The 42104-nt window shown below is 53.4% G+C and carries 40 protein-coding genes and 2 pseudogenes (1 of these 42 cut by a window edge); 20 read left to right on the top strand and 22 right to left on the bottom strand.

Going from position 1 to position 42104, the window contains the following annotated elements:
- Positions 1–10: 10 nt before the first annotated feature.
- Entirely contained in the window at positions 11–718 is a 708-nt protein-coding gene (locus GS630_RS15270; RefSeq protein ID WP_171180486.1) for an IS6 family transposase, read from the bottom strand.
- 326 nt (positions 719–1044) lie between these two features.
- Positions 1045–2718 (bottom strand): alkaline phosphatase family protein, encoded by a 1674-nt coding sequence (locus tag GS630_RS15265; RefSeq protein WP_171621490.1) that lies wholly within the window; start codon positions 2716–2718, stop codon positions 1045–1047.
- Positions 2719–3206: 488 nt separating this feature from the next.
- On the opposite strand from GS630_RS15265, the pseudogene GS630_RS22645 reads away from it, so the two are divergent.
- A pseudogene (locus GS630_RS22645) lies at positions 3207–4154 on the top strand (formylglycine-generating enzyme family protein).
- A gap of 45 nt (positions 4155–4199) precedes the next feature.
- On the opposite strand, the gene GS630_RS15255 reads toward GS630_RS22645, so the two are convergent.
- Positions 4200–5558 carry a tetratricopeptide repeat protein gene (locus GS630_RS15255; protein ID WP_171238757.1) on the bottom strand — a complete coding sequence of 453 codons (1359 nt, stop codon included), beginning with the start codon at positions 5556–5558 and terminating at the stop codon, positions 4200–4202.
- 138 nt (positions 5559–5696) lie between these two features.
- On the opposite strand from GS630_RS15255, the gene GS630_RS15250 reads away from it, so the two are divergent.
- From GS630_RS15250 to GS630_RS15225, 6 genes are all read left to right on the top strand, one after another.
- Positions 5697–5948, top strand: a complete 252-nt coding sequence (locus GS630_RS15250) for a hypothetical protein (protein WP_171621489.1) — start codon at positions 5697–5699, stop codon at positions 5946–5948.
- Between the two features lie 20 nt (positions 5949–5968).
- Complete coding sequence (locus GS630_RS15245; RefSeq protein WP_171621488.1) at positions 5969–7735, top strand: sulfatase-like hydrolase/transferase; 1767 nt, start codon at positions 5969–5971, stop codon at positions 7733–7735.
- A 55-nt stretch (positions 7736–7790) separates the two neighbouring features.
- Positions 7791–8870 (top strand): ABC transporter substrate-binding protein, encoded by a 1080-nt coding sequence (locus GS630_RS15240; RefSeq protein ID WP_171712107.1) that lies wholly within the window; start codon positions 7791–7793, stop codon positions 8868–8870.
- Positions 8871–9005: 135 nt separating this feature from the next.
- Positions 9006–9761, top strand: coding sequence for a transporter (locus GS630_RS15235; RefSeq protein WP_253282849.1), 756 nt, complete (start codon positions 9006–9008; stop codon positions 9759–9761).
- 35 nt (positions 9762–9796) lie between these two features.
- A complete protein-coding gene (locus GS630_RS15230; protein WP_171621418.1) occupies positions 9797–10621 on the top strand; it encodes an HlyD family secretion protein in 825 nt (274 codons plus the stop codon).
- A gap of 134 nt (positions 10622–10755) precedes the next feature.
- Positions 10756–10905, top strand: a complete 150-nt coding sequence (locus GS630_RS15225; protein WP_171238753.1) for a hypothetical protein — start codon at positions 10756–10758, stop codon at positions 10903–10905.
- 202 nt (positions 10906–11107) lie between these two features.
- Here GS630_RS15225 and GS630_RS22265 read toward each other — a convergent pair whose 3' ends face one another.
- From GS630_RS22265 to GS630_RS15210, 4 genes are all read right to left on the bottom strand, one after another.
- A complete protein-coding gene (locus tag GS630_RS22265) occupies positions 11108–11350 on the bottom strand; it encodes a DUF1214 domain-containing protein (RefSeq protein ID WP_371809147.1) in 243 nt (80 codons plus the stop codon).
- Positions 11281–12144, bottom strand: a complete 864-nt coding sequence (locus tag GS630_RS15220; RefSeq protein WP_216599090.1) for a DUF1254 domain-containing protein — start codon at positions 12142–12144, stop codon at positions 11281–11283. The genes GS630_RS22265 and GS630_RS15220 overlap by 70 nt, the downstream gene beginning before the upstream one ends.
- 329 nt (positions 12145–12473) lie before the next feature.
- Positions 12474–12656: an SH3 domain-containing protein gene (locus GS630_RS22640; protein ID WP_371809170.1), complete on the bottom strand. Its 183-nt coding sequence runs from the start codon at positions 12654–12656 to the stop codon at positions 12474–12476.
- A gap of 521 nt (positions 12657–13177) precedes the next feature.
- A complete protein-coding gene (locus GS630_RS15210) occupies positions 13178–14080 on the bottom strand; it encodes a LysR substrate-binding domain-containing protein (RefSeq protein ID WP_171180517.1) in 903 nt (300 codons plus the stop codon).
- Between the two features lie 180 nt (positions 14081–14260).
- On the opposite strand from GS630_RS15210, the gene ugpB reads away from it, so the two are divergent.
- From ugpB to GS630_RS15180, 6 genes are all read left to right on the top strand, one after another.
- Entirely contained in the window at positions 14261–15571 is a 1311-nt protein-coding gene (ugpB, locus tag GS630_RS15205; protein WP_171180519.1) for a sn-glycerol-3-phosphate ABC transporter substrate-binding protein UgpB, read from the top strand.
- 61 nt (positions 15572–15632) lie between these two features.
- Positions 15633–16514: a sn-glycerol-3-phosphate ABC transporter permease UgpA gene (gene ugpA / locus GS630_RS15200; protein WP_155150415.1), complete on the top strand. Its 882-nt coding sequence runs from the start codon at positions 15633–15635 to the stop codon at positions 16512–16514.
- A 20-nt stretch (positions 16515–16534) separates the two neighbouring features.
- Entirely contained in the window at positions 16535–17371 is an 837-nt protein-coding gene (gene ugpE / locus GS630_RS15195) for a sn-glycerol-3-phosphate ABC transporter permease UgpE (RefSeq protein WP_170353922.1), read from the top strand.
- Between the two features lie 3 nt (positions 17372–17374).
- Positions 17375–18430, top strand: coding sequence for a sn-glycerol-3-phosphate ABC transporter ATP-binding protein UgpC (gene ugpC / locus GS630_RS15190; protein WP_171238751.1), 1056 nt, complete (start codon positions 17375–17377; stop codon positions 18428–18430).
- Positions 18430–19377 (top strand): glycerophosphodiester phosphodiesterase family protein, encoded by a 948-nt coding sequence (locus GS630_RS15185; protein WP_171180523.1) that lies wholly within the window; start codon positions 18430–18432, stop codon positions 19375–19377. Before ugpC ends, GS630_RS15185 begins: the two co-directional genes overlap by 1 nt.
- Before the next feature lie 106 nt (positions 19378–19483).
- Positions 19484–19933 carry an NUDIX domain-containing protein gene (locus GS630_RS15180; RefSeq protein WP_171621417.1) on the top strand — a complete coding sequence of 150 codons (450 nt, stop codon included), beginning with the start codon at positions 19484–19486 and terminating at the stop codon, positions 19931–19933.
- A 147-nt stretch (positions 19934–20080) separates the two neighbouring features.
- Here the strand turns inward: GS630_RS15180 and GS630_RS15175 are convergent, their stop codons facing one another.
- On the bottom strand, positions 20081–20743 hold the full coding sequence (locus GS630_RS15175) for a histidine phosphatase family protein (RefSeq protein WP_171621416.1): 663 nt from the start codon (positions 20741–20743) through the stop codon (positions 20081–20083).
- 763 nt (positions 20744–21506) lie between these two features.
- Here GS630_RS15175 and GS630_RS15170 point away from each other — a divergent pair.
- Positions 21507–22253, top strand: a complete 747-nt coding sequence (locus GS630_RS15170) for a sulfite exporter TauE/SafE family protein (RefSeq protein WP_371809148.1) — start codon at positions 21507–21509, stop codon at positions 22251–22253.
- 391 nt (positions 22254–22644) lie between these two features.
- Here GS630_RS15170 and GS630_RS15165 read toward each other — a convergent pair whose 3' ends face one another.
- From GS630_RS15165 to GS630_RS15130, 8 genes are all read right to left on the bottom strand, one after another.
- On the bottom strand, positions 22645–23313 hold the full coding sequence (locus GS630_RS15165; RefSeq protein ID WP_171180529.1) for a fumarate hydratase C-terminal domain-containing protein: 669 nt from the start codon (positions 23311–23313) through the stop codon (positions 22645–22647).
- Positions 23310–24266, bottom strand: coding sequence for a fumarate hydratase (locus GS630_RS15160; RefSeq protein ID WP_171180531.1), 957 nt, complete (start codon positions 24264–24266; stop codon positions 23310–23312). Before GS630_RS15160 ends, GS630_RS15165 begins: the two co-directional genes overlap by 4 nt.
- The gene (locus GS630_RS15155) at positions 24263–26020 is read right to left on the bottom strand and encodes an L-aspartate oxidase (protein ID WP_171180533.1); all 1758 of its coding nucleotides are present in this window, start codon (positions 26018–26020) and stop codon (positions 24263–24265) included. The genes GS630_RS15160 and GS630_RS15155 overlap by 4 nt, the downstream gene beginning before the upstream one ends.
- 1 nt (position 26021) lies before the next feature.
- Complete coding sequence (locus tag GS630_RS15150; RefSeq protein WP_171209831.1) at positions 26022–26375, bottom strand: succinate dehydrogenase; 354 nt, start codon at positions 26373–26375, stop codon at positions 26022–26024.
- Complete coding sequence (locus GS630_RS15145; protein ID WP_171621415.1) at positions 26372–26719, bottom strand: succinate dehydrogenase; 348 nt, start codon at positions 26717–26719, stop codon at positions 26372–26374. The genes GS630_RS15150 and GS630_RS15145 overlap by 4 nt, the downstream gene beginning before the upstream one ends.
- Entirely contained in the window at positions 26719–27432 is a 714-nt protein-coding gene (locus tag GS630_RS15140; RefSeq protein ID WP_171180539.1) for a succinate dehydrogenase/fumarate reductase iron-sulfur subunit, read from the bottom strand. The genes GS630_RS15145 and GS630_RS15140 overlap by 1 nt, the downstream gene beginning before the upstream one ends.
- Positions 27429–28463, bottom strand: coding sequence for a zinc-binding dehydrogenase (locus GS630_RS15135; RefSeq protein WP_171621414.1), 1035 nt, complete (start codon positions 28461–28463; stop codon positions 27429–27431). Before GS630_RS15135 ends, GS630_RS15140 begins: the two co-directional genes overlap by 4 nt.
- A gap of 69 nt (positions 28464–28532) precedes the next feature.
- Positions 28533–29969, bottom strand: a complete 1437-nt coding sequence (locus tag GS630_RS15130; RefSeq protein ID WP_171621421.1) for an NAD-dependent succinate-semialdehyde dehydrogenase — start codon at positions 29967–29969, stop codon at positions 28533–28535.
- 260 nt (positions 29970–30229) lie between these two features.
- Here GS630_RS15130 and GS630_RS15125 point away from each other — a divergent pair, with 260 nt between their 5' ends.
- Complete coding sequence (locus tag GS630_RS15125; protein ID WP_171180705.1) at positions 30230–31111, top strand: LysR family transcriptional regulator; 882 nt, start codon at positions 30230–30232, stop codon at positions 31109–31111.
- Positions 31112–31207: 96 nt separating this feature from the next.
- On the opposite strand, the gene GS630_RS15120 is transcribed toward GS630_RS15125, so the two are convergent.
- Positions 31208–31651: a hypothetical protein gene (locus GS630_RS15120; protein ID WP_171621413.1), complete on the bottom strand. Its 444-nt coding sequence runs from the start codon at positions 31649–31651 to the stop codon at positions 31208–31210.
- 43 nt (positions 31652–31694) lie between these two features.
- The gene (locus GS630_RS15115) at positions 31695–32627 is read right to left on the bottom strand and encodes a nitroreductase family protein (protein WP_348540121.1); all 933 of its coding nucleotides are present in this window, start codon (positions 32625–32627) and stop codon (positions 31695–31697) included.
- A 173-nt stretch (positions 32628–32800) separates the two neighbouring features.
- Here GS630_RS15115 and GS630_RS15110 point away from each other — a divergent pair, with 173 nt between their 5' ends.
- Both GS630_RS15110 and GS630_RS15105 read left to right on the top strand, forming a co-directional pair.
- Complete coding sequence (locus GS630_RS15110; protein WP_171180545.1) at positions 32801–33547, top strand: sulfite exporter TauE/SafE family protein; 747 nt, start codon at positions 32801–32803, stop codon at positions 33545–33547.
- A gap of 122 nt (positions 33548–33669) precedes the next feature.
- Positions 33670–34350 (top strand): annotated as a pseudogene (locus tag GS630_RS15105) (IS6 family transposase).
- 801 nt (positions 34351–35151) lie between these two features.
- Here the strand turns inward: GS630_RS15105 and GS630_RS15100 are convergent.
- The gene (locus GS630_RS15100; RefSeq protein WP_171180547.1) at positions 35152–36261 is read right to left on the bottom strand and encodes a ParB N-terminal domain-containing protein; all 1110 of its coding nucleotides are present in this window, start codon (positions 36259–36261) and stop codon (positions 35152–35154) included.
- Complete coding sequence (locus GS630_RS15095; RefSeq protein WP_171180549.1) at positions 36258–37565, bottom strand: AAA family ATPase; 1308 nt, start codon at positions 37563–37565, stop codon at positions 36258–36260. Before GS630_RS15095 ends, GS630_RS15100 begins: the two co-directional genes overlap by 4 nt.
- Positions 37566–38032: 467 nt before the next feature.
- Here GS630_RS15095 and GS630_RS15090 point away from each other — a divergent pair, with 467 nt between their 5' ends.
- Together GS630_RS15090 and GS630_RS15085 are read left to right on the top strand one after the other, a co-directional pair.
- Entirely contained in the window at positions 38033–38716 is a 684-nt protein-coding gene (locus tag GS630_RS15090; RefSeq protein WP_171621412.1) for a DnaA N-terminal domain-containing protein, read from the top strand.
- A 53-nt stretch (positions 38717–38769) separates the two neighbouring features.
- A complete protein-coding gene (locus GS630_RS15085) occupies positions 38770–39816 on the top strand; it encodes an aromatic ring-hydroxylating dioxygenase subunit alpha (RefSeq protein WP_171621411.1) in 1047 nt (348 codons plus the stop codon).
- Positions 39817–39842: 26 nt separating this feature from the next.
- Here GS630_RS15085 and GS630_RS15080 read toward each other — a convergent pair whose 3' ends face one another.
- A complete protein-coding gene (locus GS630_RS15080) occupies positions 39843–40085 on the bottom strand; it encodes an N-acetyltransferase (RefSeq protein ID WP_256368714.1) in 243 nt (80 codons plus the stop codon).
- A gap of 308 nt (positions 40086–40393) precedes the next feature.
- Positions 40394–41272, bottom strand: a complete 879-nt coding sequence (locus tag GS630_RS15075; RefSeq protein ID WP_171621410.1) for a LysR family transcriptional regulator — start codon at positions 41270–41272, stop codon at positions 40394–40396.
- 96 nt (positions 41273–41368) lie between these two features.
- Between GS630_RS15075 and glyA the strand changes: the two genes are divergently transcribed.
- On the top strand, positions 41369–42104 hold the 5' portion of the coding sequence (glyA, locus tag GS630_RS15070) for a serine hydroxymethyltransferase (RefSeq protein WP_171180556.1). It continues 572 nt past the right edge of the window; only the first 736 of its 1308 coding nucleotides appear in the window; the start codon lies at positions 41369–41371; its stop codon lies off the right edge, out of view.

Below are 42104 nucleotides of genomic sequence, written 5' to 3'. Positions count from 1 at the left end.
AACCGCGAACCTATCCGGAACAAAGTTGACGCCACTCGCTAAGAGCGGCGGCGCGAGTCAGCTTGAAGGTGTCTCGGCTGGCTAGCGATCTTTCCTGGTTGAAGTGGTTGTAGATGGAGGAATGGACGGCGGCGAACTTCTGCAAACTTCGCATGCGCCTGAAACGCTGCATCGCGCGTTCGCGTCGTCGAAACGGCAGGTGCGAGTTCTCGACGCGGTTGTTGAGCCACCTGCCCGTTTGCTGTTTTTCGAATGCACCCAGTTCTCTGAGCGCGGCTCTGTATGAGGCGAAGCGATCCGCGACGACATTTTCCGCTTTTCCGTGTCGCTTCATCAATTTCTTGAGGAATTTCAATGCTGCCTGCTTGTTTCGGCGTTTGGTAACAACGGCTTCCAGCACCTCGCCTTCGTGATCAACAGCCCGCCAAAGATAATTCCGCTTGCCATTTACCCTCACGAAAACCTCGTCCACGTGCCACTTCCATTTCGAGAATGCGTGCTGCTGCTGAACACGCTTTCGTCTGATCTCAGCAGTAAACATCGGGCCAAACCTGTTCCACCAATATCGGACAGTTTCGTGGCTCACGTCGATGCCTCGTGCGTGCAGCAGGTCTTCAACATTCCGAAGCGAGAGAGGGAAACGGATGTACAGCATCACCGCACGGCGGATGATCTCTGGTCTGGTTTTGAAGTACTTGAAAGAGGCCGGATTGGTCATGGGCAAAAACTACGCAACACCCCTGCCCCGCTCAACCAAAGTTCGTCTGACAAGACCCATTTTTTGAATACTAACTGCTAAGAATTTACCTTTGGTTCAAAGGCCGAATGGGCTTCAGGAGAAAAAGATTACGGCGATTTTGAGCGGTAGCTTTGGGCTCGATGCAAACGTTCGCACAGTTTCTGCGAAAGACCGCTTTGCGGACAAACCTGACGTTCGCTGAGGTCGTTCTCCAAATCTCGCCAAACTCGGGAGCCTAGGCCAAAGATCACAGTCAACCATAGCGACACGCTTAACAGACCGGTATCCGAAAAAAACAAGACCACTTATGGATCTGTGACACCAGTCTCGCTCAATGTTTCACCCGAAGCACTGCTAGGTTGGCTGATACCTAAAATAGTGCTTAGAGTGACGGCCACGTCCACCGTGGAGACAGGGCGGCTTACGCGAGTCGGCTTGATGCCTGGACCAGCAAAGATGATTGGAACATGCGTGTCATAGCGCCAAGGCGATCCGTGCATCACGGCAATTGGACCATCCTCAAAGAGAAAAGAATAAGGCGTTTGCACAACATAAATGTCGCCGGAGCGCGTTGGGTGATAATTTCGCCGGATCTGCTCCTCAAGGGTATGCCCTCGCTGTTCAGCAAGCGGTTCGGTTGGCATTGCAAGTTCAATGCCAGATGCAGCCATCAGTTTTTCGGCGATACGTTTTTCGATTACGCGCCGGTCGGTGCCCGATGCTTCAATCGCGACGTTGTCCAGATAAACGTAAGGACGAAAAAAGAATTGTATTGCGGATTCCACTCCGAACTCATCGGCGATCACCGAGTTCACATCCATCATCAATGCTTCGGTGGAGTTTCGGAGTGTCGAAAGCCCGGCTTCGGCCATCTCTTCTGGCGCTTCCGGCATCCCATGATCGGCAGAAAGCACGTAAAGCACATTCGCACGCCCAACCTCTCGATCCATAAACTCAAAGAAATCTGCCAATGTCTCATCCAAACAACGCACCATTTCTTCATTTTCTAGGCTAGATGCTCCGAAGAAATGGTTGGTTGCGTCTACACCTGAAAAACTGACGCTTAGGTAGTCGGGCCATTCGTCATCACCGAGCCCTTCCTCTTTGACCACGGTTTTCGCGAAGTCGGCCGTGATCCGGTCCCCATGCGGCGACAATAAAACCTGCGTGTAATAGAGCCCGTCGTCCGGAGTCCCATAGAAATGGGGGAAGGTGCGACCGAACGTGCCAAGGTTGGTTACAAAGGAGCGTTCCTTTCTTTCCATGAGGTAAGGCGCGTCTGAACACTCGGGCCACCACTCACTTTCGATCTTCGCGTCAGCGGGGCGTTTTGAATTCCAATCGAGAACCCAATCAGGATACGCATCGTAGTAAAATTCACTTGTTTCAAAGGCTCCTGTGGCCGCCGACAGCCAAAAAGCCTTTCCAGAATGTCCCGCCATTGCAACCGCCGAACGGTCTTTACCAGATACGGAAAAAACCTTAGATCGGCCCGCATTTGCTTTCACCAACTCGTCTCCAAACGTCGTCGCCAACAAGTTAACGGGAGAACGGCCCGAAGTCGCAGCAGCGGCTTGTGTCGGATCGACTTGATCAACGTTTCCGCCGAAGCCAGGAACTGGCAACATCGGGTAGTCCGGATCTTCAATATTATAACCCAATCGCTCTTCAGCCCTGTTGAACCAGGCATTGCCTATCATTCCATGTTCAGAGGGATGGGCTCCTGTCGCGAGGGTCGCGTGACCAACAATGGTTTCGGTGTTGGCGTGACGATGATGAGCGTCGGTATACCAGACTCCGCTTTCCATAAGTCTTTTAAAGCCGGCTTCGCCGAAGGAGGCCTCATAACGAGAAATCAAGTCTCCGCGCAGCCCATCAACTGTGATTTGCACAACAAGTCTGATGTCTTCCGTCGCACTGGCTGCCGTCGTGGAAATTGATAGGATGATGGTTGAGACTAACGCCAGTGATCGCTGCATTTATTACCTCATAGGACGACCTGATGCTCTGAATACCAGCATCAACGTCCACCGGCTACCTAAGGTCAGAAAAGATGATCTTTTAAACTTCTACTTTCGGACAAAGCAGCCTGAGGCTGATACTGCGAACTTCGCTACAACGCGCCAGCCAGATCGCAGATACGAACGCAGCTATGCAGTGTGATTTACCAAAAAGCAGCCATTAACGAGCTGCTATTCTCTCATCGTCCAAGCCGCGCTTTCGCTGTGCAACCGACTGGCTCCAAAGTCGCCGATACGGGAAAGTGCATAAGTTTTTGGAGACGCCCAGTTGGATAATTGGAATCGTGCACCTTTTGTCCTTGCGCGAGAATACTAGAGGCAGTTGCGAGTTAGTTTGCGCGCAAGCAATTCGATTAATGTCGAAATTGCACAGACCTGAGTATTGTTTCAGACATTGTGCGAAATAGCTTGCGCACACACGGCGCATAGAAAGTAGATTAACACCAATGGAAAATCAGGTGTGTTGCGTTCCGAACTCTAAGGGCACGTACAGTAAGGTTGCGACGCCTAATGTGGCGAAGGCGGAGGTGCCAAGATTTGAAGGGACATCGCTGATACCAAGTGGCATTCCAATAACTGGAACTGTGCGGCCGCTGATGCCTGACGACGGCGAGGAACTGCGCAAGGGGAAAGCAAAGCCCCTGAGAGAATTTCGGATCGGTGAAACAGCCGTCACGAACGCGCAGTTTCAAGAATTCGTCGAGGACACTGGATATGTGACCGAAGCCGAACGCATTGGTTGGTCCTTTGTTTTTTGGCTCAATGTGCCAAAGGGTATCGACAGCCCGCTTGGTGTGGAAGGCACCTAGTGGTGGCGACATATTGAAGGGGCAAACTGGCGCAATGTGAATGGACCGGGTACCTTTGAAACGGCTTGGTTCCCGGATCACCCTGTGGTTCAAGTTTCATGGAATGATGCGAGAGCGTACGCGCGCTGGGCCGGTGGCAGACTGCCGACAGAAGTCGAATGGGAACATGCGGCCCGTGGCGGCTTACAGGACGTAAAATACCCATGGGGAGACGAAGATCCAAACGATGATAACTTCTTCCCGTGCAATATATGGCAGGGAAAATTTCCGCGCCGAAATACAGTCGCCGATGGCTATGAAACAACAGCCCCAGCAGCCTCCTTTGAACCGAACGGATACGGTCTCTACAACGTCATTGGTAATGTCTGGGAATGGACTGCAGATCCTTTCCGAATTCCTTCCTTGAAGAAAAGCGTGCGCGAGAAAATGAGCCGAAAGAAAGGCTTCCGGCTTTTGAAAGGCGGATCCTTTCTTTGTCACGCGACCTATTGTTGGCGATATAGAATCGCAGCGCGTTCAGGAAACTCGCCAGATAGCGCCACGACCCACCAAGGGTTTCGTGTAGTGTTCGATGCCGGGAATTGAGAGGCAGCCGATCGCCGTTTTTATTCCCAATTGTGCCGGCAACACTTAGCCGTCGTTCGCTTCTCGCCGTTGAGCCTGTTGTTCCGTCCATCCGGCCTCGAGCAAGTGCCTGATGACCCCATTCGAAACGTTCTTATCCGGATAAAGGCGTTGCAATACAGCTCTCACAGGAAAAGCGGGAAAACCATCCCCTAATTCTGTCACATAGTTGTTTGCTTCCGCTTCTTCACCGTTGGCTTGATGCGACACAGCGAGATAAACGAGTGTCAGTGCGCTCACCGGTTCGCCTAGTCGGATGGCATTCTCAAACGCGGCAACTGCTTCTGAGTAGTTGCCATTGTGATAGCTCGCGACACCAAAAACATTAAGGTTTGCATGTTGCAGGCCTTGAGTATCTCTCTCTCGCTCGGGATCGGCGGCGCGGCGCGCTTCTTGATAATCACCTGCAAAGATTGAAATGACCCCGTGAAAATCCAGAACATTTCCGTCGTTTGGGCTCAACTCGGCCGACAGCCGCGATAGCTCGAACGCTTTTTTTATATCGCCGTCTGCAACTGCAACCCAAGCTAATCCTGACACGACCCAACCGTCTGTCGGGCTGATGGCCTGCGCTTTATCCGCCATCTGTTGAGCTTCCAAGAGCAAGTTTCTCTTTGCCGCACTATCGCCAACCAACATGGACTGCGTGGCAAGGCTGTGCGCAGCTCCTGCGTAACCGCACGCATAACCCGCATCCAAATCGACCGCCCGGTAGAACAGGCCGGTGGCCAAGTTTTGTTGCTCCGCATCCGCGATGGGAAACAGCAAGTTGCGACCCTGACGGCATAGGTTTTCAGCCTGAAGGCTAGCGCCGGAAAGATTGAGTAGCGCAACGCGTTCAGCTTCTGCTGACGAAGGCGGCGGTGATGTGACTTTGATGGCGTTCTGGATCGCATAAATGCCGATGCCCAATGTAACAGCCAAGGCAGCACCAGCCGAACCAAACTTTACGACATCTTTTCGTTGCACGATGCTGCCACCGAGGGTCTCATTGGCCGCAACCGTTGAAGTCTTATAATACTCGAATTTCGGTGCGTAACTGCCGGTGGGCATCTTAATGCGGATTTCGGCACCTGAACCTTCACCGGAATAATACTCCTCCAACAATCGTCGCAGTCGTCGGGCATCCACACGAACGACGTTTTCGCTGTAATCCTTGCTGGAGGGATCGCGCCCGTAGACATCCTGGGCGATCGTTTTTGCGCGTATGTCTTGGCCCCTACCGGAAAGTGTTTCCAAGGTGACATAGGACAGAAACGCGCTCAGCCGCTCAGATCGGCTCATTCGATCCGTTTTTAAGAATGTGGCAACCGCTCTGTTGATATCGCGGTCATCTACTGTTCTTGGGTCAGCCTTTGCCGCCATACCTTCCACCAAGCACTGGTTGACTTCCGTTTGACAGTCTCACGTTTCACCCCGTTTCACCGTGTAATGCGTAGAGTTCAATATTACTCTGTGTGAATGTGTGGCTGTCACTGCTATTGTCGTTTGAAAGGTAACTTAGTGAGCCACGACGTTATTGCAAAAACATTCTCGTTGGCCTCCGATGAATTGGCTCGGTTACGTCATGTTCATCCAGGTTTGGATGCGGCCTGCCACGACTTTGAAGAACTGACTGAACTTCAGACCTGCGCCATGAAAGACAGCGACACATGGGCAGCCAAACAAGCTCAACAAAGCCTTGAAGAGGTGAGGTTGGAAATTGAGCAAAAGCTGCGTGGGGTGAATACCTTCCACTCTACGACCAATAACTGATCCAAAATGGGAGAAAATCTTTGATATTCAAGCGAAATGTAAATCAATGGAGCCGCACTGCGCTGCGATCGAGTGCAGCACTGACCGTCGGTGCCGCAATGGCCTTTCCCACCGTTGCGCAAGAAGCTGCAGGCGAGATCGTGCATGATGCGGAGTTTTATGTTCTTGAGGCACAAAATGGTGCGCGTTGGGCTGCCGAAGACGAGCAACTGAAAGCGCGCCTTGCAGAACTTGAACAGCGCTTTGGCACGAAGCCCAACCTTATCCATATCATGTGGGACGATACAGCTTACGGCGATCTTGGCATCCCGGCAATTCAAGCCGTGAGGGGCTTAGACACGCCGAACATCAACGCACTTGCCGAAGAAGGCATGATGTTCACGCGCATGTACACCGAAGTGGGCTGCACACCCAGTCGGGCTGCTGCCGCCACAGGCCGGATGGCAATCCGGTCAGGTATGTACAACATCGGGATGCTGCAGGAGAGCCACGGTTTGCATGCTGATGAAGTGACGATGGCCGAAGTGCTTGGCGACGCCGGCTACAAAACTGCTTTCTACGGCAAGTGGCACCTTGGAGACATTGAACAAAGCTACCCGCACAATCAAGGCTTCGACGAGGCGCTCTTCACTGGCTACAACCAAATCCTGTCGCTCAACACTCGTGAGGCAGAGCAGGGCAACGCCTCCATCGGCTTGTTTGAGGACATGCTGGTAGAAAACCCCTACAAACTTGACGATACCTTCGTCACCAAGGACTGGGTGATGGTCGCCGAGGGCACCAAAGGTGGGGAAACTCTTCAATGGCGGGATAATACCACCGAAACCTACGAAATGATCGATGCCGAAGGGCTCGATCGTATGTTTGCCTTTATGGAAAGCAGTGTAGAAGATGGGGAACCGTTCTATGTGGCGAATTGGCCGATTATGGCGAACTTCATGCCGATCCGCCGCAAGTGCACACGCGCGCGCGCACTTTTGCAAAACGGGTTGCAATGCACAGTCGATCCGATGATCGCTGATATTCGTTCTAAGCTCGAAGAGCTGGGGATCGCCGAAAACACGCTGATTGTCGCGATGGCCGACAACGGGCCAATGTCGCACAACCCGCCTCCGGGCACCGGCTTCGCCGAAACAATCTTCCGTGGCGGCAAGGGTGATTTCCTTGAGGGTGGTGTTCGGGTTCCGGCTTTTGCAGTCTGGCCCGGCATGATCGAACCGGGTTCCTTGCCCGGCGACATGATCCATATCACTGATCTCTTCACAACCTTCGCAAGCCTTGGCGGCGCGATGGACAACATCCCAACGGATCGCGTGATCGATGGGTTGGATCAGACATCCCTGTTGCTGAATGGGGATGGCCACAGTCGGCGCGACTACACCTTCACCTATGCCGGGCCAATGCTGGGTGCGATTGTGAAAGGCGACTACAAGCGGCACTTCATTTCGCCCGACCCGGTTGGGGACGCCAGCGGCATTCCAGCGGCCTTCTACTTCCTGCCGTCCGATCCGCGCGAAGTACAGCCGATGCTGACCAATCTGATCCACCTCAAGCGACCGTTCAACCGGATGCGTCTACGCCACGATCTGTGGAAAGAACGTTATCCTGATCGTCCGGAAACGCACGGTATTCCGTGGACCGGTATCTCAAATGCGTCCGAGCAGTTGAAGCGCGAGCAGGACCCGCAATTGGTTCTCGGAGATTTGCCATTCGATCCGCTCGAGTACATTGAGCACTTGGACGAACTGCCCTTCGACCCGGCAGGTGATCCCAACTTGGGTGAATAAAAGGTACCCGCCCCGGCGCATTGGTGCGTCGGGGCTCCAGACGAAGTTACCTGAAATGTATCGACGCAAGTTTTTGCAATACGGCGCGACTGCGCTCGCGACACCTTGGATTGCGAAGGCACAAGCTGCCGATCTGCCAATCACAGTGTCCAGCTATCTGCTGGATCGCACGGCGGCACTCTTCGACGGACGAGTGCAAATCGAAGGCGTGAAAGCGACGTTTGTTCAGGATGCGATTGGTGACATGAACACGCGAGCGTTTTCCGGACAAGGTGATCGCGCAGTTACCGAGTTGGGACTGCACCCCTTTATGCTGGCACATGCGAATGATGACTTCAGGGGCTACGCGCTTTTGCCTATTCCTCTACTGCGCCAGTTCAGACACAAGAGTATTTTCGTCCGTGCAAGTGCAGGTATTGAAAAGCCGGAAGATCTCAAAGGTCGGCGCGTTGGAACGCCCGGATACTCTTCGACATCACTTACCTGGATCCGTGGAATCCTAGAAGACGAATACGGCATAGCACCATCAGACATGACTTGGGTGATCGCCAACAAGGACAGTTCTGCCGCTGAAGCCGGTGCAATTTCGGCGCAGGAGCAAGTCAATCCTGAAGGTGTTTCAATCGAGTCAGGCACCGCTGGGTTAGATGAATCCGAGTTACTGCTTACCGGGGAGGTGGATGCTTTGATCCATGCGGCAGCACCTGCGGCATTTATTGAAGGCGACCCGCGGGTCGTTCGACTCTTTGACGACACACGTGCCGTGGAACAGGACTACTTCCAACGCACAGGCATTTTCCCGATCATGCATGTGCTTGCGATCAGGCGGGATGTGGCAATTGAGCATCCGTGGCTCCCAAAGGCAGTATTCGACGCCTATGTCGAAGCGAAGCAAGTTGCATATCGTAAGCAAGATCGTCTCACATGGGTCACGGATATGCTTCCCTGGTACGCAGCCGAGGTCGAAGACACGCGGGCACTGATGGGACGCAACTATTATCCTTATGGGTTTGAGGCGAACCGCAAAACGTTCGAGACGATGTTTGCCTATTCGCATCGACAAGGGTTGGCGTCACGGGTACTCACGTCAGAGGAGGTGTTTCTCGGTTCTTCGCTGGGGTTTAACGATGTCTGAGCCGACGCCGCACAAGCAGACGCAGTGCTGGCAGACGAAAGGGTACCGTACTGCAGCCATTTCATCAGGCTCCCGAAACATCAAATAATAAAGGGCAAAATGAGATTTCATGGTATCCGTACGGGATCGATTTTGTTGATCTTTTCCGCAACGGCATCTGTATCAGAAACGGACGAGGAACTGGCGAAGCAACTAGCTAACCCTGTTGCCGCTTTGATTTCCGTACCATTCGAATACAAGTATGATGAAAACTTGGGATCAGATGGTCAAGGTACGCGAGACACATTCACCATAAAGCCCGTCATTCCATTCAGTCTGAACAATGAATGGAACCTTATCACGCGCACAATTATTCCGTACGTTGGTCTAGACGATGTCGCTCCTGGAGGCTCTGACAGAGGGGTTAGCGATATCCAAGCGAGTTTCTTTTTTTCTCCAAAGGAACCGACCCCTGCCGGGATCATCTGGGGGCTGGGCCCAATTTTACAAATACCGACTTCTTCCTCTAACGGCATCGGGCGAAACGAATGGGGGGCTGGCATTACAGGCCTCGCGCTCAAACAACCTGGTCCGTGGACAATTGGGTTACTCGCCAGTCACACATGGGACATCGCAAATGCGGAGACGGAGCAAAGCGATACGTTCCTCCAACCCTTTCTAAACTATACAACCCCAAATGCGTGGACTTTCGTAATTAACACTGAAAGTACGTACGATTGGGAAGAAGACGAATGGTCGGTCCCGATCAATCTACAAGTCAAAAAGGTGGTCGCATTCGGCGTGCGACGGATCAGTTTTTCGGCTGGCGTGAGAAAATGGGTTACTGCGCCTGACAACGGTCCTGAGGACTGGGGCGCCACAATTGGTGCAACGTTTCTCTTCCCAAAATGATCGGTGTAATACCTGCTAGTGTGAGGAACTCGTAAATGCTAATCGTACTTGGACTGTACTTCGGCCTGGCCTGGCTTGTGTTTTCCAAGCTCAAGCTCCTGCCGTGGAACGGATTTTTCAAAACCATCATTTATGGCGGCGCACTTATTATCGCCCTTGTAGTGATTGGAGCATTGAACCATACAACCCCCTCGGGTCCTGTCTCGGTTCAGAGCCCGGTCATCAACATTGCTCCGAATGTGGCGGGTCCGGTTGTCGAAGTCGCGGTCGAAGCCAACCAAAGCGTATCAGAAGGTGATGTGCTTTTCCGTATCGATGACACCACGCAGGCCGCAGAGGTTGCGCGCCTAAAGGCGTCTTTGGCCTCTGCTGAAGCGTCTGCTGATCAGCTCATTACCGATCTGCAAGCTTCGACGGCCGAGATCGCCTCGCTCAACGCTCAACTGGCTTTCGGAATACAACGACGCGATGACATAATTGAACTCACAACACGCGGCGCTTCGGCTGAATTTCAATTGCAAGAAGCGGTCTCTACGATCGAGCAATTAGAAGCGAATCTCCGCGCGGCCGAAGCCCGGAAAGCCAGTCTAGAGCGACGGATTGCAGCTCAGATTGATGGAGTGGATGTTGGCATTGTCGAAGTTCGAGAAGCCCTTGCGCAGGCGGAATGGGCGCTTAAACAAACCGTCGTCCGTGCGCCAGCCGATGGTATTGTAACGGGTTTGTCGCTGCGCGTGGGTAATCGCGTCACCACACTTCAGGGCGCGATTAACTTTGTCATCCCTGACGATCGGATATTAGTTGCTCGACTACCACAAGCAGCATTGGCAATGTTGTTGCAGGCGATACTGTTCGCGTAGCTTTAGGAACGCTGCCTGGGCACGAGTTTGATGCAGTTATTCTTTCCATTCCACCAGGAACGCGCGAGGGCTCTGTCGACGCAAGAGGCGGACTACCCAATCTGCGAGACTTGAGTGGCATATCGGATTACGTCGTGACCATGCGTGTACCGGAAAGTGTTCCGACGCAGAATGCCCGGCTCGGAGCTTCGGGCACAGCGCTTATCATCACCGAACAAGCGGGCGCCATTTCAGCCTTGGCTGAGATTCTGTTCTGGATCACAAAGCAGCTGAACTACATCTGAAAAGACTCTTATGTTTGAGACGCGCGGATGTCGAAGCACACCAGTTGAATAGCGGCATTGCTGGCTGGTTTAGCCTTGGCTTGTCTCGAAATCACTACAGCAGATGCGTCTGCGCGAGAGCTAGCTAGCACTTATAGATGTGAAGAAAAAGACAAGACGACTAGAGGCGTTCTACCTTCACTCAGTGCATTGCTGCCCTTCGCTACTGAACCAACTCAGGGGCCGGGAATACCCAGTCGCCATCGATCACGGCGCGTTTTGGCGAGTAAACACGTGCCGTGTAGTTCCAGCCGTCATATAGCGGCAAGTAATTGATCGCCTCTGGGTCACCACCGAAATGGATTGTGTAGCTACCGTCTTCATTGGGATCGGCTGTCACATTGCTGAACGTGTAGGCGTCGTATTCATTCTTCTCGAAGAAGCCGTCTTTGTTGTAGACCGACACCGACCAGAAGCCCTGCTCGTTGATTGGGGAACATCTTTAACGTTGAGAACATAGACTGTCTCACCGTCGTTCTTTTCCGGTGTCACACTCCAGTACATCGCGCCCCGTTCCGGATTGCCTCCCCAACCATAAGCCGCCCCAAGCAAGTGTTTGATCGGGTCGAGCTGCTCGACGCGACCAAAGTAACCCCGGAAGTCAGTGATTGATATGTTGCCCAACTCGTTGATCAGGCCGCGCACGGTCTCCCGACTTTGCTGATCCCAGTTCGGCAATTCGAGCGTTCCGGGATCATCCTGCCGTAAAGTAATTTGGTCTTGTAGCGCATGGGCTTTCTTCATGTCTTCCGGATCGCTCATGTTCGCGAAGGTGCGCACACAAACCCAAACATAGCGGGTCCCAGCCTTCTCCATGGTGATCAGGTAGTCACCGGGTTCTGTGACCGGATCGGCGATGGAGTGGTCCTGATTGACAACAAGGATCGATTGAAACCGATCAGGGCTTTCTGGATTAGTGATTATCACCGGCGCGGTCAGGTCGAACACAGCGAAGGAGTAGAGAGTATCGCGGTTCCCTCGGATTGTGACCTGTTCGCTCAGTTCGACCGGATACGGATCACGGTTGTGAGTAAACGTCCCGAACGCGCCTTTGTCGGCATAGCCGAGCATCTGATTGTCGCTTTCGGCTCGGACGAAGTTGAATACATCCACTTTGGTGACGTCTTCCGCAATCGCTGGCGCCACACCGGTAATGAAAATACCAGTGATTGCTGCAAGTTGTTGAAAGCGAGCATGCATGTTCTGAACCTCACGAGTGCTTTGGAATAAGCAAAGAATGAGCGATCAACAGTTGGCTTTGATTCATCGCAAACCTTAAAATAATTTTGAAACCGACACCTGACATCTGAGCAAATCCTTGGGATGTCGGCAATTTCGGCATTCCGCCAGTTTGTCGAGCGGACAGCATTGGTCAATATGAGCTCCATGCAGTTACTCGCTGCGCTTTGGTTGAATGGCTACTATGTGTGCAAAATTCGCCGAAGTTAGGACAATACCTTAACCAACTCAATTTTTGGTTCTTCTGACAAAACCTGGGCATCTAAGATGGCACTGGAACAAAGCTTTACTTATAGCTTTCGTAAATATGCCCAAGAGACAAATCCTTTTAGACCACGCGCACGTTGCACGGACACGCGGCACCAACGGGTGCCGCCGTTCTGCTCGCAACTGTGAACTCTTAAAGCGGTTCCATTTGGAAGGCCCACTATCACGTTGAACCCTATTCCCGGTCCTGCACGCAATTTCAGCATGTCTCCGTCTTCAACGCCAAAAACCTCGTATTGCCCAAGAGAAGCTGCCGTTGCGGATTGAATTAATAAAATGGTGCCTAGGAAAAATGCCACTAAGGGTAAGAGTATTGCACTTCGCATAACGTTAACCTGCCTGTTTCCACAACTGCAATCTTAGCGCCTCTGATCATCAAGCGTAACTCCCTGACCAAAGAATGCGCACGTTTGAACAAACCATTGAACTAAGATTCTTAAGTATGCCGAAGGTCAGGTTTGGGCTCAAAGCAGTCTTTCGCCGCGTAATGCATCAATGACCGCTGTGCGGACAAAGCTGTCACTAGGTGTCCTAGGATAAGGAGCTAGATCATCCAAGCTCAACTGTAAAACTAATCTGTGTTTCCCCGCTTTTGCCTATTAGGGCAAGGTCGATCTCCTGGGTTATTCCAAATGCTCAAGCATTGGCTTCAAGTTATGAAGATAGAAAAAGTACGGCTTGCTGACAGCGAACATTGGCGTTTTCCGCCATAAAATCAGTGATTTAATTAGCTTGCCTTGAACGGAGCTAGGCTCTCTTGAAACTGTTCGATGAACTCTAGCGTCACCAGTGACGGTTGCTTCAAAATCGGACGCACAAGGGAAAGCGTATGTGACAAGAGCGGTTTGAACGGTCGGTAGCTCAATCCGTTGTCTGCATATTGGACGGCATCCAACTCGCTGACCACGGAAATCCCAACACCTTTTACAGCCAATTCACAAGCTGCCGTAAACTGCCTGACTTCGATGTGGGAGTTGAGTTTGACGTTGGCGCTTTGAAACGCTTTTGAAAGTTTTCCAAAAAAGTCGCTGTCGCGCCTTGTGTGAATAATCTTGGCATTCGCAAGATCCGTAGGTGACACCTCGGAGAGTTCTTCCAATTCATGTCCGGTAGGAAACACGCAAACTGTACGGACATCGATGTCTCTGCTTTCGACGGCCGGATGCCCGTTAAAGCTGTCTGTGATTCCGAAATCATATTGCTCACCGATCATCCACTCGAGAATGCGTTCTGGTCTGTCAGGCTCGATCGTCATGGTCACACCTGGCCGATTTTGTAAAAAGGTGGCGATGACGTTGGGAAGGTGACTGGTGGCGAACCCGGGCAAACATGCGATTCGGATGTGTCCCGCTTTGCGTTGGGTTATGTCCTGACTAACGTCCGAGATCTGCTTCATCAATTCCAAAACGCGCTCTACGCTGGGTTGCAGATAACGCACCTCCTGCGAAGGAACTAAGCGACCTTCGCGGCGATCAAAAAGTTGAAAGCCAAGCGATTTTTCCAGATCAGAAAGCAGTCGGCTGACCGCAGGCTGGCTTATCCCAAGATCCTTAGCTGCAGCAGTGACCGACCCGTTTGAGGAAACTGCCATGAGCGCTTCCAATTGGCGGATTCTAAAAGTTTGACTCATGCTTTGAACCTGGTTCGTTGTTTGCTTAGTAATTTCATAACGTAGTGTTATGTTTTTTTCAAAAATTTAATGCTTGAATTATAAATTTGTAACGTTAACGTCGTGAAATCGTCATGTGTGCTGATTACGCGTTGCGGTCGGTATTCAACGAAGCATCAACACTGATGCATGGGAGGAATCATGAATAAGCAATTTCTCGGCGCTCTCGCCGTAACTACTGCGTTGTCCCCCGTGGCGGCGATGGCGCAAACTGAAGTTCAGTTCTGGCACGCTTTCACCGGTCGATTGGGTGAGCTTGTTAAAGCGCAAGTTGATGAGTTCAACGCCAGCCAGGATGAGTTCGTCGTGGTCGAAAGCCACAAAGGCAATTACTCGGAAACTCTGAACGCAGGTATTGCGGCTTTCCGCGCCGGCGAGCAACCCCACATTCTGATGGTTTTCGAAGTGGGTACGGCAACGATGATGTCGGCCGAAGGTGCGATCAAACCCGTCTATGAAGTGATGGCTGAAAGCGGTGCGTCGTTTGATCCTGACGCGTACATTGGCGCTGTCAAAGGTTACTACACTACAACGGACGGTGAAATGCTCTCTCTGCCTTTCAACTCGTCCACACCGGTTCTGTGGGTCAATCGCGATGCCTTCGAAGCGGCGGGTGTTGATCCGGACACAGATCTATCGACTTGGGAAAAGGTTGGCGACGTACTTGAGCAGCTTAAGGCTGGCGGCGAGGACTGCCCGCTGGTGACCGCATGGCAAAGCTGGATTCACCTCGAGAACCTGTCGGCCTATCACGACGTTCCGTTCGCATCGCAGGACAACGGTTTTGCCGGTCTGGATACCGAACTGATGCTGAACGGTCCAGCGCAGGTTGCACACCTGACAGCAATGGGTGACTGGGCCAAGGATGGCAAGTTCATCTACACCGGGCGCAGAAACGAAGGTGGTGCAAATTTCCGGGCCGGTGAATGCGCGTTGTTCACGGAAAGCTCGGCCGGTTACGCCGGTATCAGCTCTGAAGCTGAGTTTGAGTTCGACGTAAGGCCGCTGCCCTATTGGGAAGCAGTCACCAGTGAGCCGCAGAATACCATTATCGGCGGTGCATCCCTTTGGGTTATGGAAGGCCATGATCCCGAGGAATACAAGGGCGTTGGAGAGTTCCTAAGCTTCCTTTCCTCGTCGGACGTTCAGGCTGCTTGGCACCAAAATACCGGTTATCTTCCAATCACGGCCGAAGCGGGTGAAGCTACTCGTGCTGCAGGTTTTTATGATGAAAACCCGGGCACCGACATCGCGGTAATCCAGATGACTGCGAAGGAACCAACCGCAAACTCGAAAGGTCTGCGTCTGGGCTCGTTCGACCAAATTCGCGGCATCATCGACGAAGAGCTTGAGGCCGTCTGGTCCGGTGAAAAGACCGCTCAGGAAGCGATGGATAGCGCAAAAGAGCGCGGTGACGCACTGCTGCGCCGGTTCGAATCCGCCAATCAATAAGTCGTAAACTGATGCGGGCCTATTAAGGGCCCGCATTTTCTTTCTTCGGTGGATTATCAAGATGGAAAAACGCGTCACCTTCCGCGGCTGGCTTTTGCCATTGGCGCTGATCGCCCCTCAGGTCATCATTTCCGCCGTTTTCTTCTTTTACCCCGCAGGCCAGGCCGTTTGGCAGTCTCTGTTCATACCTGATCCCTTTGGGTTGTCGTCCCAATTCGTCGGGCTCGGCAACTTTGAGTTCCTTCTGAGCGACAAGTTCTACCGCGCCTCTTTTGTGACAACAGCGGTGTTTTCAACGCTCGTAACGCTGTGTTCAATGATCCCGGCCTTGTTTCTGGCGGTCATCGCAGATCGTCTAATCAAGGGATCGGGCGTCTACCGGACATTGCTGATTTGGCCCTACGCCGTCGCCCCCGCCGTGGCTGGTGTACTGTGGCTGTTCATGTTCAACACGCGCGTTGGTGTCGTGTCTTGGTACCTCGGCCAGCTTGGCTATGACTGGAACCACGTTCTGAACGGCACCGAGGCCATGGGGTTGGTGGTTGTAGCATCGGCTTGGGGGCGCATCAGTTATAACTTCCTGTTTTTTTTCGCAGCTCTGCAATCGGTTCCGCGGTCGGTGATCGAGGCTGCCGCGATCGACGGAGCGCGCTTCTGGCGCCGGTTCTTCACAATTGTACTGCCGCTGCTATCTCCGACGGCGTTTTTCCTGCTGGTGGTGAATGTCGTTTACGCTTTCTTTGAAACCTTTGGCGTTATCCACACCATCACAGGCGGAGGCCCACAACAGGCGACGACCATTCTGGTCTACAAGGTCTTCTCAGACGGCTTCGTCGGGCAGGATCTAGGTTCATCCTCGGCGCAGTCAGTCATTCTACTAATCGTGGTCGGCCTATTGACCGTCATCCAGTTCAAATATGTGGAAAAAAGGGTGCACTACTGATGGCCGCCCAACAACACGGTATGGTCGAAAAACGCGGGATGGGGATCTGGTTGACCCATGCGCTAATGATACTTGGCGTTCTGATCATCTTCTTTCCGATCTGGCTGGCATTTGTGGCCTCGACCGTTACCCAGCCGGAAATCGTGTCACCGCCGATGCCGTTGGTTCCGGGTGATCAGTTCTGGGAAAACTACAAGGCTGCATTGTTTTCTGGCGTGAATGTGCCTGTCGCCACGATGTTGTTCAACAGCCTCGTGATGGCCATTGGTATTGCGGTGGGTAAGATCATCATTTCATTGCTGTCAGCCTTTGCGATTGTCTATTTTCGATTTCCCGGTCGAACGACGTTCTTTTGGCTAATTTTCCTGACGCTGATGCTACCGGTCGAGGTTCGCATTGTTCCAACTTTTGAAGTTGTCGCCGGGTTCGGCATGCTCAACAGCTACTATGGGTTGATCTTCCCACTTATCGCCTCGGCCACGGCAACGTTCCTGTTCCGGCAATTCTTTCTGACAATTCCAGATGAACTGGCCGAAGCAGCTCGAGTCGACGGTGCCCGCCCGATGCGGTTTTTCATTGATATCGTTGTGCCCATGAGCAGGACCAATATCGCGGCGCTGTTCGTGATCCTGTTCATCTATGGCTGGAACCAATACCTTTGGCCGCTGCTCATCACCACCGACCCTGAAATGAACACCATTGTGATGGGCATCAAACAGATGTTCCCGTCCGGCGATGATGTGGCCGAGTGGCCGGTCATCATGGCTACATCAATTCTAGCAATGATCCCACCGGTCATAGTGGTGGTATCGATGCAAAAGCTCTTTGTCCGCGGCCTTGTCGATAGCGAGAAGTAAGAAATGGCAACAGTAACCCTAGAGAACGTCAAAAAGAGCTTTGGCCCAACGGACGTCATCCACGGCATCGATATCGATATTGCTGATGGTGAGTTCATCGTGATCGTCGGACCCTCGGGCTGCGGCAAGTCCACGCTGTTGCGGATGGTTGCGGGTCTAGAAACCGTGACCGATGGCGAAATCCGAATTGGAGAAGAACGAGCCAACGACAAAGAGCCGATGGATCGCGACATCGCGATGGTGTTCCAGAACTATGCACTCTATCCACACATGTCTGTGCGCCAGAATATGGGGTACGGCCTAAAGATCGCCGGTCTGCCCAAGAGCCAGATCGACGAGAAGGTGACTGAGGCTGCCAAGCTGTTGCAACTGGAACCCTTACTGGATCGCAAACCAAGACAACTTTCCGGCGGCCAGCGTCAGAGGGTGGCAATGGGTCGGGCTATTGTCCGCGAACCAGCAGTATTCCTGTTTGATGAACCGCTGTCGAACCTAGACGCTAAACTGCGTGTTCAGATGCGTCTGGAAATTCGTGAGCTTCAGGAGAAGCTGGGCATCACCTCGCTTTACGTAACCCACGATCAGGTCGAGGCGATGACGATGGCAGACAGGATGATCGTCATGAACGGCGGTATCGCCGAACAGATTGGAACTCCGCTGGAGGTGTACGAAACACCGAGAACATTGTTCGCGGCACAGTTCATTGGCAGCCCGGCGATGAATGTGTTTGATGCCCGGCGTGAGAACGGGACAGTCAAGATCGGTGAAATAGAAGTTGGCCCATCTGCGGGTCCCGATAACGCGTTGAAGCTGGGGATCCGCCCAGAGCACCTGTTGTTGGATGATAGTGGTCCGCTAGAAGCGGCGATCCAGATGGCGGAACCGTTAGGGGCCAACACTCTGTTACACGGTCAACTCGCGAGAGGCGGCGGAGCGATCACCATAAGCCTTCCGGGAGTTCATCCGATCGAGGACCGACATCCGAATATGCGGTTTTCGGTCGCCTCCGAGCACATGCATCTGTTTGACCAATCAACCGGGGAAAGGCTGGAAAGCTAATGGGGTTTCCGCAGGTCGAAGCATTTCGTGGTGGAAACAACCTGATCCGTGTTGTGGGACATCGAGGAGCAAGAGGCGTTTTGCCTGAAAACAGCATGATTGGTTTTGATTTCTCGCTGTCCATCGGCGTACCGCTTCTTGAATTTGATGTCGTTCTAACAGCTGATGACGTTCCGGTCATAACCCACAATCATCGTCTGCACGCATCTGGCTTTCGCGACACCAATGGCCTGTTTCTGACCGGTGAAGAGCCGAAAGTCTCATCTCTGACTTTCGAGCAAATCCAACAATTCGATATTGGACGGTTAGACGGGCATTCTGACTATGGCCAACGTTTCCCGGATCAGGCGCAACTGGACGGCGTTCGTGTTCCAAGGCTGATAGACTTGCTCGATTTGGTAGCCGAAGCAAAATACGGCGATGCCTATCTGATGCTCGAACTGAAATCGGATCCTGACCTGGCTCACGATGCGATTTTTCGAGAGAACTTTGTTGGGCGAGTTCTTCAGGAGGTTCGCGCCAAAGGTCTATCTACGCGCGCGGTTTTACACAGTTTTGACTGGAACCTTTTGGAAGAATGCCAGCGGCAGGCTCCGGACATGCCGTCTTCTTACCTTACGCAGCTTCCGGAAAACGAGGACGAAGTGGGCGAAGATTCCTCGAAAGCGGTTTGCCCAGACTTTCGCGGTCGCTGCGACGAAATCCCATTTTTGGTCAAGCAAGCCGGTGGTTCGCTTTGGTGCCCATATTATGCGGATGTGACAGCAGAAAATGTGGCCCTTGCAAAAGAGCTGGGCTTATGTGTCGCCGTTTGGACTGTCAATGAGCACGAAGAAATAAGCAGGATGATCGACCTGCGCGTGGATGCAATTGTATCTGACTACCCTGGGCGGGTTCAAAGGCATCTGTCGGATTTGGGCATGGGGTGGCATATCGATAACCAGTGAATTCTGCGTCGCTAATTGGTGACGTTTTTTTGTGTTTCTACCAGTCACAATCGGAAAGGATCGGTCACATCATCACTTCAACCTGCTGTGGAGGGCGAGAAGCATAGTGGCTCAGCGTACTAAACAAGTTGCAGCATTGCCTCTGCAGTTGTTCGGCGACCGCCTCAAGGTGCTCCTTATCACGTCGCGTGACACAGGGCGCTGGATCATGCCCAAGGGCTGGCCGATGGTCGGCGAGCAAGACTGGCGTGCGGCAGAAATTGAAGCGTTGGAGGAGGCTGGGGTGGAAGGTACAATTTCCCGCAAGCCGATCGGTGAGTTTGAGTACGCTAAGATTTTTAACGACGGTACCAGTGTCCTAGTGAAGGCCACCGTCTACCCGCTTTACGTCGATAAGGTGAAGCGCCGTTGGAAGGAAAGGCACGAAAGAAAAAGGCACTGGTTTTCACCGAAAGGAGCTGCGAAAGCACTCAAACAGCCAGAGCTGGAAGACTTGCTCTTAGACCTAAAAAACGACCCTAAAAAGAACAAATCAATTCGTGAATTGCTACCTTGAACCGATGCGTTGCAGTTTTTCCAGACTTAGGTCGATAGATACTTTGCTCTGAAAAAACGGCTTAACCCTTTCATTCAGAAGTTGTTTTCTAGGCTTGTAGCCAGCGGAAATCCTATATCATGGGATTAAGTGCCAAACTTCGACACCTCAGTGCTGCACGAAGGTTGATTGTCCGCATCGCAACTCGATGAAACCATCTTGAGGTTCATTCAATTCAAAAACTTCTTCTGGGGACAAGTTCAAGTAGATCCCTCGAAACACGCGCAGGGTTAAGCCGTGGCCAACAACTATGACAGCCCCCTCAAACGACTTGCCGGAATACCAAGCAAAAACCCGGTTATGTACGTCAGCATAGGATTCTCCGCCCGGCACAGGATAGTTCCAACGGTCAGAACTGCGCGCGTCCCATTCCAGGGGAAACCGCCTTATGATCTCGTTTTCCGTCAAGCCCTCCCATTGTCCAAAACTGCATTCCACCAAACGATTCTCATATTCGATGGTTTCTGGTGGTAGGCCAAGCTCTTCAAGGACGATGGAAGCCGTTTGTGCCGCTCGACCAAGTGGGCTTGAAATTACCGTCAGAGGGTGACGGCTGGATAGGCGGTGCCCCAGTCTTTTTGCACTCGCCATTGCCTGAGCGACCCCTCGCTTAGTCAAGAGCGAGTTCTGCCGACCTTGACGTCGTTTCTGCAAATTCCATTCGGTTTCACCATGGCGAAGCAAGAAAATAGTGGGGCTGAGTTTTTGGTTCAAAACGTATCTAAGCCATCCTGCACTGAAGCAAACCGAATTACCTGATTTCTCTTCCACGTAGTGCGCAGTTTAAACGGATGCCCCAGAATTCGATAGAGGCTTCGGATTTGTGCGGTTAAGTCTAAGGCGATAGAAAAAGTGGTATTGCAACCTTCGCGCCAAGTGCTTTGTCGCTTCACTTGGACTGCTTTGGGCTCAGAGCAGCCGTTTTCTGGGCTCTGTTCGAGTTACCCCTACGCGGACTTTCTCTACATTCGTTTTTCGTGCCTTGCTGACGCAGCATTTGTTCGCGGCTGCGGCACACGTGCTGATGCAACGCAGCGCTTGTCGTCAATCCGGTCATTCACGAGTGTTGTTCTAGTTGGAACTGAGACTGAGCTTTCTCCGAACCGTGTTTAGAATCGAAAGACGACGACAATACGGACTTTTTTTCGCCAATGGGATTTGCGTGGCCATGGGAAGCGTTCAGATCAAAATCATGTTCGTTATTGACCGCTACAGCAACACTAAGATCGCGATTTGGCACCGAGGCAAATTGGCTGAGTGCGCTGTACGGAATCAGCCCGAACAAAATGAACTACAAGGGGAAGCGTTTGAAAATCACCCAAAGTTTGGGGCTACCGGCCAGCTTCGGTGGGAGGATGAAGATTCTGAGAGAAATACGAGGTGTCAAGAATTTTTGTCGGTTGCAACGAAAACCGCAATCGCCGTCGATTGGGCTTGGAATTGGTTGCGAAAGCGCGCAAAATTGTTGGGCTTCTTCGTAGTCAAGTAAGACTACGTATTATCTCGCTGGGCGTTGAATTTAAGGACATTGCAATTGCCAACCGAGCTCTATGTTTACCTGCTTATGGGGGCGGCAGCTGGTGGGCTCATCAACGGATTGGCGGGATTCGGCACAGCTCTTTTTGCACTTGGCTTCTGGCTAAATGTCATGCCGCCGGTTCAGGCGGTTTCAGTGGTTGTTGTGATGTCCGTCGCCAGCGGTTTGCAAGGCGTTTGGTTGGTACGAAGGTCCATTGCAAATCAGCCAAGGCGCCTCGCGCGCTTCCTGCTGCCCGCTCTTCCAGGGATACCGATGGGCGTAGCCGCTCTTTCGTACATTCCGGTGGAGACACTTAAGATGATCATCGCAGGTTTCATGCTGCTCTATGGCGGATTTTTCACTTTCCGCACCACGTTGCCAAAACTCGAACGCCCCGCACCAATAATCGAATGCATCGTCGGATTCTTTGGTGGCTTACTTGGAGGTGCCGCATCGTTGTCGGGCGCATTGCCGACGATGTGGTGCGCCATGTGTCCTTGGCCTAAGGCTGAAACCCGTGCTGTGCTTCAGCCTTTTAACGTGGCTGTCTTGGCGCTCGCGTGTATCATGTTTGCGGTCAACGGAGCCTATTCGTGGGATACGCTGATACTCATCGGCTTAGCGCTTCCTGTTACTATTGTCTTTGCCCAGATCGGGATCTCGCTGTTCAAGCGGCTGGACGATGATCAATTTCGTCGCTTGATCATCGCAATGATGTTTCTGTCGGGCATTATACTGATGCTGCGCGCGCTGATTACTTAATTCGAGGTGCCTTAAGGAAAAGTGTTCGCGCGAATGTGAGAAATTGCGGGTACTCTGGACATCGCGGAATACTCTGACTGTACTTCACTTGCCAGTTGCCTGAAGGCCAGCGCCCTAAGTGAGATCACCGGTTCCTAACGCCGCACAAAGCATCACCAATCTACGACCAAAAATAGAGAAGCTCGGCAATCCAGAACTCTGGATGAACTCTTGCTCTTCCAATGCCTCGAAATGCGGTTGCAGCACCGCTGTCTCTATTTCCAAGGATTAACCCGTGTCAGCCACGGACATCGGTCGATCTGACTTCACCAATGTCTCCAGGATAAACAATGGTATGAGGCACTCCGATTCCCGTGCGACTTCATCTTTATGCGCATCGATAGGCATACCTTCAAATGACCTCATCCGTGCGGTCGTCACTTTCGCCATAGCGTTTAAGGGTTGCAGGCCTGGTGCCCTCGTAGACCCGTGCTACGTTCTTAGCGATTTTGGCGTTTTCCCGTTCAAAAAGACAGTCACCGTACATGTCGGAGGCGACGATGAAGGGGCCCATGCGGTTGCATTTGAGAACCCACATCGCCTGCGCGAGGCCGAGTTCCTCGTTCCAGTGCACAGCCTCGACATTCTCAACGCCGCGCCCAAGAAGCGCACCCGTGCCGTATCCGACGGTCGACAGGTAGACTGCGCCATTAGGCACGAAGTATTCCTTGTAGTCCTTCGATGTCATGCCGCCCTTGCCGACGATTAACTTTGCCCCGGTCTTGGCCATCCATTCAGGCAACCATTTGGCAAAGCGGAAAGATGCCGTCGCCGTCACAGCGCCCATGTCAAAAGACCCATCCGGGTTGATTCGAGCGGCGGGTGAGCAGTGGAAGTTGGCGGCGGATTGGGAGGGCAACTCCATCGGGATATTCGCCTTTTCCTCTAGAGCGCGCATATAGACGCCTTCTCGAGCTGTGTACATCAGGCCATCAAGGTAGACGACATCGCCCAGGCGCAGATCTGCGATCTCTTCGTCGGCGGGGGTGGTGGACAGGATGATTTCACGCGGTGCGCTCATTCTGCTGCCTCCCGCATAGGTTCCCAGTCAATGGTTTCACGACGCTGATAGTCGGTGAACCAGTCTGGGTCCGTGCGATGTTCGACTTGCCCGTCCGCGTGGATGCGGGCGACGGCGCGGCGCGAGCTTAGACAGAACGCATGCACCGACATGGGCATTCCGCCCGTGTGGCAATACCCAACTTCGATATTACAATCGATTACCATGTTCTTGCCGACAAACCCCATGGCACCCATGCCGATAGAGTTGCCAAGTTCTTTGAATTCATCCTCCATCTTGGCGATTTCTGGATCGCTGTTACGCGATCCGACGATCCGCAACGTCGAGGCGCGTTTGCCCAGTGTCATGCAGATATCCTTGGATCCCCCCAACCCGATGCCGATGATGGCAGGCTGGCAGGCAAGGCCGCGTTTGCCGAAAGCCATAAGGCTGTCGAGGTAGAAACGCTTGATCCCCTGAATACCATCAGACGGGAACAGCATCCGGTAATCCGAACCAAAAAGCCCGCCCTTGTGGACGGTGATCAGATCTACCCATGCGCCCTCGGGCTCATAGCCATATTCGATCTCCGGCGCGCCGATGCCCACGTTGTTGTTGTGATCCGTCCGCCACAATGGATGCACTCGGTTCGGTCGTAGCGGAACACCGTTGGTGGCATTCGCCGTTGCGCGGCGCAGAGCGGCTTCAAGTGCGACCATACCGCCTTCAACCTGCGCTTCGTTGCCCATCTTGACGAACCAGCGCGGCACGCCAGTATCACCGCACATCGCGCGTCGGTCTTCCTTGGCGGCCTCGTAATTTTCCAGCATCGCCTTGAGAACAAACGACGACAGATCGCCGTCTTCTGTCCTAGCGGCCTCTTGCAAGCCATCGAGGTAGTCTTGCGGGATTTCAATAGCGGCCTTGTCCATCAGGGTTTCGGCGGTGGATTGGATCAGGTTTATGGGTATCATTGTGCTGCAACCAATGTTTCAGGCGCACCTTCGGGCAAGACAGTCTCGCCCGGACGCACGATGGTGAATTGAACGGGTTCATTGTTCACGGCCACCCTGCCGTTTTGCAGTGTTGCGACAGTAAATGCGCTGTCTTCCATCGCACCAGGCTCTGGATAGTCTTCACGGAAATGCGCCCCGCGGGAGTTTTCACGAGCAATCCCGGCTTTGGCAATGACCTCGGATACATCGCACAGTGAACGTAGATTTAGCCAGTCATGCCAAGTCAGGTTAAACGCTAGATTACTGTCCTCAACACCTACATCCATCAAGGCCTCAGAGACGCTTGCTATCCCTTTCAACCCGCGCTTCATGCCAGCCTCGGTGCGCATGACACCCACGTCGTCCCACATGATATTCTGCAACTGCTTTCGCAGCGGTAGGACAAGATCCGGCTTGCGGCTCAGCGGATAGATGGCGCGCTCGAACTCTGCCGCCAGCACATCTTCGTCTGGGTCACGCAGGCTCATGCCTGCCACATCGCGCCCCATCGTGTCGCCTGCGATACCGCCATAGACGGTGGAATTGGCCACACCATTCCCGCCTAAGCGGTTGGACCCATGGGCGCCGCCGGCGTCCTCGCCGGCGACATAAAGACCCTCCATCTCCGTGCGCGTGTCGACATCGACGACGACGCCGCCCATGAAGTAATGCGCCGTTGGCACAACTTCGACCTTACCGGCGGCCAGATCGAAGCCGCTGTCAGCGCAGCGGTTGACCATGCCTTTAAACTTCTTACGCACGTTATCCGGCCCAAGATGTGCCATTGAGATGAAGACGCCCTCTTGTTCGGGATTGTTGTTCTTGCGCATCTCGGCATAGATACCCCTACTGACCACATCACGGGTGGCACGTTCGCCTCTGTCGTCATAATCGAACATGAACCGCTGACCAGTGTGGCTGATGAGCTGTCCACCAGCGCCGCGCAGGCCTTCTTCCAGAACGGTGCCGGTCATGCGGGTATGATCCCCGGCAAGCAGCCCTGTTGGGTGAAACTGCACCATTTCCATGTCCCGCAAAGTTAGCCCCGCACGCAAAGCCATGGCCAGACCATCCATGGTCTTGTCACCGGATGGAGTGTGGTATTTGTACATGGTCGGCCCGCCGCCCGTGCCCATCATCACCGTTTTGGCACGCACCAGACGGAACTTGCCAGTCCGCATGTCGATCATCAGAACGCCCGCCAGCGCACGGCTGTCTTTGGTCGGGATTAGACCCACCGCGCGGTGTTCTTGCAGTTTCTCAACACCGGAGGCGAGGACCTTTTCCATCAACCGATTGATGATCTCGATCCCCGTCAGATCACCCTTGTGAACCGTCCGGTCCGCCGTTTGCCCGGCAAATGCCTTTTGGTGTAGCGACCCGTCCGCGTTGCGGTCAAAGAAACACCCGACCTCGTTTTCCAGCTCGCGAATGCGGATCACGGCCTGCTCACACAAGCGCCACGCCATGTCCTGATTGGGCAGCCATTTGCCGCCATTGATCGTGTCCATGAAGTGCCGTTCAACCGTATCGCCGCCCCCAAGGGCCACGTTGTACCCGCCCTGAACCATTCGAGTGCAGCCGCATTTTCCGATCAAGCCTTTCACCGCGATGGTGATTTTCGCCCCCTCTGGTGCTGTCTGCTGGGCGTGAAGTGCAGCGAACAAGCCAGCGCCTCCGGTGCCGAGGATAAGAATGTCGGTGTCGTGGCGTTCAATGTCAGAAACTTTCATGTCAAATCGCTTTCATGAAAAAGAGAATCGCAATGCAAAAAGATCCCGCCGTTGCACCTGCCGCTAGTGTCTTTTGGGGTGCGCTCCACGGCAGCCATTCCATCGCTATCAGACGCAAACCGCCAAACATGTGAATAGCCAGAAGGAAAACGAGACCAAACTCTGCGATCTTCACCGCGGCCGCTTCGGTGAGATGAAGGAAGCCGTCCAGCCTAACGGGGTCTGTCATCGCCATGGCCAGCACCCAGAAGTGTAGGGGCAGGAACAAGGCCAGCGCGAGCCCGGACAGGCGGTGCAGGATATAGGCAAGCCACAGGGGATGCGCGCGGGATGTGATGCCTTTTGCCGCCTTCATACGCCCACTCCTTGCGAAAAGGTCACCGCCCAAACGGCGCGCGCGCCAAGCGCTAACAAACCCAGTCCAACAAGCCACATGAACCCTTCCAACGCAGCGCCTTTCAATCCGCCCCATTCCAACGCGATAGCACGCAAGCCAATGGCGCCATGGATGGAAACCGCGACTACGAAGATGCCATAGAACAGAAACCAGAGCACAGACCCTTGGGTACGCTCCAAGATCTCAGCAGCACTCAACCCACCCTGAATGGCATAGATCATCACCGCCAGATGCCCGACCACAAAGGGGGCCGTCAGCAGCGCGCTTAGCCGTTGAAACATGTAAAGCCGCAAACTCAGCATCAGCGCCCCCTCTTGAAGAAGTTTTTTGCGGTTTCTCGTTTCAGCCCCGCGATAGCTGACATCGGGTTCAGCTCATTCGGACAATACATCGTGCATGACCCCATCGAGTGACAGTTGTGACATCCACCACTGCCGGAAACAGCATCCAAAATCGCGACGCGCCCTTCGTCCTTCGCATCGTTCAGGAGGGTCCAGGCCCGCTGTAAAGCAGCCGGACCGAGGTAGTCGGGGTTGCTCGCCACTGTGTCACAAGCGGCGTAACACACAGAACAATTGATGCATTCAATTCCGGCATTCGCTTCGACCCTCGTGGCGCTTGTCTCATGCACCGGGGCAATCTCGTCATCTCGTGTGAGAGCGCCGTGATGCACACCTTCGGCGGCAACCCATTTGTCAAAAAACGGATCCATATCAACGGCCAGATCCTTGATGACGGGCAAGTTGCGCAACGGTCCGATCATCACCGCATTGCCATCAACAACCTTGGAGATGTGTGTGCGACAAGTCCAGCGCGGGACACCGTTGACCATCATCGCACAGCTGCCGCACATGCCGACACGACAGGCAAACCGATAACTCAAGGTCGGGTCCGCGTTTTGCTGCACCCAGGACACTACATCCAATACAGTCTGGTTCTCATAGGCGGGCACATCGAAAGTTTCGACGCGGTCTGCATCGCGCTGAATGGTGACTTTCAGAACCTCTGCCGTCATTTGGAGAAATCCGTAATCACTGCTGTTCCGGGACGCGTCGGGCCCTTCATCGAGCGCAATTCAGCACTTGCCCCAGATAGGGTGACTTCGCGATCCAACATGGGGGTAAGATCCACGTCGCCCCGTTCGATCATCTCCAACAAAGACGGGTATTTCCATGCAGGCATGCCGCGGGTCCCGAAAAAGGCCAATTGTTTGGAATAGATGGCACGCATGTTAACCTCCATTATGCCATCACCGGCGGGCATGCCCACATGCACGTGCCGACCAAGGGTGGCGAGACATTCAACAGATGCGTTCGTCGTCTGCGCAATGCCAAGCGCCTCAAGTGAGACCTGCGCACCGCCCTTGGTGATCTCGCGGATGGCGTCGGGAACATCCTCGGTCGCTGCGTTCACGGTTGCATCTGCGCCCAGCGTCAGCGCATGATCCAGCTTTTCCTGAACGACATCGACGACAACAACCCGCGCCCCCAGCATTTTGGCCAGAAGCAAAGCCGACAGGCCAATGCCGCCCGTGCCATGTACGGCGACCCATTCACCTGCCCGCACATTAGCGCGATCAGTCAATGCGTGCCACGCGGTTGTGACCCGACAGCCAAGACCAGCGGCCAGCGCGTCTGGCATTGTTTCAGGCAAGTGAACTAGGTTGTGGTCAAACGGAACGGCAACAAATTCTGCGTAGGCGCCCGGCGCGCCAAAACCGGGGACAATAGCACTTTCACAGGTGTTCGAGTGACCCGTCTGACACGCCAGGCAATCACCACAGCCCAAAATGAACGGGGCGATCAGTTTGTCGCCGATCTTGTGTTTGGCCTGCGCGCCTGCCTCGACCACTGTTCCGCAGTATTCATGCCCTAGGATTGAACCACTGGTGACTTTGGGATGACTGCCCACCCATCCATGAAAATCAGAACGACACACCCCGCAGGCAGCCACTTCGAGAACAACGCCGTTCTCGGGGCAGCTTGGGTCCTCTACCGTTTCAATGGAAAGATCTTCATTGAAGTCTCTGACAACAGCGGCGCGCATCGTTCATTCCCTTATTTGTTGAGCCAAGCTCTGTGCAGCTCTGTCCCCTCGGGACGCGGTGATTTCTTGTCAGGCGTCCAAACCGGCAACGCACATGTATTTGACAGACAGGTAATCCTCCGAACCCTGACTACCGCCTTCCTTGCCCATACCGCTTTCCTTGAGTCCTCCGAACGGAGCTTCGACGGTCGTGATCAGGCCGGAGTTGATCCCGATCAACCCATACTGAAGCCCATCATTTAGCCGAAAAGTGCGCCCGAGCGATTTGGTGTAGGCGTAAGCTGCAAGGCCGAACTCGGTGGCGTTAGCGGCTTCAAAAGCTTCTTGTTCGGTCTCGAACTTGAAGACAACGGAAAGCGGGCCAAAGATCTCTTCGGTTGCGCATTTCATGTCGGCGTTTGCAGCGGTGATCACTGTTGGTTCAAAAAAGGTGCCGCCTATCTCGTGCCTTTTGCCACCAGAGACGATTTTGCCACCCTTGGAAGTCGCATCCGCGATCATATCTTCCACTTTCTCGACGCCTGCCATGTCGATCATCGGCCCTTGTGCGACACCATCATGCGCGCCATCCCCGACAACCAATTCCTCGGACGCCTGCTTTAGCCGCGCGACAAAGGCGTCGTGAATACAAGCCTGTACGTAGAAGCGGTTCGTGCACACGCAGGTCTGGCCCATGTTGCGATACTTCGCGATCATTGCCCCTTCGATAGCCGCATCAATATCTGCATCGTTAAACACGATGAACGGTGCATTGCCCCCTAGCTCCATCGACACTTTCTTGAACGTGTCTGCAGATTGGCGGATCAACACTTTGCCAACGTCTGTTGACCCGGTAAAGGTGACCTTGCGCACATCAGGGCTGGCCATCATGGCTCCGGCGATTTCTCGGGCGGAGCCGGTCAGGATGCTGACGACACCGTCAGGAAAACCGACATCCTGGCACAGCTTGACCCAGGCAAGACCAGAATAGGGCGTAGCCGTCGCTGGTTTTGCAACTATCGTGCATCCTGCGGCAAGCGCGGGTGAGGGCTTTCGCGCCAACATGGAGGACGGAAAATTCCACGGTGTGATTGCCCCCACAACTCCCACAGGATGGCGTGTCACCATGAGTTTGCGATCGGCGGTCGGAGACGGCACAATCTCGCCTTTGGCGCGCCGCACCTCTTCAGCAAACCAGCGCACATAGGCCGCGCCGATGGCAATTTCGCCACGCGCCTCGGCAAGCGGCTTGCCTTGCTCTGCTGTCAGCAGCTGCGCCAGGATTTCCTGGTTGTCCATCAATGCGTCGTGCAACTTATGCAGCAGACCAACACGGAAAGACAGATTGCTGGTTGACCAGCCGTCGAACGCTTCCGTCGCTGCCGCAATCGCGCGATTGGTCTCGCTTATACCGCAACTAGGCACATGTCCGATGACTGTACCAGTTGCCGGGTTCGTCACCGAAATGGTCTCACCGCTTTCCGATCCGCTCCAAGCGCCGCCGATCAAGTTGGCCTGTTGCAACATGTCACCATAGTCACTCACGGAATTTCCCTCTAAACAAGCGATGAGAAGCGCACCGGACACAGCCGAAAAGCCACGATAGTGACTCTGATTAACAGTAAGACAATCTGTAAATAAGCGAAAAAATATTTATATTAAATTTAGTAAAGCTTTCAAAATACCATTTGGTCGTTATAGAGACAGTCATTAGCTCGTGCGGCCCCAAGGCCCCAAGCGGCCCGACATTGGCTGAAAAATCGACCCAATGGGTGAAAGGATTGGACATGACGATCCGGCAACTCCGAACCCTAGTTGCTATTGCAGACACCAAAACATTTGGTGAAGCCGCGAATGTCATTCACGTGACCCATGCCGCGATCAGTCAGCAAATGCAGGCACTTGAGGCCCAGCTGGACATTGAACTGTTTGATCGGAGCACGCGCACGCCAAAGCTTACCCCAGCGGCGCATCTGATCGTTGCAAAGGCCCGAACGCTAGTCGATGCTTATGACAATCTGGTACCGTCCGCCTTAGAAGACGGCGGCCTCAAAGGCATTATCACTCTTGGAACTCTGCGTACGACACTGACAGGGCTAACGCCAAAGGCGATGGCAGCCTTGAAATCCAAGTGGCCCGAAATTGGGCTTCACATTCGCCCTGGGCTGACAGGCGCCTTGCTAACAGAGATTGAACGTGGAGGCCTGGACGCTGCAATTGTTGTCAAACCAAACTTGATGCCTGCCGGTCTCACCTTTCGAGAACTGGCGCAAGAGCCAATGCAACTGATCGCATCCATCGACGAAACAGAAGTGGACCCGGTGGTTCTTTTGAAATCCAAGCCATTTATTCGATTCGATAGGAACGCTGTTGCAGGGACTCTAATAGACAATTGGCTTCTCTCGAAACGTATTCAGGTGGCTGAGACAATGGAATTGGATAGCCCAGAAGCGATTGTATCGATGGTACACGCCCGCCTTGGTGTATCCATCGTCCCTGATCTTGCGGTCAAGCCGTTTGATGCCGTCCCAGTAATGCGCATTGGCCTCGGCCCGGATGCGCCAATAAGAACGCTCGGCCTAGTTTACAGAGACAACCAAGTCAAAAAACGGGTTCTCGACGAGTTATTCGAGGCGCTCATGCATGCCATTGAGATATCGCAAAAGTGACAATCGCGAAATAAGGAAAGTATCTTGTTTCAAGAGCCGTCTCACTTTGACCTGATGAAAGAATATCACGGTAGTGAATCCGAGAAGGTATTTGCTTCAGTCCATTAACGACGTGACAAATTTTCTGATTTCTGCCTTCGCATACCTGTTGCGAAGGAAAATAGGAGCTGCAACATAAATGATTGCGGCGACCATTATGGCACCCAAGCACCACTCCGGCAGAATGAAGACCAGAACGCAGCAGAGCAGGATCAGTCCTACGTCAACCCACCAAGATCCTTTATTGGGCAACGGAGAAAAAATGGTTTCGGCCGACAGTACTTCAGTTTCGTGTTCTGACCTTGCAAGTGTTGTGATAGCTCGGTACCCGTAAGCGTCAACGCAAACCTTGTTGCGACTCCTGGGAATCAATTGCCAACCGTGCTGCACCGCAGTCCGCGAAATGTATTCCTCCAAAGCCCACTGTGAAGAAATTTGTTCGCCCATTCTGAATTGTTGGCAAAGGACGTTCTCTGGCTCGTGTGTTACGACTTCTGACATCAACCCTCCGCGTCCTGAAGTGCTTAGCATCCTAGCGTACAAATCAATTAAGCTCGAAGCCGCATGACCGAACGTAGTTACCAAAGTCAGCACGTTCGGGCTCGCTATACTGCCGAACTTTGTCTTCAGACCAGGAATACCTTTCGCTGTCCGCAAATTTCTTTGGAAATCTCTGTTTTTCATAGGGCTGCGACGTCGCGCGCTCTTCATCGTATTGCACAATTGTCTCCTTCAAATTGACCTCCCTATAATGGTCGACGTGACATGTGACCTGTAGTGGCAGCCGCTTAGAGATCTTCGGCGTTTGCGCGGGAAAACCAAATGCGAGGCCCGCAAATGGAAAAACATGGTCCGGCAGATCAAGCAGGTCAGAGACCGCCGCAGCCTTGTTTCGCACAGCGCTGATCGGGCAGCAGCCGAGTCCAAGCACTTCCGCCGCTGTCACGAAAGCGCCCAGCGTAATCGCTGCATCCCCCGTTGCATTGAAAAACGCGTCAAGATGGTCGTTTGCGAAGGGGACACCATGCCATTCGTGCAACAACCTTTGGCGACGGTTGTTGCCGCAAATGACGGCAATCATCGGCGCATCCGCGACCCAAGACTGACCCGACACAAGTGTTGCAAGACGTCTTTGGATATCTTCGGATTCCAGCAAGATGATATCACACTGCTGCAGATCGCTCTTTGTGGGCGCGGATAGGGCGATCGCGGAGATGGTGCGGACCCAATCGGATGGGATTGGCTTGTCCGTGAATGCACGACAAGAACCACGGGCCGCCATGGAATACAAAAGGTCCGATTGTGCGGTGCTTTCAACTTGTGAAGGTGCATCGCTGAAACGCGCCGCGAGGGCGCGTTGCAAGTCCGATTGGGGTGCCTTCGACATGCTGGTCCTTCTCTTTAGCTGCTTGTTTCTTAAAGTACACATAGAAGCTGAACGGTTTTTTGCTTGCTTAGCAACTGCAAGATGTTCCACCGGCACACGCGCCGCGTAGTTTCTTTTCCGTCATGAACGGCAATTGCCTGTTCGCACATAAACCCGCAAGCATTGCCGAAAATGTATCACCGCGCTAAGATACGCCGAAACCTGCGGCTCTCAAGCTTTGCCGCGAAAGCCGCGACAGGCAGATAAAGTAAATCGAAGCAGCAATGCATGACATTTCCCTGATCGCGTTTGCCAGCGCCGTCCTGCTGCTGGCAGGCGCAGTGAAAGGTTTCATTGGGCTGGGAATGCCGACCGTCGCGCTGGTTCTGTTAACGTTTAAGCTCGACGCAAGATCCGCCGTCACATTGATCCTGATCCCAATGTTGCTGAGCAACGTCTGGCAATTCTGGCGTGGACCTGACATGGTTGGATGCGCGAAACGGCATTGGCGCTACGCGGCCATTTTGATCCTATGCGTCGCTGGAACCGTCTGGTTCAGTCAATCCACTCCAGATCGGTTTTTGCGCGCTGTGCTAGGTGCGTTTGTACTGGCGTTTTGCTTTTTCAGCTGGCGTGACATGGTGCCTCCGATCCCGTCAAGCACAGTGCGCTTGTTCGAAATAATCAGCGCTTTGGTTGCCGGGCTGGTTGGTGGGTTGACTGCCGCATGGGCGCCACCATTGGCTATGTACCTGACCGGTCTCCGACTGGAGCGTGACGCATTTGTTCAGGCACTCGGGTTCTTAATCACGGCTGGTAGTGTGTCCGTTTTGGCGATGTTCATAGCTGTCGGGCACAGTTCGCAAGCGGATCTGGCAGTCTCGGTCTTCTTGCTGGTTCCGACCCTGATTGGGTTTTCCGCAGGTGAGCGGTTGCGGCATAGGGCAAATTCCGAAGCCTTCAAAGGCTTTTTCTTAGGCGCATTTTCGCTGCTGGGGGCGAATTTGTTGTTGGGCACTCTCTGGGGGTAGTGCGCAGCGGAATCATCGCACGCAGCACTGCGTCTGGATCTGTTGCAAACTTTTGACTGTTGACGCTCATAAGTTCTTCGAGTGATTGGATATCGAAATATTGAAGTTGAAAGTTTGTTATTATGATCTCCTTCAAAGGCGGGCAGTATCCGAAAGATGTGATCCTCTTCGCAGTGTTTTTCTATGTCCGATACGGTTTGTCATATCGCGATCTGGAAGAGATCATGCATGAGCGAGGCGCTGCAGTAGATCACACGACGCTGAACCGCTGAGTGACGCGGTATGCAGGCGCAATTGCTGAAGCGGCGCGTCGTCGAAGGGGGCCGTGCGACCGCTCCTGGAGAATGGACGAAACTTACATCAAGGTGAAAGGAAACTGGGTCTATCTCCATCGAGCTGTCGACAAGCACGGCGAGACGCTTGATTTCATGCTTTCGCAACGTCGAAACAAACCCGCGGCCACCAAGTTCTTTGCCCGAATGCTGGAGGTCAACGGCCTTCCGAGAAAGATTGTCATCAACAAAAGTGGAGCTAACACCGCTGGCCTCAAGGCCACCAACAAGATGCTGAAAGGTTTTGGTTGCCAGGTCCCAATTGAAATGGTCAGGCGAAAATACTTGAACAACATCGTGGAACAGGACCATCGTTTCATCAAAAGACGAACCCGCCTGATGTTCGGCTTCAAGTCTTTTGCTTCGGCATCAGCGACTCTGGCTGGCATCGAGGTCGCGCACATGATCCGTAAAGGCCATTTCACACCGGGACTCTGCCCGTTTCGTCAATTCTCCGAGTTGGCAATCTGACCCGGAAGCGATCGTAGATCTATTTGGCCGACCTAAAACTTTGCAACGAAACCGTGTCAACTCTTCGGTCAGTAAGAAACTTTGCAACAGATCCCCCTAGATAGCACAATTTCTTGCTTAAGCTTATTTTAATGATCATTTTTTAAACTTATTGCACGTTACACGACACCTCACGTAAGCGCACCTTTTCTCACTCTTGGAGCATTAAGAGCCAAGTCGTAGCTGAGCGCTGGCAGAGAACGAGGCAAGGACGGTGTTGAGTACCCTGCCCTAGACCAAGGTTCAACTTGACCAAAACGTAACTCAAACAAAAAACTCCGCTCTGCGGCTGCCAATATTTGCCAAAACCTTTTGTCTAGCACATGACAAACCTTGCTGCGTGGCTGGACCCCCCAAAAGAGTTGCACAAGTTGGATGGTCTCTAACTGAAATCAATATCGTAAACCGCCAGACTCCACGCCCCGAGCTAAAGGCAAGAAGCATAGGAAAATCAGTGGAGCATCACATGAGTGTTTCAAAAAAATTGCTGCGAGCGGTGGTAACGTTATCCTTAGAAGGGCTGCATTCCAGAGGATTGGTTTAATCGCCAGCTTCAAACTTTGGCTTAGTTCCACGTTTGTGCGCTGCTTTGCGAAAAATAGTTTCTGCCTCAGCATAGGCCCTCAATGCCCGCTCTATCATACTCAAAACGAACTAGCTTGGCCCGATCCTGGATGCCGATACTGGCCCCGGCTTAATACGTCTCCAACAAAAAAGGCGCGAACTGCAGTCCGCGCCTTTGATAGATTACTGCCCTAATTCTTACCCGTGGGTAAGGTCATCTTCTTCAGGCAAAGCTTCAATAAAAGCGGCGATCGCCTCTTCCAGTTTGTTGCGATCCACCCGCGTGAAGTCCAAGTTGTATTTCAACTCAATACGCCCGCTGGAAGCAGAGCATTTCGCAACCCCTGCCCGGCCGGTTACTTGAAACGTAGTTTTCGCACGCCGAGGCTTACTGGAGCTTTCACCCTTAGGCTTCTTGTCTTCGCTGGCCTCTGACGCCCCTAAAAAAGACCTGAGAATCGCGACCTCGCGAACGCCGTCACGATCCGGTTCGCTCATCAACGTCTCGCTCACCTGCCGCACAAGATTTGGCGTTGCATCGAACTTGCGTTTAAGTTCCACGCCGACATTTCGCGGAATGTCATTTGGATGCATCAGCACTTTGTCCAACATCCTCAACAAACTGGCAAACGACCTGATATAGCTGCGCTTGGTGTAGCTTGCCGACTTGAACAACGTGGAAACGGCCTTGTCCACGTCCGGGCAATCATTTGACGGGTTTTCTGCATACGCTCGTGCGAGTGCGCCCATTTCCGCAAATGAGATATCCTTACGGATCAAGTTTTCATCCACCATGCGACGGTAGCTGTTGTCGAGGTCACTAGCCTCTGAAATGCCCGCCGGAATTCGGGCGTACACGTCCTTACCCGTTTCATCGAGCAATGCTCGATAAGCAGATAGGCGACGCATCCCTTGGATGAGTTCGAACCGCCCATCCGAACGACGTTCAAGTCGGATTGGATTGGACAGCCCAATGTCCCGAATAGAATCCTTGAGCTCGTCCAACTCTGGATCCGGTCCAGGCTTGCGATCTCGTGTCAGCTTTTCGGTCAAGACATTGGCCAGAGGTACATGTTCAGTGACCAAACCTTCGTTCCGAAGGCGGACCAACTCATGTGCCAGGCGATCGTTTTCTGCTCGAATGGTTTCTTCTGTCGATTGCTGATCCCGCAATGCATCGGCATTTTCAGAAATCGCCGCTGCCATCGGACCTCGGCGCTTCTCAAGAACTTTGTCCGGCACTTTCCCGACAGGAATGTCGTCCATTGCCGGTATGTCGATATCGAACATTCTGCGCTTGCGGCTCATGCCTCATCCTCCAGCTTGTCCCAGGCCGACAACATGACGCCCCGGAATTCTTCATATACGTTGTCAAATGTCGAACGCGCTCGACGCCAGGTTTCCCGTGTCATCTCGCGATAATCCATTTCATAAACCGAGCTAAGAAAGCGGCCCGACTGCTCAACTGCGCGAGTCATTTCCACCGGGTGCTCGGCGACGTGCTCACCAAAGACCTTTTTGAAAGCCTCGAACATCGCATGGTGAAGAGCGTTACCCGGCTCATATCGTGTGAGTAGGAACCGCAACTCACAAAATGTTTTCGGCAAGCCGATCTTACCCGTGGGTAAGGTTTTGTCGAAGCCGTAAGCCAGATCCTCCAGCGCCTCGGCAAGCTGACCTATGAAAGACGTGGTGGAATCGTACTCCCAGTATCCCGGGCCCGATGGAATATAAAGCATGTCAGCAGCAAAGACGGCATTCATGGATTGATAACCAATGGCCGGAGGACAATCGAAGATGATCAGGTCATAGGCATCATCGGGGATTTGATCCAGATATCGCGACACAGCCGCAAAGAATGACCACTCAGGGTTAAGATGCCGATACTGCGCCGAAGCAAATTCAACGAAGGCAGCATTGGCACAGGACGGGATCGCGTCGATCGTGGACCAGGAAGTCTTTCTGATGAAGTCCGAGATTCTGAGGTCACCAAGACCCATATCTGTAATTGACGGCGGCAGTTCACGGCGGGGTAGGGCAGTCCCTGATTGCGCGGCAACGGGGCGATTGTTCATACGTTCCGTTTCACGGATTAGATCCCGGGCCATGATGCCCCAGACAGTATAATCCTCGGCCACATCCGTAAGACCCATCGAATGGCTCAGCGTCGCCTGTGGGTCAAAGTCCACCACAAGCACACGATACCCATCCAGTGCAGAGGCGTGCGCAAGATGTAACGCCACGGTCGATTTTCCAGCTCCGCCCTTGAAGTTGGCAACAGCAGCGCGAATGGCGCGCTTGCCTTCGGGGCGCGGGGGCATCAGGGACTTCCGGTTCACCTTGAGACGTCGTCGCAACTCGTTCACCTCTTCCAGGCTGAACCACCTCTGGCGCCCATCCGGCTCGACCTCGCCACTGGGCAGGGACGGATCCGCCGCCAATTTGCCGCGAAAGGTCGACTGGTTGACTCGGAAGATCAGCTCGGAAACCTCCCAGCTTGAAAACCGGCGGAGTGTCTTCTCCATTTCGGGGCTAAAAGTCTGCTGGCGAATCCAGCCCTGCAGCTTGAGGGATTGGTTGCGCAATGCGCTCAGGTCTTCGTGCGTGTACATGCCTCTGATCTCTATATTTGGAACGTAAATTTCTGTTCGTTTCCTATTTACGACCGATTTGCACTTTACGCAAAAGAAAATATCATGAAACTGCAACCTTACCCACGGGTAAGAAAACAAGGCGTCTAAGCGCAAAAGCGATTCGGGAGCTTCGGCCGCGCCGCTCAGCGAGTCATGTACCAAGAACCTCGTTATTTAGGGGGACAGGGAACTGTCAAATCCTATATATAGGGGGACATTAGAACTCTTTAAGGGGACATGCAGCATGTCCCCCCTCACCAATAATTCACCAAATTCTTTTCTTTTTTGAAGGATGACCGACCTAAAGGTTGCCTCGATTTCAGACTCTTCTTGACAGAATCGAAGGTTTGGACGCTAATTAGGCCAAGATGGCGAAAAGCGTTGGATAACAGCGCGAACATGGCGGGATAAACCCGTCTGAGGCAGAAGAAGCGGTGAGAACGGGTATGCAACTGGCTAAACCGGTCGGGCGTAATGCGGCGGCCTTAAAATACGATATACTCTCTGCGCTGACCGTTCACGCCTTGTCAGGAGATAAACACCGACAGCGTAGTGTTCTGCGTATAATCGCCTTGATTACGATCAGATATAACTGGCGCAGCAATGAATTGTCGATTGGACGCGAAGAAATTTCGCGCCTTTGGGCAGTGAACGAAAGGACAGTAAAGCGCGAAATGTCCAAATTTCGCGCATTAGGGTGGGTATCCGTCAAAAGGCCTGCGGCGCGTGGCAGAGTCGCCGTATACGAGATTGACCTCAAACAGATCATGATCGACACGCAAGAGGTGTGGCCGATCATAGGTTCGGACTTCCATGCGCGTATGATGCATAAACCGGAGCCGGAAACAAATATTGTGCCGTTCACGATGAAACCCGCGCCCACCGAAGATGGCGAGAGCGATGTCTGGTCACAGGTCCAGTCGAATCTTCATGAACGAGATCCAGAACTGTGGGCAAGCTGGTTTCAACATTTATCCGAAGCTGAGCGGGCAGGGGGGACTGTGACCCTCGTTGCTCCTTCGCGGTTCATGGCTGATTACATTTCTCAAAAGTGGAACCAACGTTTGCTCGCAGCCTATAGCCGGGTCGATCCCAGCATTAGAGTTGTGCGGGTGGAGTCGGCGGAGTGAGGGGCATCCGCCCATACTGGCGCAAGCCATCTGACCAACAGGAGAGCTCGTCCATGTTTCTGAAAAACTGCTGGTATGTCGCCGCTTGGAGCAAGGATATCGGGCGCGAACTGAAGGCCGAGACCTTTCTAGGCGAAAACATTGTGTTCTACCGCCAGCAGGACGGCACCCCCGTCGCGCTTGAGGATGCCTGCCCGCATCGCAAGCTGCCGCTGTCTAATGGCAACCTGATTGGCGATGTTGTGGAATGCGGCTATCATGGTCTGAAATTCGACTGCTCGGGTAAATGCACCGATAGCCCGACCCAGCGCGGTATGACCCCGCGTCGAGCGGTTGTAAAATCCTACCCGGTGGTGGATCGCTATCGCTTTCTGTGGATCTGGATGGGCGACCCGGATCTGGCCGATCCTGACAAGATTTTCCCGATTGATAACTTCGATGACCCAAGCTGGGGCAAAACCGATGGCGGGGTGATGGATATTGACTGTCACTACCTGTGGGTCTGCGACAACCTGTTGGACCCCAGCCATGTAGCCTGGGTTCATGTGTCGTCCTTTGCAGGTGCAGGCACGGATGAAGAGCGGTTGGATGTGAATAGAACAGATCGAGGCGTAATCGTTTCGCGCTGGATCGAGAACAAGCCGCCGTCGCCTTATTACGCGAAACTGGTGGCCTTTGACGGTGATTGTGACCGACTGCAGCACTATGAGATGTGTATGCCTGCGATCGGGCTGAACAAATCCATCTACACGCCCGTCGGGACCGGAGGCTATGATAAGCAACCGGTTGCTGAGACATTCATCAACATATCTTACAACTTCATGACCCCGATTGATGAGGATCGAACCCGGTATTTTTGGTTCCAGCACCGCAATTCCGATCCCGACAATGCCGAGGTGTCCAAATTCATGAATGATGGCGCGCGGATGGCGTTTCTTGAGGACAAAGAAGTGTTGGAAAAGGTTCATCTGGGCATGAAATACGCCAAGACGCCCCATATTGATCTGGGGCTGGACGCGGGGGCCAAACTGTTCCGGAAAGCTTTGAACCGCGCGATTGAGGCTGAGGCTGGACCGATCGACATGGTTGAGCGGTTGTAAGGCTTGCTGGTCGGTTCTGAAACCCACTAGGCATCGAGAGGAAAGTGAAACCGGGGATGCACCGCATCCCGCCGCTCGAATCCGCAAGCCAGGTAGGCGGCTTGGGCTTTTGAATTGTCGGGGTGGGTGCCGACCATCATGTAGGAGCAGGACAGCGCGCGCGCCTTGTATATTGCGCCTTCGATCAGCCGCCGCCCGACGCCCATGCCGCGATGGGGCCGTTCGACAAAGAGGTGGTGCATGTCGATACCACGACGACCCAGCTGCAATTGGCTGAGCGGGCTCAGAACGGTATAAGCTTCGCGACAGTAGCACAGCCATTACTTTCTCGAAGTAGGAAGAGTTGGAAGCTTGTCTTCTAACAAACTTCGATCATACGAAAGTGGCTGACTGCACACTTAGCAGACAGGTTCTGAAGTCAATATCAGCGTCGGCAGGTAGATCGAGTTCCAAAACTGTCAGCGCCCAAAGCCGCCCATCGCGGCAAGCCCCAACCGCAGTTTATCGCTCAGAAAAGGTGAAATCCAACCCAATTAGCGGAAGCAGAGACAGTTCAATCTTTGGCGTGGATGATTGTTCAGTCTGACAGCAATTGAACAACTTGGTCCGTTTCAGGTCTGCGTCTCGATTGTTCTGGCATTTCGATCACAAGAGAGCGACCTGTATGGCAGGATTGACTATGCACGGGCGTCAAAGCACCAGAAGCTAAAGCTTCTTCGATCAGACACATGTGTCCGATCAACATGCCTGCGCCGGCCTTGGCCTCTTCGACGGCAAGGCTGTAGAGCGAAAACTGAGGTCCACTTTGATCATCGCGCAGTTTATACCCAGTATTTTGGGACCAAGTGGACCAATCGTCTTTCCAAGCCTGATCATGCAGTAGTGGAATGTCTTCAAATCCGTTTCCGCCTCGGGCGCGATCCAGAAGCGTAGGCGCGCAAACCGGAGCGATAATGTCCTTGCAAACAGCGATCTGCCTTGGCGATCCATCCGTCACGGCGAAGAAGATCGACAAATCGAACAGCTCACGCCCAAGAGTGGGCGGAGTTTCCATGGCTGTTACAGAAAAAGTGATGTCTGGCAGTTGAGCTCTGATCTGACGCAGACGCTTGGGCAGCCAAAGTTGGGCAACACTGGGCAGGGCTGCGATGTGAAAATCGGCCTTGGGCTTTAAGTTGCGCAACGCTCGGGCCGCATCGGCCACTTGGTCAAAGGCCGAGGTGAAATCCGCGACAAGTGACTGCCCTTCAGGGGTGAGCTCAACGCCCTGGGCATTGCGGCGAAACAGCGGGGACCCTGCCCAACCTTCCAGTGTTTTTATGTGTTGAGATATCGCGCCCGGCGAGACGCTCAACTCTTCGGCTGCCGCGGCAAAGCTTACGTGGCGCGCAGCAGCCTCAAAGGCGCGCATGGCGTTCAGAGGTGGTCCTTTCGGGCGATTAGGAACAACGCTCATTTCAGAAGCCTTAGTTTTTCTACGCCAAGAAATATCAATTCTGCTTTGCGATGTCACGCGGCAGTCGTCACATTGAGAAAAACAGGAGATCGTCAGATGACACTTGCGCAAAGAGATTGGGTGCCCGCCGTAAGCGAAACCTTGGTTCAGGACATCGCAACAAAGGCCGCTGCGACACCGTCGGGTGATCTATTGGCCCGGATTGAGCATTTGGCAGAGGAAAACCGTCGCATCCACGAGAAAGAGTGCTTCAACCTAAACCCGGCAACCAATGTGATGAACCCCAAAGCCGAACTGCTTTTGTCTTCAGGCATTGGGTCGCGACCTTCCTTGGGTTACCCCGGCGACAAATATGAAATGGGGCTGGAAGCAATCGAAGAGATCGAAGTTATCGCCGCAGAACTGTGCGCCGAGGTTTTTGATGCCCAGTTTGCCGAAGTTCGCGTGCCTTCAGGCGCCATTGCCAACCTCTATGGGTTTATGGCGACTTGCAAACCAGGCGACACAATAATCGCTCCTCCCGCCTCAATTGGCGGGCACGTTACCCATCATGTAGCTGGTTGCGCCGGACTTTTTGGTCTGCGAACAATCGAAGCACCTGTGAACGCTAATGGCTACACCGTCGATCTGGATGGGTTGCGCGAACTGGCGAAGTCTGAGAGGCCCAAGCTGATCACGATTGGCGGCAGCCTTAATCTGTTTGAACATCCTGTGGCCGAGGTCCGCGCCATTGCGGACGAAGTAGGAGCATGGGTTATGTTCGACGCCGCCCATCAGTGTGGCATCATTGCCGGACGCGCGTGGTCCAACCCGTTGAAAGAAGGTGCGCATT

Source organism: Ruegeria sp. HKCCD7303, assembly GCF_013111185.1.
Taxonomy (GTDB): Bacteria; Pseudomonadota; Alphaproteobacteria; order Rhodobacterales; family Rhodobacteraceae; genus Ruegeria.
This window is presented reverse-complemented; position numbering and strand designations above follow the sequence as displayed.

Coding starts and splice junctions, on each gene's coding strand:
- GS630_RS15270 (WP_171180486.1), bottom strand. CDS start 718: ATGACCAATCCGGCCTCTTTCAAGTACTTCAAAACCAGACCAGAGATC.
- GS630_RS15265 (WP_171621490.1), bottom strand. CDS start 2,718: ATGCAGCGATCACTGGCGTTAGTCTCAACCATCATCCTATCAATTTCC.
- GS630_RS15255 (WP_171238757.1), bottom strand. CDS start 5,558: ATGGCGGCAAAGGCTGACCCAAGAACAGTAGATGACCGCGATATCAAC.
- GS630_RS15240 (WP_171712107.1), top strand. CDS start 7,791: ATGTATCGACGCAAGTTTTTGCAATACGGCGCGACTGCGCTCGCGACA.
- GS630_RS15230 (WP_171621418.1), top strand. CDS start 9,797: ATGCTAATCGTACTTGGACTGTACTTCGGCCTGGCCTGGCTTGTGTTT.
- GS630_RS15220 (WP_216599090.1), bottom strand. CDS start 12,144: ATGCATGCTCGCTTTCAACAACTTGCAGCAATCACTGGTATTTTCATT.
- GS630_RS22640 (WP_371809170.1), bottom strand. CDS start 12,656: ATGCTGAAATTGCGTGCAGGACCGGGAATAGGGTTCAACGTGATAGTG.
- GS630_RS15210 (WP_171180517.1), bottom strand. CDS start 14,080: ATGAGTCAAACTTTTAGAATCCGCCAATTGGAAGCGCTCATGGCAGTT.
- ugpB (WP_171180519.1), top strand. CDS start 14,261: ATGAATAAGCAATTTCTCGGCGCTCTCGCCGTAACTACTGCGTTGTCC.
- ugpA (WP_155150415.1), top strand. CDS start 15,633: ATGGAAAAACGCGTCACCTTCCGCGGCTGGCTTTTGCCATTGGCGCTG.
- ugpE (WP_170353922.1), top strand. CDS start 16,535: ATGGTCGAAAAACGCGGGATGGGGATCTGGTTGACCCATGCGCTAATG.
- ugpC (WP_171238751.1), top strand. CDS start 17,375: ATGGCAACAGTAACCCTAGAGAACGTCAAAAAGAGCTTTGGCCCAACG.
- GS630_RS15185 (WP_171180523.1), top strand. CDS start 18,430: ATGGGGTTTCCGCAGGTCGAAGCATTTCGTGGTGGAAACAACCTGATC.
- GS630_RS15165 (WP_171180529.1), bottom strand. CDS start 23,313: ATGAGCGCACCGCGTGAAATCATCCTGTCCACCACCCCCGCCGACGAA.
- GS630_RS15160 (WP_171180531.1), bottom strand. CDS start 24,266: ATGATACCCATAAACCTGATCCAATCCACCGCCGAAACCCTGATGGAC.
- GS630_RS15155 (WP_171180533.1), bottom strand. CDS start 26,020: ATGAAAGTTTCTGACATTGAACGCCACGACACCGACATTCTTATCCTC.
- GS630_RS15150 (WP_171209831.1), bottom strand. CDS start 26,375: ATGAAGGCGGCAAAAGGCATCACATCCCGCGCGCATCCCCTGTGGCTT.
- GS630_RS15145 (WP_171621415.1), bottom strand. CDS start 26,719: ATGCTGAGTTTGCGGCTTTACATGTTTCAACGGCTAAGCGCGCTGCTG.
- GS630_RS15140 (WP_171180539.1), bottom strand. CDS start 27,432: ATGACGGCAGAGGTTCTGAAAGTCACCATTCAGCGCGATGCAGACCGC.
- GS630_RS15135 (WP_171621414.1), bottom strand. CDS start 28,463: ATGCGCGCCGCTGTTGTCAGAGACTTCAATGAAGATCTTTCCATTGAA.
- GS630_RS15130 (WP_171621421.1), bottom strand. CDS start 29,969: ATGTTGCAACAGGCCAACTTGATCGGCGGCGCTTGGAGCGGATCGGAA.
- GS630_RS15125 (WP_171180705.1), top strand. CDS start 30,230: ATGACGATCCGGCAACTCCGAACCCTAGTTGCTATTGCAGACACCAAA.
- GS630_RS15120 (WP_171621413.1), bottom strand. CDS start 31,651: ATGTCAGAAGTCGTAACACACGAGCCAGAGAACGTCCTTTGCCAACAA.
- GS630_RS15110 (WP_171180545.1), top strand. CDS start 32,801: ATGCATGACATTTCCCTGATCGCGTTTGCCAGCGCCGTCCTGCTGCTG.
- GS630_RS15100 (WP_171180547.1), bottom strand. CDS start 36,261: ATGAGCCGCAAGCGCAGAATGTTCGATATCGACATACCGGCAATGGAC.
- GS630_RS15095 (WP_171180549.1), bottom strand. CDS start 37,565: ATGTACACGCACGAAGACCTGAGCGCATTGCGCAACCAATCCCTCAAG.
- GS630_RS15090 (WP_171621412.1), top strand. CDS start 38,033: ATGCAACTGGCTAAACCGGTCGGGCGTAATGCGGCGGCCTTAAAATAC.
- GS630_RS15085 (WP_171621411.1), top strand. CDS start 38,770: ATGTTTCTGAAAAACTGCTGGTATGTCGCCGCTTGGAGCAAGGATATC.
- GS630_RS15075 (WP_171621410.1), bottom strand. CDS start 41,272: ATGAGCGTTGTTCCTAATCGCCCGAAAGGACCACCTCTGAACGCCATG.